The sequence below is a fragment of the Shewanella carassii genome, assembly GCF_002777975.1.
Taxonomy (GTDB): domain Bacteria; phylum Pseudomonadota; class Gammaproteobacteria; order Enterobacterales; family Shewanellaceae; genus Shewanella; species Shewanella carassii.
The window spans coordinates 113,258-155,268 of the sequence record NZ_NGVS01000029.1 but is presented as its reverse complement, the minus strand read 5'-3'; the positions used below and the strand labels follow the sequence as shown (position 1 = coordinate 155,268).

Sequence of the window (42,011 nt, the reverse complement as noted above, 5' to 3'; positions counted from 1 at the left end):
TGTGGAGTAGGGTGAGGTTGTCGCGTTTATCAAACTCAGTTTGATGCGACAGACGAACGCGGAGAGCTTGCTCGAAGCTGGCCATCGCCAGACGCCCAATTAAGTAGAGAAGCCACCTGAATACGGTGGCTTTTTTGCGTTTAGGGTCTGTGAGATTTTGCTTAGGCCCACCCCATTCATTCTGCTCGTGATATCTACTACCCTTATTCAGACGAAAGTCGCTTTGTGTTGTTTGCCCCTTAGTATTCCTGATTGTTTAAGCTTCCTACCTGCATTACCAGACAGCGTCTTTGATCTTGAAAACAATTTTAAAGTTAGACTCTTTGCCTGGAAGTTAATTTACCGTTAGCATTAAGCGTTATCTGTGCCTTCTTGTCATGAGCATTAAGGATTTCATTTGTGAAGATGCCAAGGCCTGCCATGGCCTATGTTGTGCCTTTTTGTGTATTTTTTATTTATCTCTGTCTTGTTGCCGGGGAGTATTTCTACGAGCGTCATTCCTTGGAGTCTGAGGCGGCATCGGTTCAAATTGAGCAACTCAAGAAAGAACTTTTCAGGATGCAGCATCTCGTTGAGAAGGCCATCGCTAACCATAATCAGGATAGCATGGCTGAAGAGATCTCTTTGGCAGCGATCGATTTCAATGTAATGGTGTATATTCTGCTCGATGACACCAGTCTTATTCGCCATGCCAATCATGTTGTCTGGCGCGATAGCCGGGCTTCACAAGTTATTGATGGCTATTCTTTAGAGTTACAGCAACAGGTGGTGCAATCCGGAAAAGAGCTTATCTTTACCAATCCTAATAGGCTATCAATACAGGCTTACTATCCAGTGAATGCCGAGGTGAGTGTTGGTCACGGCGATAATATAGAGCTTATCTATTTGGAATATGATTTGTCGCCAATAATGGCTCAGGTGACAGATGCTCTCAATGCGCGTTTTATGCGGGTTTGGGGCTTGGGAGCTTTGTTCGTTTTGGGCTTCATGTTGGTGTTGCACTTTATGTTGATTCGCCCTTTGCGGAATCTGGTTTGGCAGGCCCGAAAAGGTGAGAGTTGCTCCTTTGAGGTCAATAGTCCTTGGGTTTTCAGTGAAATAAGGGTATTGCAGGATTACTTGCATCAGAATCAGCAGAAGTTGCAGCGCACCCTTAAGCAATTGAGGGACAATGAACAACGCTGGTTGTTTGCTGTGGAAGGGACTCGCAATGGGATCTGGGACTGGAACATCGCCAGCGGTGAAGTTTTTCTGTCGGATCGTTGGAAAGAGATGATAGGTTACGGTCCCCATGAGCTTGAAGGACTTTACTCTACTTGGGAAAGCCGATTGCATCCCGATGACAAAGAAACTGTGTTGTCGTCTTTGCAGGCTTACCTCAACGGTGAAACCGAGACATTTGAGAGTGTTCACCGTCTGCGCCATAAAGAAGGTCATTATATCTGGGTACTGGATAGAGGCATGTTGGTCGAATGGGATGAGCTGGGTCGCCCTTGCCGCATTATCGGTACCCATGCCGATGTGTCCGATGACGTGCGTAATCAACAAGCACTGGCCCATTTAGCTAACCATGATGCACTAACCAATTTAGCGAACCGTCGTGCTCTGATGGATGCTTTATATGAGCAACAAAAGCACGGCTACAATAGTCAGCAGTGTGCGGCGCTTTTTCTGATCGATTTGGATAATTTCAAAACCATTAACGATACGCTCGGACACCATCTGGGGGACCGGCTGTTGATCCAACTGGCAGCCAGGTTTTCGGGTTATTTTAGCGCCAATACCTTGGTTGCCAGACTGGGGGGGGGATGAGTTTGTTATTCTGGCGAAAGATCTGACTCAAGATCGAACCGCGGCGTCAAGGAGAGCCTTGGCATTGGCCAGTGAGATCCGGCAGTTGGTTGCCAGGCCCTTCCATATTGCTGATAAACAGCTGCACGTTTCTGCCAGTATTGGTGTTTGTCTGTTCGATGAACAGGATGATATTGATGCCGAGGAGTTATTGAAACGTGCCGATATGGCTATGTTCCAGGCCAAGGAAGGCGGTAGAGATAACTGCATGATCTACAACTCCGAGATGGAGGTTAAGGCGCATCAGAATCTGTTAATCCAGAATGAGCTACGCTACGCCATCGAACGGCAACAACTCTCTTTGGTTTACCAACCTATAGTCGATAGTCAGGGGCAATTGACAGGGGCAGAGGCGTTATTACGCTGGCAACATCCGCAACAGGGAAACATTTCGCCGGCGGATTTTATCCCCATTGCGGAAGGTAGCGGCCTTATCAGTGAGATTGGTCACTGGGTTATCCTCGAAGTTTGTCGCTTCATCCGTGAACTGCAGACCAAAGGTATAAAGGTGCCCAAAATTGCCATCAACCTCAGTGCCAGGCAGTTTAATCAGCCAGAGTTTGTTGAGCGTCTGATTGCCTTGCTGAAGGCTCAGGGGGTTGCAACAGATGCGCTGGAGTTGGAGTTGACCGAATACGCTCTGTTGACCAATCTGTGCATCATGAATACTCGAATTGGCTTATTGAAAAAGGCCGGGATATCCGTGGCGATAGATGACTTTGGCACAGGTTACAGCTCGTTGAGTTATTTGCAGAATCTGCCTCTATCCAGACTAAAGATAGATGCTTCTTTTGTGCAGAAGATAGGCTCTGGGCGCAGTGCCGATGCCATAGTCAGGGCCATAGTCGAAATGGCCCACAGCCTTGAGCTGAAAGTGGTTGCCGAAGGTGTTGAAACGGCTCAGCAAAGAGATTTTTTGAACCAGCTCGGCTGTGACAGCTTCCAGGGATATCTGTTCAGTCAGCCTCTGTCTGAGACTGAGTTCGCGACTCTGCTACATGCTCCTACTCGTGAGTTACTCTGTGCTGCGCCAGGAAGTTGAAAATAATACTCAGCACCTGCTCACGTATTGCATCGATTTCAATAAAGAGTTCATGCCTGGCTCCCATGAGCTTTTCCAGTATTACCTCTGGGCCAAGGGCAGCGATTTGCGCCTGGTTATCGACGATAGTGTCCTGCTCAGCCTGAAGAATGAGGATCGGGACCTTGGACTCTCTTGCGGCGGTTATAGATTTCTCGCAAGCATCCAAAGCTTCTATCAACCATTGATTGGTGGGCGAGCCCAGTTGGATCTCAGGATGTTGCCGGCATAAATCCAGTAATGCCTGATATCGGCTTTCGCTGTGGGTCAATTGATTATCTTTAAACTCGAGCGGACGATAATCATGGCCGGATAACACATAGTTGGGCTCGGTATGCGGGCCATAACTATTGAGTTTTCCTGCCAGCCAACGTACGAAGTTGCGCGGCATTGGCAGGCGAATACCATACATGGGGGCAGAGAAGACCGCGGCAGTGAATCTCTGGGGGTATTGCTGCAAATACAGAGTGCCTATGGCGCCTCCCATGGAGTGGCCCACCAGAAAATACTGTTCATATTGGTTTGCGACTACCACTTGCTCAACGAAACAGTGCAAGTGATCCACATAGTCCTGAAACTTATCTATGTGCCCTTGGTGAGGATTGGCGGTTAGCCTGCTGGATAGCCCTTGCCCCATATGATCCAAGGCGTAGACACTATAACCTTGCTGATAGAAGTCGTGGATCAACTCCCGATACTTAAGATAACTCTCGACCCGGCCATTGCTGATGACGACGGCCTGTTTCGCCTTTGGGTGGCAAATATAACCGTAGGCCAGCTCTTTACCGAATCCCACTGCCAGCTTGGCATGGGTGACACCTTGCCAGAAAGTCTCCAATTGAGACTGGGTTGAAGCGGGTTCTGTGTTGCGGGCCTGGGTCGTTACCATCCAATATTTCCTGATCTAAAAAAGCCAGTGCTCAAAGGCACAGGCCGAGTGTATCAGAAACAGGCTTTCATTGCTGTGAGGCGATAAAATCGGCTATCTGTTGTTCCAGCACAGACATGGGCACAGAGCCCTGTGCCAAAACTGCATCGTGGAATTGGCGGATATCGAACTTTTCCCCCAGGGCATCTTCTGCTTGCTTTCGCAGACGCTTGATAGTCAGCTCGCCAATCTTGTAGGCTAGCGCCTGCCCAGGCCAGGAGATATATCTGTCTATCTCTGTGGTGACATTGTGCAGCGACAGAGCCGTATTACCGGCCATAAAGTCTATTGCCTGCTGACGGCTCCAGCCTTGGGTGTGCATACCTGTATCGACTACCAAGCGAGCGGCGCGCCACATCTCGTAAGTCAGGCGTCCAAAGTTGCTGTAGGGATCCTGATAAAAACCCCCTTCCAGCCCTAAATATTCACTGTATAGTCCCCATCCCTCGCCAAAGGCCGAGATATAGCTGTAGCGGCGAAAATCGGGCAGTTGCTCCAACTCCTGATTGAGGGAAATCTGCAGGTGGTGACCCGGAACAGCCTCATGCAGGGTGAGCGCTTCCAACTCATAGAGAGGTCGCTTATCCAAGGCATATGTGTTCACCCAATAAAAACCCGCCACAGTCTCCGAGTTGGAGCCGGAATAGCGCCCGGTTGTATATTTGGGGGCAATTTCTGCCGGTACAGGGGCGACGCCATAGGGTTTGCGGGGCAGTTTGCCAAAATAGCGTGGCAACATGGCATCGGCTTTTTTGGCTATATAGGAGGCTTCTTTGAGCAGTTGTTCCGGCGTGTTCACATAAAAGCGTTTGTCGGTGCGCATAAAATGCAGAAACTCAGCAAAGCTGCCTTTAAAACTGGTTTGTTCGATGATCTGTTCCATCTCGGCGCGGATCCGTTTTACTTCATTCAGCCCCAGTTGATGGACCTGCTCAGGCGTCATATCCAGAGTGGTGTAGTACTTGACCCTGTTTTCATAAAAGGCCCGACCATTGGGCAGTGCTGATGCGGCAATGCTCTGGCGGGCGCCGGAGATATATTCCTCGGTCATAAAGTCATAAAAGGTTTGATAACTTGGTAACACATGCTGCTCGACACTGGTGTACCCGGCATGGCTCAGTTCCTGTTTAAGATTGGCAGAAAAGTGCTCTGGAAACGTCTCAAACGGCTTGAAATAGCTACTTTGCTGCACTGGTACCATATAAGCCTGAATACTCTGTTCAAACCCTCTCAGTACAGATTGCGGCTGAGTGATACCTTCGGCAAGCCCTTGGCGCATCCAGTGTATCTGTTGCTGGAAGTAGCGCGGCAGAGATTGCAGTTTCTGCAGGTAGTGACGGTAATCGGCTTCTGTCTTGAATGGCCCTGAGGCCATAGAAGCAATGTAAGCGTGAAAGCCACTCTCTGAGGTAATCGGCAGGTAATGGGCCTTGAACCTGAAGCTATCCACACGCTCCTGTAGTTGGTATTCGAGAATACTGGCATTGATGGCGGCTTCTTTGCTCAGCTGTTCTCTGGGGATCGCCTTTAGCCGTTGCAATAGTGTTGAATTGGCCGCAGCATCGGCCGCCAGCGCTTCAGCTGACAAGTCTGCTAATTTGCCCGCGGCCGAGTCATCGCCAAACAGCAAGGCCATCTGAGGGCTTTCTGCCAGCCTTTGCTGCCAGGCATCGGTTATTAACTGCTGGAGTTGGCTATCGGCTTGAGATAGCTGCTTGCCTATTTCTGGCGTGTTGGCTTCATGGGCAGGGGTTTGGCAGGCGCCCAGGAATCCGGTGAGCAACAGGGGCAGCAGAAGTTTTTTCATTTGATTTTGTTCCTTTTTTATCCTTGATGAAGGATTATGCCTTAAGCCAGGATGGAGCCCCAGAGATTTAACGTCACCTTTTGGTAACAAAGCCTGTCGGTCGACTAAGAGGTGCTAACAAAAGGCGTGTTACACTTAAGCGTCCCCAGACCAAAAAATAACTAAATTGGCGGGGTAGTTCATACAGGGGTTATTTTTATGATTGATACTTCAATTCCGTTGGTCGATTTACATCGCCATCTGGATGGTAATGTCAGGGTTGAGACCATATGGGAACTGGGTCAGCAACATGGCGTTGCCTTGCCGGCGGCCTCGCTTGAGGCCTTGGCACCTTATGTACAGATCCAGGGTAAAGAATCCAGTCTAGTAGCTTTCTTGAAAAAGCTGGACTGGATGGTTGCCGTGCTGGCCGATCTGGATGCGGTAAAGCGGGTGGCCTATGAAAACGTCGCCGATGCAGCATTGTCTGGGCTGGACTACGCCGAATTAAGATTCAGCCCTTACTACATGGCTATGAATCATAAGTTGCCGATAGAGGGTGTGGTAGAGGCCGTTATTGATGGCGTAAAAGCCGGGCTCAAGGATTATCAGGTCAAGATAAAACTGATAGGTATTCTGTCTCGCTCATTTGGTCAGCAGGCTTGTACCCAGGAGTTGGATGGCTTGCTCGCGCACCGGGCATCTCTGGTCGCGGTCGATTTGGCCGGTGATGAGTTGGGTTTCCCCGGAGAGCTGTTCAACGAACATTTCAAGCGGGTGCGTGATGCCGGACTTCAGATCACGGCTCATGCCGGAGAAGCTGCCGGTGCTCAAAGCATGTGGCAAGCCATCAAGGAGTTGGGAGCGACTCGGATAGGCCATGGAGTCAATGCGATTCATGATCCCAAATTGATGGAGTATCTGATGGAACACAAGATAGGTATCGAGTCCTGCCCCACCAGTAATTTGCATACCTCTACTGTGAACAGCTATCAGGAGCATCCGCTGCGAACCTTTATGGAAGCCGGTGTGCTGGTTGGCTTGAATACCGATGATCCAGGCGTCAGCGCCATAGATATCAAGCATGAATATCGTGTGGTTAAGCAGGAGATGGGCTTCACCGACGATGAATTGGCCAAGTTGCAGCGTAATGGCGTAGAGATGGCCTTCCTCTCTGACAGCGAGCGCCGGGAACTTTACGCCGCTAAAGTATAAAAGTTTGGTTCAGACACAAAAAAAGCCGATGAGTTACTCATCGGCTTTTTTATTCTACTCAGGGTTAAATTACCCGGGAGAACTGTTGCTGACGTGCCTTTTCTCGGAAGTAGACATCGAAACAGATACAGATATTACGGATCAACAGGCGCCCGGTTGGGCTGATGCTGATCTGACGGTTCTCAACGTTAACCAGTTTATCATCGATAAAGGTTTGCAGCAGCTTGAGATCTTCGGCGAAGTAATCTTCAAACTGGATCCCCAGTTGTTGCTCCATCTTGCCCATATCAAGCTCAAAGTGACAGATAAGCTGCTTGATCACCGCGCGGCGGATTTCGTCATCACGGTTGAGTTTGCAGCCTTTCCACAGAGCGTGGCCCTGCTCATCTATGGCTTCATAGTAAGGGCGAATATCTTTTTGGTTCTGTGCATAACAGTCACCAATCTGACTGATGGATGACACCCCTAGTCCAAGGAGGTCGCACTCTTCCTGGGTGGTATAACCTTGGAAGTTACGGTGCAATTTGCCTTCTCTTTGCAGTTTGGCCAGCTCATCATCCGGTTTGGCGAAGTGATCCATACCTATGTATTGGTAGCCGGCGCCGGTCAGAGTCTCAATAGTCTGGTGCAGTATGTCCAGCTTCTGTTGCGGACTGGGCAAATGCTCATCTTTGATTTTCCGCTGGGCCGCGAAGCGGGCCGGCAAGTGAGCGTAGTTGAATACAGACAGCCGGTCTGGAGACAGATCCAGAATGCGCTGAATGGTTTCGGCAAAGGTTTCCGGTGTTTGATGAGGCAGGCCGTAAATCAAATCGACGTTGGTAGAAACAAAGCCCATCTCTTTGGCCTTTTTGATCAGCGCAAAGATAAAGTCTTCATCCTGTTCACGGTTAACTGCTGCTTGAACCTCTTTATTGAAGTCCTGCACCCCGATGGAGATACGGTTGAAGCCAGCCTCCTTGAGGGCATCCAGCATAGAGAGTTCGATTTCTCTAGGGTCGACTTCGATAGAATATTCACCCTGTTCGGCAAAGTTGAAGTGACTCTTCAATAGTGACGATAACTTGATGATTTGCTCTGGGTTAAGGAAAGTCGGCGTACCGCCGCCCCAGTGCATCTGGGTCACTGTGTAGTGTTTGAACAGTGGCGCCCGCTTAACGATCTCGGCTGCCAGGTACTCTATGTACTGATCGGCTTTGTGCTGATGTCGGGTGATGACCTTGTTACAGCCGCAGTAATAGCAGAGTTTGGCACAGAAGGGGATATGAATATACAGAGACAGTTTGTCACTTTTGCTGCCGGCAATGGCCGACAGTAAGTCGCCTTCGGTGAATGAGTCGTCAAACTCCAGCGCCGTTGGGTAGGAAGTATAACGGGGACCGCTGTAGTTATATTTCTCGATCATTGATTGATCCCAGCTGATATGAGTGGGCTGCTTCAAGGCGTGTCCTCCGACAGTAAATTAGCAATGAGCGAAGTATGCAGGGTTATAGCTCAAATAAACTTGATCCAGGTTGTAAAAATTATATGTACACAACCAAACGTTAGGGAATATCTATGAAAATTCTTCTAATGTCTGTTGTCTTATTGAGGTTTTGTGCACCGACTCACGCCTGCGGAAATATTCGGCATGCTCGATGGCTGCCTGGTTGAGTCGACAGAGCCTGCAAAGGTTATCAATTCTGGCCATTGTCACACCATAGGTCTGTATTTAGGGAGTTGTTTGCTCTTTTTTTGGGGGGCTTGGCGGCGTAAAGAAAGGTCTGCCGACTGTCTGGTGTAAGTCGGCAGCGGAGGCCTCAGTGAGTCGGTTTTAGTTGAAACTCCGAGAGTTTCTTGGCATCGGCTAATATGCCTTGTTCCAGTTCGGCTTCAGATTTCATTCTGGCCAGGTCGAGCCGCATCCGTTCTTGCTTGGGTAATTTAGCCCTGGCCTCCAGAATGGGGTGGTCCTTGATGCGCTCAAAATGCATAAACACATCCGGGTAATCACCACTGACTCTCTCTGTCAGCGACAGCAGATCGAATAGTTTAACGATTCTGACCACCCCTTCAGACAACTCACAACGCTCTTCAGTCATTGCGGCAGCAATATAGCGAATATCGGCAAGCAGGGATGCCTGTTTAGCTTCCATAGCGGCCTTTTGCTCAGCCATTGTTTGCTCTCTGGCCTGGGTTTGTCTTCTCAGACGCAGCAGCAACACAGTGGCATAGGCGCTGAGGCCTATGATGATCAACATGGCTAAGCTAATAAGGATAAACTGCATCCCGGCCTCCGTTAGTTGTCTTGGTATTGTTTCAGAAGCTCAGCACCGGATTCGAATTTCTCCAGCAACTCGTCATCACTATGACCCTTGCTTGGGGCTTCATCGGCCTGATCCAAATCGGTAATGCCAAGTTTTTCCATCAGCTTCTCTATCTTGGCCAATTGCCGCTCCAGCCATTGCTGGTCATCGGCGGCCAGTTCCCGCCCTTCTTCCAGTTGATCCAGCAGCTTATTCAGGCGCGGATCTTCCTCCAGTTGCAGCAGCAACTGTTCATCGGTTAGTTTGGGTTGTTTGGGCTGTGCAACCTTTTCTTTGACTATATCCAGAGCGACAGGCTTTTTACTGCCAAGGCGGATATCTTGTTTGTCAGAGCCTGCACGCTTTTGCCCCTTTGGAGCAGCAGGGTTCTGGCGGCTGCCAGCCTTATTACCTGAGTCCTGCTTCTTCCGAGCCGGAGCGCGCTCAGATTTCTTGGTTCTGGGGGCCAGTTTGGGGTTGTTCTCGCCGACTTTTCGGGTCTTTTTACTACGGGACATAATTCTCTCGATAAAAAGTAGTGGGTTGCATCCGAACCGTGCCGGGTTCAGTCTACAAGCGGCGGTTCTGCATTAAGGTCGCGTGTTATAGCAGATCCTGATGTTTTTTGCATCAAGATGAAGTCTTGCGCTGCAAATATTAGCTTAAATTGGCCTAGAGATGCCAAGTAAGCAAAAGTCTGTTGTTGATAGAAGCTGACATGGGTCGGATTGTTCTTGTAATGCCACTTGGGAAACGCCTCCAGAGAGGTCAGTAGAGGGGTGGATATGGCCAGCCAACCCCCTGGTTTCAGCAGCGTTTCGATTAAGCTCCACTCTTTGGCTGGGGTTCTGAAGTGCTCGAACACCCGAAAACAACAGATAAAGTCATATTGGTGGTGTAGTAGCTGGTGGTCTGCCGCAAAAAAGGGATCAAACTGTTGTAAGTGGTGACCGGCGTTGCTGATCTGCTGCAGTCCTTCTTTGCTTAGCACCCGGCCGAAGTTGAGACCAAATAGCGGCGCGGGTTGCAAAGATTGAAGTTGTTCCAACAAAGGGTGGATAAAGCGTGCCAACTGCTTTTGTTTTCCTGCTTGGCGGGCTCGGCCGTAACGTTGCTTTTCGGCATCGGGTAACAGATAACTGTTGGAATCTGCAAACAACAGTCTACATTCAGGGCAGAGATAGAAACTTCGTTTCTTATCCTGAAAGCTGAGTTTAGCCTGATCATGATGACACAGGGGACAGCGACGCATGGGCTAATTAATATCTGCTCAATGTTGGTTGATAAATTATGCCATAAAAAAAGGCGGCAGTATGGCTGCCGCCTTATGATGGTGCTAGTTAACACCCTATTCTGATTTCAAGTTTCCTTACTTGCTATGCGACTTTCCCGGTCGATATCCTTCTTTTTTTGACAGCTTTCCTTGCAGTTTTTCTCGTTATCGGTCTTCCAGACACTTTCTTGGGTTTCCTGAAAATAGTGACGGCCAAATGACTCATCATTATCCAGTCGTCTTCTGTGACGCCTAACAGACCATCCATGTCTACTAAGTACCTTCCAGTGATAACAAGCTTCCAGCCAGTGCATCCAAAGCGCGTTGCTTCCCGTGCTAATGTTTGAGTCCTGCAAACATCTTCCTGTTGGAGCGAGTTCCCCTGTTTATTCGTAAGGACAATGCTAAAAAGCGCGTTGGCAAAATCGCCGGTTCCTTACTTTTATTGACCTGGACTTCAAACTGAAATCTCGACTCATTATTATTATTTGCGAGTGGTCTTAGCTGTCTTATTGTTATTGGATTGCTTTATTCTTATATCTTGAATGTAAATTATACCGAAACCTGAATGTTGTTGGAAAAGTTTTTATACAAACAGATGGGTTTATCTCGGTACGGGCACAATTAAACCTAAATCTGTGATCTGTGTCAAGCAATAATATTTTCAGTTTACGTAAACGTAAGCTTTATGGTTAAAGAAAAGGGGGAAATATTACCCCCTCTTAAACAATTTTTAGTAATTATTTCAAGCTGGAGATGTACTTAGCCAGCGCTTCAATGTCAGCATCATTCAGTTTTTTTGCCGTGTCTTGCATCATTCCATTGAGATCGTTATGACGGCTTTGATCGCGGAATTTATTCAATTGAATTTTAACGTAGTTGGCGTGTTGTCCTGCTACTGCCGGGAAACCGGCCAGTTCGCTACCTTTGCCTTCTGGACCGTGACAAGCAGAACAAGCCGCTATGCCACGAGACATATCGCCGCCCTTGAAAAGCTTTTCGCCTGCATCTGGAACATCTTTAACTTCAGCAACCTGCAATGTTTGACTGGCGAAATAAGCAGCAATATCGGCAATATCTTGATCACTCAAGGCTACCGCCATGCCACCCATGATAGGATCCATACGACCATCTTTACCACCAGTTTGAGCAGCACTACGAAACTCTCGCAGTTGTTTCTGTAGATAGGTTGTATGCTGGCCAGCAAGTTTAGGGTACATGTCAATCATGCTGTTGCCATCAAGACCATGGCAGGCAGAGCAGACAATGGCTTTGGTTTTTCCCGCTTCAGCATTACCTTCAGCAATCGCAGGTGAAGATATGGTGGCGACTACAGACAGCGCAAGGGCTAACTTTTTCATGGCGTTCCAACTTCTTTCGTTAAATTATTGTCCTGAGCTTACTAGGGAGACCCGCAAGCGTGGTAAAATACAAATAATGTGATCAAGATAATATTTTACACGAAAACGTGGAAAAGTAAGCAAGTCTTCAATATTTATGCTATCACCCAGCAAAACTCCGGAGTCAGAAGTGACAGCCACTCGTATCGATTTTCGCAAGACAAAATTCCTTATCAGCGCGCCTGATATTGCCCACTTAGACAAGCATTTACCAGGCGATACCGGCGTTGAAATCGCCTTTGCTGGTCGCTCAAATGCCGGTAAATCAAGTGCTTTGAATGCTTTGACCGAGCAGAAAAACCTTGCCAGAACCAGTAAAACTCCTGGGCGTACCCAACTGATCAACGTGTTTGAGCTCGATGAACAGCGGCGTTTAGTGGATTTACCCGGCTACGGTTTTGCTCAGGTACCATTGGCGATGAAGATCAAGTGGCAGGAGTCTCTGGGAGAATATTTACAAAAGCGTGCTTGTTTGAGTGGTGTTGTGGTGCTGATGGATATTCGTCATCCATTGAAAGACTTAGACTTGCAGATGATCGAATGGGCTGTTGCCAGCGAGATCCCTGTACTGGCGTTGCTGACTAAGGCCGATAAGCTGCCACAGAGTGCCAAGATGAAGACGGTCAATGAGGTCCGTAAAGCGCTGGCTGACTTTGGTGACTGGGTCAGGGTTGAACCTTTCTCATCATTGAAGGGTACTGGGAAACCCAAAGTGTTGGCGATTCTAGATGAATGGTGCCACCCAGCTTGGTTGGGACAAGAAGATAGCGAATAAGAGTGATGAACTAGAACCATTCAGCGGCAGCCATGGAGGCTGCCGTTTTTGTATCTATAGGCCGCGCAGAGCCGTTTGAGACAAAAAAAACCGGCGACTCAGTCACCGGTTAAATTAGCTCTTTTGGGGAGAAGCTAAAATTTCAACAAGACTCAAGTACCATCAAACTTGGACTTCGATGGCTCTCAATGCGGTTAGCATAACGCGAATTGGTTACAGTTTAAAGTAATTACTCTAAAAAATATTGCAGACAAAAAAAAGCCCCAGCAAATGATTGCTGGGGCGCCAGAATTTGGCTGATCACTAAAAGTGAAATAAAGGTCTGAAAGATAGAACATCTTAACCTCTGTACCCTACGCCGAGAATATTACTGCATTTATCGCTAATGGGAAAACTGTTTTTTGGAAAACACAACAATAATGTGGACTCGATCACAGGAATTGTTGGTTGCAAAAGCGCGATATGATCTCTAAATTACGAAAATGTGTTTAAAATGCAGGCTGTTAGCTCTTTTTTGTCGAATAATTGACTGAAACTGTTGTTTTTAGTTCATCTGGGTTGGTTTGTAACGTCTGTGGTGGCTGCCTAGTCTGAAGTTATGTTCGAAAAACAAAAAAGCCATCCGCAAGGATGGCTTTGATACTGAGGTACAATTGTTAGTGGGCTTGGTCCCAGCTGTCACCCAGGCCGGCTTCGGCCAGTAAAGGGACATCCAGGGTAGCCGCTTCAGCCATGAGTTTGCAGATCTGTTGTTGCAGCTCTTCGGCTTTCGCTGCATCGACCTCAAACACCAATTCATCGTGAACTTGCATGATCATGGTGATTTCCCCCTTGGTGTCAGCAGCTATCCAGTTGGCAACTTTGATCATCGCCTTTTTGATAATGTCGGCTGCTGTACCCTGCATAGGAGCGTTGATAGCCGCTCGTTCTGCGGCTTGACGCCTCATGGCGTTGCGGTCGCGGATTTCCGGCAGATACAGGCGTCTACCAAAGAGTGTGGAGACATAACCTTGCTCGGCGGCGAGTGCCCGGGTCTCTTCCATATACTTGAGCACGCCGGGATAACGCTTGAAGTAGGTATCCATATAGCTTTGTGCTTCAGTGCGAGGAATATCCAGTTGGCGTGCCAAGCCAAAGGCCGACATGCCATAAATCAGACCGAAGTTAACCGCCTTGGCGCGGCGACGCTGTTCTGGAGTGACAGTTTCAAACGCTACATCGAAGACTTCAGCCGCTGTTGCTCTGTGAATATCTTTACCCTCGGCGAATGCTGCCAGCAGGCCGGCATCCTGGGACAAGTGAGCCATGATCCTGAGCTCAATCTGTGAATAGTCGGCGGCCAAAATCTTGCGCCCTGAAGGTGCGATAAAGGCTTGACGAATTCTACGTCCCTCTTCGGTGCGGATAGGAATATTCTGCAGGTTAGGGTCGCTGGATGACAAACGGCCGGTAGCGGCGTTAGCCTGATGGTAGCTGGTGTGCACTCTACCGGTTTTGCCATTGATCATCAGCGGTAATTTATCCGTGTAGGTGCTCTTTAGTTTGGTCAGGCTACGATGTTCGAGAATGATCTTTGGCAATGGATAATCCAGCGCCAACTCTATCAGCACTTCTTCTGCGGTGGAGGGGGCGCCTTTCGGAGTTTTCTTGATCACCGGATAACCCAGCTTTTCGAAGAATAGTGCCTGCAGTTGTTTGGGGGAACTGAGGTTGAATTTCTCTCCGGCGATCTCGTAGGCTTTTTGCTCCAACGCATCTATTTTTTGCGCCAGCTCATCACTCTGTTGCGACAATTGCATACTATCGATCAGCACGCCGTCACGCTCCATCTGTGACAACACCTGAATAAGTGGTAGTTCAAGTTCCGTGAAAACCTTGGCTAACTCTTGCTCCCGTTCGAGCCTGGGCCACAGATGTTGATGTAGCCTAAGAGTAATATCGGCATCTTCGGCCGCGTAAGGCGATGCAGTTTCCAGAGGGATCTGGTTGAATGTCAGCTGCTTGGCGCCTTTACCTGCAATCTCTTCGAAACTGACACATTTGTGCCCCAGGTACTTGAGTGCCAGTCCGTCCATGTCGTGCCTGGATGCCACTGAGTTGAAGACATAGGATTCGAGCATGGTATCGAAGGCAACACCGGCCAGCTTGATACCGGCATTGGCCAGAATACTGATGTCATATTTTAGATTTTGACCGACCTTCTTTATCTCAGGGTTTTCAAGAATCGGTTTGAGCTTGGCCAATACCTTTTCCCGGGGCAGTTGCTCGGGGGCTTCTGGGTAATCGTGCCCCAGAGGTAGATAGACCGCCTCTCCGGCCTTGACAGCAAAAGACAGCCCTACCAGTTTAGCATCCATATAATTGAGGCTGGTGGTTTCGGTATCTACCGCCATCAGTTCGGCTTCGGCTAACTTTTTCAGCCATTTTTCCAGGGCGGCCTCGGTCAGTATGGTTTCGTATTCTGTCTCTATCGTGGCTGGTGCTGCAGTTTCTTCCTGGGTTTCAGCCGTTGCAGTCTTGACCGCCAAGGGATGCGGGATCTTGTTATCCAGGACTTCTGCCAACCAACGTTTAAACTCCATCTCACCATAAAGCTGCGCCAACTGGTCTTTGTTGGGCTCGGTAATATTGAGTTGGTGCCAGTCCAGATCCAGCTCGCAATCTGTTTTGATGGTCGCCAGATCGTAGGAGAGTTGCAGCATCTCGGAGTTGTCGATGATTTTCTTGGCCATGGTCTTGGCACCACGGAAGCCCAGTTCTGTGACGCAATCCGGTTGCTGCAATAGCTTGGCGACCCCACCTGCACCTGTCAGCATGGCCAACGCGGTTTTTTCACCCACTCCAGGCAAGCCTGGGATGTTATCGGCCTTGTCGCCCATCAGTGCTAGCAGGTCGATAATAAGCTCGGGGCCAACACCAAATTTGCTGGTGACCTCTTCCGGCCCCATTATGGTGTCTGTCATTGTGTTGATCAGGGTGACATTGTCATCTACCAGCTGCGCCATATCCTTATCGCCTGTGCTGATCAGAATGGCACGTCCTTCCTTACTGGCCCTGGAGGCAAGGGTACCTATTACGTCATCGGCTTCTACTCCTGGTATACACAAGAGTGGCAGACCAAGAGCCTCGATGATGGCATGCAGAGGCGCTATCTGACTGCGCAGATCATCCGGCATTGGTGGCCTATGAGCCTTGTATTCGGCATACATCTCGTTGCGGAATGTCGGACCCTTGGCATCAAAAACAACCGCCATTTGATGTGGCTTGTATTTACCCAGTAAGCTGCGCAACATGTTGACTACGCCGTAAACCGCCCCGGTTGCTTCACCCTTGGAGTTGGTTAGGTGAGGTGGTGCATAATAGGCCCGATAGAGATAGGAAGAACCATCCACAAGGACGAGGGGGTTTTCTGCGATTATTGGCATAGTTTTGTTTCAATTTAAACTGTCTTAAGTGCTGCTAAGCATGCCATATCAAGGCATTTTCGGCCATGACAAAATCACCCATAGCCTGTGGATAAGTCTGTGAGTGAAAAAATCAACATAGAGAAAGGTAACGGCTAACAACTCAAGGTTGTTTTTATAACCTGTTGATATTTATTTGCTATTTGCTTTTTTGTGAGTCAGGTAAAAATTTTGATAAATTTTCCAGGTTGTGGATTTTTTAAATTCCTTTTCCAGACTTATAGTCAAAGTAGCTGTAAAATTCGCCTCTTCGCAGAGACGATGAATTAAGTTAGCATGATTTTTAATCAGATCAACCGATTTGTAGTGCGTTTGTTAAATTCAAATGTCATAAGGGGGAGTTTTTAATGAAGAAAATCGCAGTTCTTCTCAGTGGTTGTGGTGTTTTCGATGGCAGTGAAATTCATGAGGCAGTGTTGACTCTGTTGTCTCTGTCCCGTTCCGGTGCGGCTTACCAGTGTTTTGCTCCCGATATCCCTCAAATGCATGTAGTTAATCATCTCAAGGGGGAGGTGGTGGAAACTGAGCAGCGTAACGTCCTGGAAGAAGCGGCTCGTATTGCCCGTGGTGATATCAAGGCGACATCTGAGCTGAATCTGGCCGACTTCGACGGTCTGATCATTCCCGGTGGCTTCGGGGCTGCCAAAAATCTCTGTAACTTTGCCATAAATGGCAGCAATAGTGAGATTGCTGTTCCAGTGCGTGAGTTTATCAGCCGCTTTATCAGTGCCGACAAGGTGGTAGGCTTTATCTGTATCGCGCCTGTGATGATCCCAGGTCTCTATGGTAAGGGTGCTAAAGGCACCATAGGGACGGACGTCGAAACCGCAGCGGCCTATACTGCCATGGGTGGTGAACATCAAAATGCCAAGGTAGATGAAATTGTGGTCGACAGTGAGCGCAAGATAGTCAGCACCCCGGCTTACATGCTGGCAGGTTCCATTGCCGAGGCCAATAGTGGCATTGAAAAGCTGGTGGCCAAGGTGTTGGAGCTGGCCTAAGCCCTGTCCAAGTTACTTTGAACCTATTCAAGAGGGAGCCTGAGCTCCCTCTTTTTACTGTTGCCGACTGTGCAGAGTGGCTTTGACGTCTACAAAGCTGAGCCACATAGGATTAGCTTTTCTTGCGGTTGTCGAGCCAGCCTTGGGCCAGCCCGACCAAGAGCCCACCCAGATGCGCGCCGTTGGCTATCGACAGGCCAAACACATCCATAAAGCCAAGCACCAGCCACAGCAACATAAAGCCCATCATGGCCGGTGGCAGGCCTATGCCTTTCTCTGGGCTCATGCGGCCGCTGACCCAGGTATAACCCACCAGGCCATACACAACTCCGGAAAGACCGCCGAAGTTGGGACCACTGAGATAGAACTGCACTATATTGGGCAATGTGCCGGCGACCAACAGCAGGGTCAATAAAGGAGCAAGACCGATACGGTTTTCTATCTTGCCACCCAAGACCCACCACCAGAGTAGGTTAAAGGTGATATGCAGCGCCGAGAAGTGCAGTAGGCTCGGGGTAAACAAGCGCCAAAATTGGCTGAAACCGGCATCTGAAGTGGCGCCAAAGAAGGCCAGGGCTTCGAATACCTGATTGCCATAGCCCAGATTCATGGCTGCGAAGATAGCTATGCAGACCAGCAGAATGATCAGCGTCAGCGGTCCGGCGCCGGTAATAAATTGACTCAGTAGTTGCAGCGATGGTGCGCCATAGTCAAAGCGGATGCGGTTGTCGCCATGATCCCAAGAGGCCTGCAGATATTTGGGGTTTAACGGATCCTGAACAAAGTCGAGAAACGCTTTGCGCCCCTTGGCTTGGTCTGTGTCCTCGATGACATGGATGGCCACTCCCTGTTCCAGATGCATGATACGACAGGGGATCCCTTCACCCTTGAGGTAGTCTACCAGCGCCTGAGCGGCGCGTTCGTTGGGGAGGCGGCCGATTTCCATGTCTCAGTCCCTCGGCCAGGCAGCGAAACCGCCATCCAGGCTGTAGACCTCATCGAATCCTTGATGTTGCAGATATTCCGCCGCACTTTGGCTGCTGATGCCATGATAACAGCAGACAACCAAGGGCTTATCCATATCGGCGTCCCTGAGATAGTCGACCAGATTGTCATTGCCGAGGCGAACGGCGCCGGGAATATGGGCCGTCTCGAAACTGGCAGGATCGCGAATATCAACTATCTGCAGCTCGGCATCTTCGGCCATCATTTGCTGGAGTTGAACGACAGAAAGGTGTTGGTAACTGGACATAGTTTGCCTGTAAAAGAGGTAGTGCTTGTTGACAGTGTGCATCAGGGCGCTGCATGAGTACAGCGCCCTGTTTGAAGATCAATCCCAGCTGAGAATGACCTTGCCGGATTGACCCGAGCGCATGGCATCGAAGCCCTGCTGGAAGTCATCCACCTTGTAATGGTGGGTGATAATAGGTGCAATATCCAATCCTGACTGGATCAGGCTGGCCATCTTGTACCAGGTTTCAAACATTTCCCGGCCATAGATGCCCTTTATCACCAACCCCTTGAAGATGACCTTGCTCCAGTCTATCGCCATATCGCCACCCGGGATCCCCAACATGGCAATTTTGCCACCGTGGTTCATGGTATCCAGCATGGAGTGGAAGGCAGACGGTACACCGGACATTTCCAGGCCGATATCGAAGCCTTCTGTCATACCGAGCTCGCTCATCACATCTTCGAGTTTTTCCTTGGCCACATTGACGGCTCGGGTCGCCCCCAGCTTGCGCGCCAGCTCCAGACGGTATTCGTTGACATCAGTAACGACCACGTGGCGGGCACCGACATGGCGACAAACCGCGGCGGCCATAATGCCTATGGGGCCGGCTCCGGTGATCAGCACATCTTCACCGACGAGATCAAACGACAGCGCAGTGTGTACCGCATTGCCAAAGGGGTCGAAGATAGCGGCCAGATCATCGCTGATATCATCGGGGATCTTGAAGGCGTTGAAGGCCGGGATCACCAGATATTCGGCGAAGGCGCCTTCGCGGTTGACCCCAACACCGACTGTGTTACGGCACAAATGAGTACGGCCACCCCGGCAGTTACGGCAGTGACCACAGGTGATATGACCTTCGCCTGACACCCGATCACCAATATTAAAGCCACGAACTTCCTGGCCCATATCTACCACTTCGCCGACATATTCATGGCCGACAACCATAGGAACTGGGATGGTCTTTTGTGACCACTCATCCCAGTTGTAGATATGCACATCGGTACCACAAATGGCGGTCTTGCGGATCTTGATCAGCAGATCGTTATGGCCCATTTCAGGTTTGGGCGCGTCTACCATCCAGATGCCTTGTTCAGGCTTGAGTTTACTCAGTGCTTTCATCATGTTACTCCATGGGATAGGTATCAGATGATACCCATCTCCTTACCGATTCGGGTGAAGGCTTCGATGGCCTTGTCCAGCTGTTCACGGCTGTGAGCCGCCGACATCTGGGTACGGATACGGGCCTGTCCCTTGGGTACTACCGGGAAGGAGAAGCCGATGACATAGATGTTTTCCTGCAGCAGGCGGTTGGCGAAGTCACTGGCCAGCTTGGCATCACCCAGCATGACCGGCACTATGGCGTGGTCGGCTCCGGCCAGGGTGAATCCGGCTGCAGCCATTTTTTCACGGAAATAACGGCTGTTTTCCCATACCGCTTCGCGCAGTTCCTGGCCCTCTTTGAGCATCTCCAGCACCCGAATCGAAGCGCTGACGATGGAAGGCGCCAGTGAGTTGGAGAATAGGTAAGGGCGTGAGCGCTGACGCAGCCAATCGACCACTTCTTTGCGGGCCGCGGTGAAGCCGCCGGAAGCGCCGCCCAGCGCCTTACCCAGGGTGCCGGTGATGATGTCAACGCGACCCATCACATCGCAATACTCGTGGGTGCCGCGGCCGTTCTGGCCGATAAAGCCAACGGCATGGGAGTCATCGACCATGACCAGAGCGCCGTATTGGTCGGCGAGGTCACAGATACCCTTGAGGTTGGCAATAACCCCATCCATGGAAAACACCCCATCTGTCGCTATCAAGATATGGCGGGCACCGGCATCGCGGGCGGCGATCAGTTGGGTTTCCAGGTCGGTCATATCATTGTTGGCGTAGCGGAAACGCTTGGCCTTACACAGGCGGACACCGTCAATGATAGAAGCGTGGTTCAGGGCATCTGACACTATGGCATCTTCCGGGCCTAACAGGGTTTCAAATAGACCTGTGTTGGCATCGAAGCAGGAGGAGTAGAGGATGGTATCTTCCATACCGAGAAATTCGGACAGATTGGCTTCCAGTTGCTTGTGAATGTCCTGGGTTCCGCAAATAAAACGTACCGAGGCCATGCCGAAGCCATGGTCTGCCAACCCGACCTGCGCCGCCTTGATCAATTCAGGGTGATTAGCCAGACCCAGGTAGTTGTTGGCGCAGAAGTTGATAACTTCTGCTTCGTTGACGCGAATGGCCGGTTGCTGTGGAGAAACTATTACACGTTCGCTCTTGTACAGACCTTCGGCCTTGACATCGGCAAGCTGTTGGTTGATCTGATCGTAGAATGAGGTAGATGCCACCTTAAGTCTCCTTGATTGGATTATTCTGTTTATTGGAGTGGTGGCATTTTAACCCTAAAGCCAATGGCTCAACACTCTTTTTTAAGCTGGTCCAGTAGGGATAAATCAGATTAGGGCTAGTGCTTGTTTCAGATGAGAAAAACTAAGGAAGCTGAGAGAGAAGGGCACCTGAATGACAGATGCCCAAGGCTGCAGCGCTAGTCTTGCTGGTGAGCCAAAGTTTGGTAGTGCTGCTCCAGGCGCTCGAAGGTCGAGGTGGAACTGGGGGTGGCGTAGGCCTTGAAGATCATCAGCACCCTGAGCAGGCCTTCATAGAGTGAAGACTTGGTGATATTGGCTATGCTGGATTGGGTCAGCTGATAGCTGATCCAGAAGCTGACTATCATCTTGATGGTATCGGCCAGGCTGGAGATTTTGTCTTGCTCCAGCTGCAGAAAGCCATCCTGACACAACTGTTGCAGCACGTGGCTAGAGCGGGTCAGCACCTTTTGCTGGGCTTCCAGATAGCGCTTTTTCAAGGTCTCATCGCGACTGAGGATGTCGGCCAGGTTGGCGTACATAAAGCGAAATTGCCACAGGGTATAGAACATGGCATCGAAATAGCCAATCAACAACTCGACATCGACTTGCCTGTCTTCATAGGGTTGAAACCCCAGTTCCAGATGATTTTCATACTGGGCGAAGATGCAGCGAATAATGTCTTCCTTGTTGCGGAAGTGGTAATAGAGATTGCCCGGGCTTATTCCCAGATGGGCCGCGATATGATTGGTGGTGATGGAGCGCTCGCCGTGTTCGTTGAAGAGTTCCAGACTGGCCTGGATGATTTTATCGCGGGTTTTCATCTGAGTCCTAAATAGTTGCGGCATCATCCGCAATCCGGCGAATGGCTCTTGGTTATGCTGCTTCGGGTATTATGCTAGCATTGTGACAATCCATCAGGCAAAACTCAATTATCCCGCCAATGAACCTTAGCCGTTACTCACTCTTGCTGTATCTGTTGTCGCCACTCTTGCTGCTCTACCTGGCATTTAGGGCCTTGAAGAGCCTGGATTACCGCGGCAGGTGGGGTGAGCGATTTGGCTTGTTCAAGGCCAGGCCGACAGACTTGTTGATCCACACAGTCTCCATGGGGGAAACCCTGGCGGCGGTGCCGCTGATCAAGGCGCTGATGCTAGCCAACCCTGATTTATCTGTCACGGTAACGACCACCAGTCCCACAGGTTCCCGCGAGGTACTCAAGGCGTTTGGCGACAAAGTACAACACTGTTATTTGCCGTTCGATCTTCCCTGGTGTGTGCGGCGTTTTCTGAACAGGCTCCAGCCTGCCAACCTGATTGTGATGGAAACCGAACTCTGGCCTAACTTGCTGCATCAGGCCAAAAAACAGGGCGCCGGCATCATGCTGGCCAATGCCAGGTTGTCAGCCAAGTCGGCCGCCAAATACCAAAAGTGGGCCGGGCTTAGCCTGCCCATGTTGCAACTGTTGGATAAGGTAGCCGTACAGACCCAAGCCGAGGCCGAACGCTTTATCGCCCTCGGGGTTGCCGACGACAAGCTGAGTGTTTGCGGCAGCCTCAAGTTCGACCTGCAGCTGGATCAGTACAAGATAACCAGGGCCAGGGGCGAAAGGCAGTTGTGGGGACGCGCCTCGTCCCCGGTATGGGTTGCCGGCAGTGTTCATCCAGGGGAATTTGCCGCCATGCTGGAGTGCCATAAACGCCTGTTGGCACTGTGGCCAGAGGCCTTGTTGATCATGGTACCGAGACACCCGGAGCAGTTCGATAATGCCGCCACGGCAATCAAGCAGGCCGGGCTTGCCTATGTGCGGCGCAGCAGCGGCCAAGGGCTAGCTGCCGAGACTCAGGTGCTGCTCGGGGATACCATGGGGGAGTTACTCGGGTTATATGCCTGCGGCGATCTGGCCTTTGTCGGCGGCACCCTGATCACCAATGGCGGACATAATCCGCTGGAGCCGGCAGCCTTGGGTTTGCCGGTATTTGTTGGCCCCAATCATTGGGACTTTGCCGAGATAACCCGTCTGCTGCAAGATGCCGGAGCCTTGCAGCAAGTTGAAGATGCTTCCTCGCTGGCGAGTGGCATAACGGCACTGTTACAGGACGGCGATGCGAGACACCGCGCCGCCCAAGCCGGGTTGGAAGTGGTTAGCAACAACAGAGGTGCACTGCAGAAGCAGTTGCAGTTGGCTCAGGCCTTGTTGTCAGGCACTCGCTGAGCCGCGGTAGCCTTCCAGCAGCCACTGCCAGTTCTCTTCGGTAAATTGCAGCTCGGGTTGTTTGCGTTTTTCCTTGTTGAAGGAGCGCAGCAGCCGACTGAGATTGGCCTGTTGCCAGCCATCGGCCGGGGTTCGCAACTCACCTCGGTCAAAATCAATCAGATAAAAGCCCTGGTCGCTGCTGAGAATATTCTTGGCGTTGAGATCGGCATGGTAGACACCGCGCTGATGAAAACGGCCAATCAAGGCGCCGAGTTGTTGCCACTGTGGGCGGGACATGGCCTTTTTTTGCAGCAGAGCCACCAGATCCTCGGCACCATGAATGCGGCGGATCAGGATGTCGGCCCGGTACCAGAGCCCGAAGCGTTCCACTTTGGCGGCAATGGGCTCGGGCACGGGTAAACCTTCTTCAAAGAGTTGCTCCAAGAGCGCCAGTTCTGCCACGGCGCGGGTCTTGGTGAAGCCGGTGAACAGGTAGGCGTCTTTGCTGAACTTTTCCATCAAGCCGCCGCGCCAATAGTGACGCAATACCCACTGCTGTTTTTCATGCTCGACAAACCAGGTGGTGTAACGCCCCTTGGATGAGCCGACAATTGCTTGCTGTTGCCGCCAAAAAGACTCGTTAAACCAGGCTTGATCCAGGGCTTGAGGAGCTGAATGACTGAGAGCCAGGCAACCCTTGGCGGTGTTTTTAATCTGCATCGGCTATTTGTTCGTTATAAGCGTGGAACCTGGGTCTATTCTACATTAAGATCTGGGGTTTGCACCCAAGAAGCCGATTCTGTCCATGAGCCTTGACCCCGCGAAAATTCAATCTCTCTGTTTGCTGCGCCTGTCGGCGATTGGCGATGTTTGTCATGCCGTAGCCATGGTGCAGGCGATTCAGCGCCAGTACCCGCAACTGGCCATCACCTGGGTGATAGGCAAGATAGAATATCAGCTGCTCAAGCACCTGCCCGGAGTTGAGTTTGTGGTGTTCGACAAAAGCCAAGGCTGGAAGAGTTATCTCTATCTGCGGCGGGCGCTCAAGGGACGTCGCTTCGATGTACTGTTGCACATGCAGGTGGCGCTGCGGGCTACCATAGCCTCATTGATGATCCCCGCCAAAGTGCGCATAGGGTTTGACCGGGCCAGGGCCAAAGAAGGGCAGTGGCTGGTGACCAATGAACAGGTGGCCCCGCTGGCCACGCCCCATGTATTGGAAGGCTTTATGGGCTTCGCCGCCAAATTGGGAGTAACAGATTTGAGCCCCAGCTGGCATATCCCGCTGCCGGAAGAGGATAAGGCTTTTGCTCGTCAGTGGGTGGCTGATGGTGACAAGACCTTTATCATCTGCCCGGCGGCGAGTAAGGCCGAACGCAACTGGTTGCCGGAGCGGTATGCCGCCGTGGCCAACCATGCGTTTGAACGCGGGTTCAAGGTGTTGCTCTGCGGTGGCCCAAGTGCATTGGAAAAACAGCTGGCTGAGGACATCAGTGCCCAGTGTCAGCAGCAGCCAACTAATTTGATTGGCAAAACATCTCTGGTGCAGTTGCTGGCTTTGCTGGAGCGGGCCAGCCTTGTGTTGGCTCCGGATACTGGTCCGGCGCATATGGCGGTGACCCAAGCGACGCCGGTTATCGGTCTCTATGCCCATTCCAACCCCGGGCGCACCGGGCCATACACTTGGAAGGAATATGTGGTGAGTGCATATGAGCAAGCGATAGCGCAGCAGTTCCCGGGACATCAGGTTCCTTGGGGCACCCGAGCCAAAGGTGAACATCTGATGGAGTTGATCTCTGTGGAGCAGGTGTGCAGCATGTTCGATCGCGTGGTCGCCGACTTTCGTCTTTGAAGTATCATTCTATGAATAAGCCTATGACAGCCCAATCCGCAGTAAAGTTTTTGTTTGTGCCCGTGTCTTCTGCCGAAGGCATGGGTGAGTATATGCGCTCCTTGATCATCGCCGATGAAGTGAAGCGGGTTTGGCCACAAGCTGATATTCGCTTTGTTCTCAGCCGGGAAGCTCCCTACGCCAACTCTTGTCCCTATCCGGCAGATTTGCTGGCCCGGACGCCCACCAAGGAGGTCAAGGCAGTCAACAGCATCATGGATGAATTTGCTCCCGATGTGGTGCTGTTTGATGCCTCAGGCCGTAAGTCACAACTGAGCCATGCCCACAACTTGGGGGCCAAGGTGATCTTCTTCAGCCAGCACAAGCGCAAGCGCAGCCGGGGTATGAAAATAGGGCGCGCCAGGGTCACAGACAGCCACTTGGTCGTACAGCCTGAGTTTGTTATCGGCCCTATCAGCGCCTGGGAAAGTATCAAGCTAAAGCTCATTGGTAAGCCGGAACCTGTGTGTATCGGCCCTGTATTTACCCCGCCGGATGAAGCGCGGCAGCAGACTTTGCTGCAACAGTATGGCTTGAATGAGGGCGAATTTTTGCTGTTCAATGCCGGTTCCGGCGGCCATAAACTCAATGACAAGCTGGCAGCCGATTATTTCTTTGCCGCCGCCGAGGCTTGTTACCAAGCCTCGGGGATCCCTGTGGTGATGGTGTTTGGTCCCAATTATCCCAAGAATTTACCGCAGGCTCCCGGTGTCATAGCTATTTCCTCGTTGGCCAATGCCGAATTTATCAATCTGCTGGTGGCCTCGCGCGCGGTGGTTCTCAGTGGCGGTGATACCCTGCTGCAGGCCATAGCACTGCGTAAAAATACCCTGGCCGTTGCCGTGTCAAAAGATCAGCCGGCGCGAATTCGTGTCTGTTCAGACAAGGGGTTGGTGCTGCAGGCCGAGGCCGAACAGATGAGTTCGGCAGTACAGACGCTGTTGTCGCCGGATATGGACCAGAAGCTGCAACAAGCCATGGCCGCAGAACCGAACATGAACGGGCTACAGCTCACTATAGATGCGCTTAAGGCGTTGCTGGAGAATCAAGCATGACAGGCAGAAGAATCGCCATTGCCATAGACAGTCTCGCCGGTGGCGGCGCCGAAAAAGTAATGCTGACGCTGGCCACGAGCTTGAAGCAGATGGGACACGAGCCTCATCTGCTGGTGCTGCATAACGACTGTCACCACGAAGTGCCCGCCGCCCTGGCAGTGCATTTCTGTTTCGATGCCAAAGAGCGCAATATCGACAGTTTCTGGCGCCTGAAATCATCGGTTGCCAGAGTGCAGAGCTGGATTGCACAACTACAGCAGCAATATGGCACATTCGAGTTGTTTCTCTCCAATCTGGACAAGACCAACCTGTTGATGACTCGCGCCTGTGTGGCACCACTCTACTGCATAGTGCACAACTCGATTGAAGAGGAGTTGCAAAGGCAGCGCAAGTTGGGGCCATTTGCCTACCTGAGTATGCTCAAGGCCAAGAAGGCGCTCAATGGTCAGAAATTGGTGACGGTTTCCAAAGGGATTGCCGGGGAGATCACGCAAGTGGGCCGGATCAAGCCCGCTTCGGTGCAGACTATTTACAATCCGTTTGAACTGGACAAGATCCAGGCCTTGTCACAACAAGTGCCAGCAGATATGCCGACAGGGGATTATATGATCCATGTCGGCCGTTTTGCCCGGCAGAAACGCCACGATGTGCTCTTTGCTGCCATGAAGCAGATGAAAAACCCTATGCCATTGGTATTGTTGTGTAACAACAAGAAGAAGGCACTCAAGGCGGCGCATAAGTTTGGAGTCAGCGACAGGGTGATCATCCCGGGATTCCAGACCAACCCCTACCCCTGGATCAAAAATGCCCGTCTGTTGGTGCTCAGTTCCGACTATGAAGGCTTGCCAACGGTATTGATAGAATCACTGGCAGTGGGAACTCCTGTGGTGAGCAGCGATTGTCGTCATGGCCCGAAAGAGATCTTAACCGGGGAGTTTAGCCGTTATCTGGTACCCCGTAGGGAACCTGCTGCGCTGGCCAAGGCCATGGATGCGGCGCTGAATGATTATCCGGACTGTGCTTCGGCCGAGATACTGCAGCAAGTGGGTGCCAAGCGGGTTGCTGAGCAATATCTGGCATTACTCAACGGGCCTGACTCAGAGTAACAAATATTTAAAAAGGGCTGATTCGGCCCTTTTTATTTAGGATTATACGAACGAAACCGGCCGGCTCTCTGGCGTGCAAGGGCTATTTGCCAGAACCCGTTAACCGAGTCTGAACTTGAGGTAGCTGAAAGGCATTTTCAGCATGCGTCGCCATCCCAGAGCACTGAACAGGGCCAGTTTGGAAGCTGGAAACTTAGGGTCACAATAGCGCTGGTAGAGCAGTTGCCAGTCGAGATGACTCATCTCGTTGGGGCGCTTGCTCTTGGGGATAAAGCGCTTTATCAGACCAAGCCCAATCTGCTCAGGCTCCAGCACCAGTAGATTTGAAGCCATAAATCTATCCCACTGCTCATCCATAGCGGCATCAAAATGGTGCCTGTGCTCCAGCTTGGGCCATGCGGGATCCAGGCGTCTCAGCCAGATATCACAATAAATCTGCTCTGCATGGGGGCAGGTCAAAGGGGCGCCATGATATTGCGCCTGGTCGCTTCTCGAAGGGTTGTACTCGAGATCGGCAAACAGTGGCAGGTCCCATATCTTCAACAGATCTTCCTTGAGCCCAAAGTGGAAAAAGTCACTCGGGTGCCTGACGACTCTCTGCCCTTCGGCATAACGCCGAAAGTAGCTGGTATTGACTACGACTCTTTCCTGGAAATAGCTGTCGATGGCATTGCGGACGGGATACTTGCCCTGGGCTGCCACAAAACCGTTGCCGGTCAGGAAATTGTCCGAGCGCAGTTTGACGGCATAGCGGGTTTCTACCCGTTTAAGCCCTTCGGCGGAGGAGACAATTTGGCGGTTGAAGTTGAGTTTTTGCGGTTTTCCGGCGGCATCATAGGCCACTATATTGCCACCCGGGTCCTGATTGAGCAGCAGCAGATCCGGCTCCAGTCCACTGCAATCCTGCCCCTCCCAGGTGGAGAGAATAATCTTGGCTCCGGGCAGGTGCTCTCTGATGCTTTGCAAACACTTATGGGTAATGCCTGTTTCCTGGGCCCTTTCCTGGTAGCTTTGAACTGGGCCTTGCACTACCACTGTGATATCGCTGAAATTGATTGCCATAATTAAGCGTCTGAATTGTCGTCGAAAGGAGCCTGGCTAATCTGCCTGGGCCAACAGGGATAGATATTCTTCAGGAACACCACAAAAAATCACTTCATCGCGTTCAATCAGATGGTAATGGATCTGCTTACCCTGACTTATCAGGTAGTTGTATAAAGGCGCTATATACAGCTCCTGCTTTTGCCACTCGCTGGCGGGCTTGGCGGCCTCCTGGGTATAGGCTGCGCAAAAATCGGCGGCATGGCGAAAGTAGTACAGACCTGTACTGCACAGATCGGAAATCGGCCTTTTTTCTGCGGTTTCAACGACGAGCGTCGAATCTACAGCGGCAGGTTTGGCGTATGACCAGTTACTGCCTTCACCCTTGAACACTTCAAGATAGCCGTCGCAATGCTCTGTGATGGTTGGAAAGCTAAAGTCCGGGCGGAAAGTATCGATATTGAAGATGGTCAGCGGAGTTTGCGGGTCGACATCCGTTAACCCCAAATAGACGGTTTCGGCCTGTCCTCGAGTCGCTTCAGTGAGCGAGACGATACGGTAATCCTTGATCCCCAGTTGCCGGCAGCGTTTTTCAACAAACTCTGGAGTGTTATAGACATCGCGCACGATAAATAGAAACGGCATGGTCGCAAAATAACGGCTGAAACTCAGCAGCGCATGGTCAAATAAAGGCTTGCCATGGGCCGGCAGCATATATTTGGGTTCCTGGTAGCCGGCTTTGAAGAAACGGGAACTGAGTCCGGCCATGGGGATGACTATCATAATTGGGCTCCTGTGCAGCTTTGCAGGCGATCATACAGGCGATAGGCATTGCCGATAAAGCCCAATTGTCTGTCGGGTCTGTCATTGTGCAGTGGCAGCATGGACAGAAATAGCTGGATCTGCATGGCGTAGAGCTGGCTTTCGCTGACACCGAATTCACTGGCCATCAGTTGGGTGAAATCGGCCATGATCTGTTCCCGTCTCTCTGTCACCGCAATATCGAAGTTGAGCGCTTGACCGTCGAGCTGTGCCCGAAAATAGCCGGCGATAATGGAGTCGTACAGTCCCATCACAGAATGGGCCAGTTTGGCGATGTCGTAGAGGCTGTTGCCATATATGGTTTGCTGCTCGTCGCCGTCTATGCCGCGAGGATCTATCACCTTGATATTACAGGTGCGAAAGTCGTAGAGAATATTACTGAAGCAAAAATCACCATGCAGCACATTGAGTTGACCACTGTCACCAGGAAGTTTCGCCTGAGTCGCTTCGGCCAGTTGATAGATGCTGGGCCTGAGTTGGCCGTTAAAAACGATGGGCTGGTGGAGAGCCAGCGGCGTTTGTTTGGCAAACTCCTTGAGGCGTGAGCGGGTCTTGGCCATAAACAAGCCATCTAGAGTCGATTTTGGTTGCGCCTTTTGACTAGCAGCATCCTTGATAAACTGGCTGCAGGCTCTGAGTATTTTACGCCAGGCAAAGGCTGGAAGTTGGCTGAAGACATACAGTTCGTTGAGCGCTGTCAGATGCAGATATTCTATGCTGTAGCCAAAGGATTCAGTGGTTTCCTGGGTGCCAAGCAATTGCGGGATATAACTGCGCAGTGGCCCTGGAAGCTCGGTGTACCAGTTGGCTTCGGCGGCCAGTTTGTACTTTTTGTGGCTGTATTTACTGACTACTTGCCCATGAATCGACATCTCATTGAAGGCTCTCTGGGTGGTCATTCGGCTTTTGGACTGATAGTAAGTATGACTGTGGCCGAAGTCATACCAATGCTCGAAGCGCTTGGGGGTGAGGCCTTTTTCGGCAATATAGCCGTTGAGTCCTGCGATAAAGTCCCATTTGCATTGGGTAATATGGCGGATCAGGGCTCTGGGCGCAGAGAAACTGAAAAAACCATTGGCGATCAATTCACTAGATGGTGGTTGATCACTATGGTGTTTATTGAGCATGCCGGTATCTGGATTGAATTCGGCCCAATCATAGTTGTCTTCAACTTGGCTCAGGCCGAGTAGATCCGGGGTCTGTGGCAGGGCATCGAACAAGGTATCTCCATGCAGTACATACAGGGGTTCTGCCGCGGCAAATTCCAGCAGATTAAGGGCATAGACTATCGACTCTCCCAGACTCAAGTGTGTCGGCAGATACAGAAGTTCCACCTGCTTTTTTGCCAATGCCTGGGTGTCATAGGGCCCTGGAACAAAACCCTCGGGCAGTGTCATCACCACCCTTGCACCCTCTGGAAGCAGGGCCAGTTGATGGTGAAATAACCGTTTATTACCTACCGGTAAAAAACAGGGCGGCAGTGGTCCGAATTCCGACTGAAGTTCAGATGCCACGAGTGCTGCAGAAGTTATCAGGTACATGCCTTGGCCCTATGCTTTGTCGTTTTCCAGTAACTCTTCTATCTGTTCCCGGCTTAACTCGGCAAATTCAGAAGGTCTGACAGCACGGTCATCAATATAAAATCCTTCATGGCCACACCAAGGCTTACCCACCAGAATTTCATCGTAGGGAACTTGGTGCTTATCGAGCCAAGCGGTGATCACCGGCAGGGTATGGATATTGATTTTACCGACATTCCCCTCAAAGGTGCGCATATTGCGAGCGGTTGAGATAACAATGTCAAACCCTTGCGCTTGATATTCACGCAGTTTGGCTATCACATCCAAGCGCGGCGACACCGCGCTATAGTCCTTGCTGTCACCTAGAGTCAGCGTGCCATCAAGGTCGACTATGAGTCGTTTCATCTCTGCCCCAATAGGATAAAAACCTTATTGTACTGTGCGGGGCTTGGCTGAGCCAGTTACTTGCGGACTTTGCACCTGTTGGTTGCTTTGTGATGCCATTGCCCGTATCTCGCTGGACATATCGTGTTTGAACTTGTCCAGATGATGTACCTCTTTGATGTAGGCGATAGCTTCTTTAGCCAAGGTTTGGCGTTTGGCTTCATTCTGCAGCAGTTGCTCAATTCCTTCGATGAACAGAGGTAATTGGTCAAAACCATCTCCGAGAACCTTGCCGGTATAAATGCCAAAGCGACGGGTCAATTCATCCGGGTTTTGACAACTGACCAATAGGGTTCCGTATGACAAGGCTTCGAGAAATGACACGGGTAAGGCTTCATGAATAGAGGTATTGACCAGCAACTTGGCGTCTTTCAGCAGCTGATTTTTACGCTCGCCTTCAACGTGACCGACAAAGTGCAGGTTGGGTATGTCTTGATACTTGGCCATCACGGCGTTGTTCTCATCGGCTTGTCTGTGTGCTTGCCCCAGCATATAGAATTGGTACTGCGGCATGGCACGAGCAATTTCGGCAAATAACCAACCGCGTTTTACGGATTCTATCCGCCCGAGGAACAAAATATTATCTTGTTTTTTATGACAATCTGGGTCGAAATTTTCATCTATTTCAATAGGGTTGGGCAGATACTGGATCTCGGTATTGGCCGGCAGACGGTACAAGTCTTTGGCCTTTTGATCTAAACATCTGGCCTGACTGATGAAACGAACATTCCCTGTCTTGGCGTATTGATTTATAAAATCATAGACTTGTTGATCCCAATAGCAGGGTTCTGGAAACAGCTTGACGGTATTTATTTCATCCCATTCATAAGTGGGGCGTGGATCCTGAATCCAAAACAGCAACTTCTTATTTTTACCTGGGGCTTTACTGAATATACGGTATGAATGAGTCGTCATTTCAATAGACAAAAAAACATCATACTTTTTTCTTTTGAGAAATAGGTGGTTAACAATATCAAATGCTCTGGCGGCTAGTTTATAGACTCTGATGCCATCAATAATATAACATTTGGGAAAGAGCCTGACCTTACCGCAGTCCTTTTTTAGTAGCACTTCGACTTCGATATCATTGTCAGGAAGATATTTGGCAACTAAATTCCTGGCAAGAAAACCATAACCACCAAACTTTGTTTTGGCACCACCAAAATACTCATCAACCAAGAGTGCCACTCTTAACTTACTCATCAAACTCAACCCTGTTGCTGCTTAGGGTTGGCATTTTAGATAGCCAAGGCTGGCAATTCAAAATTTATATTCAAATTAAGACACTGGTGTTTGTTATAAGATATTAAGGTAGTGTCATTGTTTTTAATGTTTCTAAATTATTTCGGTGTCTTTGCTTTTTCTGGTGTTATTTGTAACTGTATGTTGCGTTCGCGATTCGAAGCTTAATTTTGTAATTGCTGCTTCCAAAGTTGGATATTTTGCCAGTTCAAATTTATTTTTACTGTTTGTGGTGAGAGAATCCACTTTTCGATTGCACTTTCGTCTTCAGGAGCGACAACTGGGATATTGAAATCTCTTTGCATTTCAATGGCGCGATTATCCACACCCAAGATCAAGCTTCTGCACTTGTGATGTAAGGCGCGAATACCGCCATGTAGACGAGTTCCGATGTAATCACAGTCTCTTGTCTGCATCTGTTTATCAAATGCCGCAACACTGGCTCCTAATATCACAACATTAGCTATATCAGACTCAAGGTTATGTAAATACTCTAAATCTCCTTTTCCTTGAGGCCAGAAATACACTTGGTCATAGTGTTTTTTTAGAAGCCTTAACAGTTTCAAGTCATTTTCGGGGTTTTTGCGCCAATCGGATAATGTGAATACCACATTCAATTGCTTTTCGGTATTTATTTCCCTGCAATGTTCTTCCGTCAATGCCCAAAGAGTAGGGCAGCCTGTATTGATAACATTGGGGATTCCAATTCTTTCTAATTGTTTTTTAGTGTATTCATCCCGTACCGAATGATAGTTACCATTATTCAAAAGCTTACGATAAATAAATTGGCTGAATTTATCCGCTTCCTTACCGTAACTATGCCAACCAACGCCAAATAACATAGTGTTTTTTAGCGTCAAGGCCTCCAATAACCCTATTTTCCATTGGCGATAGTTTAGTAAACTCGGACATAAGAGGTTCGAGCCGCCAACAATGGCCATATCGGTTTTAGCAATGGTTCTGACTGCTGTCCGATTTAGCTTTAATTGGGTTGGAAAGCTAATAAGATGTATGTTGTCCAATGTTGAACTTAGAGCTTGTTTTACCGACAAACTGATAATCTGGTCTCCCAAGTTGCTACTGCCAATACTTGGGTCAAAATGCGCTATATACTGCATAAATATACGCCTAAGTCTTCAAATTAACCGAGTATATTGACTATTTTTATGAGATGACATGGATATGGTCACAATTTGCACTTTACAGAACATCATTCACAATAATTGACTATTTGTATCATTTTTAATTGGTTATGATATTTAGAGTGAGCATCTTAATGTTGGTCATCAGTCGTTGGCTGGAGCGCCAACTAAATCACTCATCTATGACAATAAAATTTAGTTTATGCAGTTTTAAAGCCATTCGGCATCCACCACTATGATGGGACTTTCTACATAGGATGTGAAGATAGAGTGCTATGACTTAGACGCCTAATACGTATTCACAAACACTGTGTGAGCGGTTAGGATCTGGCCTCTGTATTCGAGTAATATTACGTCGGTATCCTTATGCTCACACGCGCCATCTATCCCGGAACTTTTGATCCCGTTACCAATGGTCATGCGGATCTTATTCAACGTGCCGCGGCACTGTTTTCTCACTTGGTGATAGGCGTAGCGGCCAGTCCATCGAAGCAGCCTTGCTTCACTCTGGAAGAAAGGGTCGCCATGCTCAACAAGGTGACCTCACATCTGGACAATGTCGAGGTGGTTGGCTTTACCGGGCTACTGGTGGACTTTGCTAAAGAACAGAGTGCCAATGTGTTGGTTCGGGGTCTGCGCGCGGTTTCTGATTTCGAATATGAGTTCCAACTGGCCAATATGAATCGTCGACTCCACCCTGAGCTGGAGAGTGTCTTTTTGACTCCGGCTGAAGAAAACTCATTTATTTCATCGACCCTGGTGAAAGAAGTTGCGCTACATGGCGGCGATGTCAGTCAATTTGTTCATCCGGATGTTGCCAAAGCCTTGGTTACCCGAATCAAAAAGCAAGGAAGTTAAGTTCAATGAGAAGTCTTTTGTACAAGAGCTTTGTAGTGGCTATTGGTCTAGGTATGAGTGCAGCAAGTCATGCGGCACCTTGGGTCGATAGTTCCGACATTTATTTAAGAGCCGATATACAAGCGCTGGCCGATGCCGGGGTAATCACGGTTCCGGTCAATACCTATCCCTTGATGTGGGCCGGTATCGGTGCCGATTTGGCCAAGGTTGAGCCGGCAACCCTCACTCCTGCGCTGACAGATGCTTTTTCCAGAGTGAATTTTTACTATCGTCAGGCGATAGAAAATCGTGGCAATGCTGTTATCAAGGCGACGGCTGCCTCGGATGCCGCCCGGTTTCAACATTTTGGCTCTGACTACCGTGAGAAGGGACAACTGAGTGCCTCCTACGAATATGTTGGAGAACGTTTTGCCTTCAAGGCGGCGGGAACCGGTGCCTTCGATGCCCAAGACGATGAGAGTGCTCGTTTAGATGACTCCTACATGGCGTTGGTGCTGGGCAACTGGATAGTGACCGCAGGCGCTGTGCAGCAGTGGTGGGGCCCGGGGTTTGATTCGGCCTTGCACAAGTCAAACAATGCCCGCCCTATGCCGTCAGTTATGCTCAGTCGTAATAATGCTGCCGGTTTTGAAACCCCTTGGCTATCCTGGATTGGCCCCTGGACCCTAACCGCAGGTGTCAGTTGGATGAATGACGACAGAGCCGTTGAAGACACACTGCTGTGGAACATGCGCGGCAGTGTCAGGCCCTTCAAACAGTTGGAAATAGGCCTTTCCTGGACCACACAATTCTGTGGAGAGGGCCAAGATTGCGGCTTTGGTTCATTCTGGGATGCTATTTCCGGTGGAACCGAGTGTGCAGATGGTGACCCGAACTGCGACCCTTCAATGAATACCAAGATAGGTAACCAGATGGCAGGTTTCGACGTTCGTTATGCCGATACCCTGTTTAATGTGCCTTTTGGTCTCTATCTGGAGCGCACCTGTGAGGACTCCAGTGGTTCGGCGCCATGGCAGATTGCCGACTGCGCTGTGCTGATGGGGGCCGATACTCGCTTCAACCTGGCGCAGCAACAATATAAGCTGTTCTTTGAGTATACGGATACTCTGGTTGCCTGTGGTGGTGATCCCAATGTGTTCAACTGTTTCTATGAGCACAGCACTTATTTGAGTGGTTCCCGTTATTACAAACGTTCCTTGGGTTCTACCTATGACAGCGATGCCAAGGTCTACGTTCTGGGCTTGGTGGGTCAATTTGCCGACAGCCATGGTATTAACGCCTACCTGCGCTATGCTCAGCTCAACAAAGACGGTAAAAACCGAAATAATGGTTGGGCCCCCAAACCCGCCAAGGAAGATTTACTGATGTTGGAACTCAGCTATCGTATGCCCTTGTTGAAGGGGATGATGACTTTTGGGGGAACCGCTTCCCGTTCAGAATTCGATACTGATAACGATACCGATGCCAGCCTATTTGGCAGTTACGAATACAGATTCTGAGAAATAACATCTCCCCAAGCCGGCCTAGCCGGCTTTTTTTATGCCTGTAATTAAAATGTTATTGGCGTTGGATTTAATGGTTGCGCAAAAGGTGGCATTGACATAATTTAGCCTTAAGAATCGACTTCTATGCTGCAGTTCAAGCTTATGGAACATAGGCTTGAACTGTTTTTAGGTCAGTATCCCGGGAGCTTATTTTTGATTTCAGTCGTAATACCCGCCAAAGACGAAGCCGGCAATATAGGCCCTCTCATTAATGAAATCTGTCAGGCCTTGGCAAGTACAACCCCTTTTGAAATTCTGGTTGTAGATGATGGCAGCAGCGATAACACTGCCGAAGAAGTGTTGCAAACAGCAAAGCAAAACGGCTGTGATGCCAGAGTTATTCGCCATAAACGCAGTACAGGCCAGAGCACGGCTATCTGCACTGGTGTGCGCGAGGCCAAGGGGGAATATATAGTGACCCTGGATGCCGATGGTCAGAATGATCCTGCCGACATTCCCGCCATGATTCGGCTGATCCCGGAAATGAACAGTGCTGATTTTTGCATTGCTGGTTATCGAAAGCACCGTAAAGATACGGCTTGGAAACGCTTTCAATCCCGTTTTGCCAACAGGGTACGCGATGCCTTATTGCACGATGGCGTCCCGGATACCGGCTGTGGTCTTAAACTGTTTCCACGAGCCAGTTTTCTGAAACTCCCCTATTTCAACCATATGCATAGGTATATTCCGGCGCTTATCCGCCGCATGGGCGGTGACGTGCGTATTTCTGTGGTTAATCACAGAGACAGACAAGCCGGTATTTCCAAATATACCGCCTGGAATCGACTCTGGGTGGGAATAGTCGATATCCTCGGGGTGATGTGGTTGATTCGCCGTGCCAAAATAGCCGAGATAGACAGCATTGAATACAGCCGCCGGGACTAAGCTGAAGCGCCTGCTAAAGACACTGTTGTTGCTCTCTGTCTTGCTTGGGCTGATGTTGGCCGTTCAGGCCGGCTGGTTTGAGCATCTCACCGACAGTAATTGGGTTGCCAACTTTATTCATCGCCAAGGGCCTGCCGGAGTGGCGTTACTGTTTGCTGTGGGCGCTCTGTTTACCGCTGTGGGCGGCCCGAGGCAGATCATCGCATTTGTTTTCGGCTTCGCGCTTGGGGGGGCTGTGGGCGCCCTGTTTTCCACCTTTGCCGCCTTGGCGGGGTGTCTCCTCAGCTTTTATTGTGCCCGTTTGACGGTGCGCGAGTTTCTAAAGAAGCGCTTTGGGTCGCGGCTGCAACGTTTTGAACAACTGATCATTCATCGCACCTGGCTTAAAGTTTTAATGATCAGGCTGTTACCTGTTGGTAGTAACCTGTTGACCAACCTTTTCGCCGGGGCAACCCGGGTGCCTGCGGGCGGTTTCTTAATCGGCAGTTTCATCGGCTACCTGCCGCAGATGCTGATCTTTGCCTATGCGGGAGCCGGCTTGGGCTTGTCTGATCAGTATCAACTCGGTATCAGCCTGGTGTTATTGCTGCTTTCCAGCGCCATAGGAACTTACCTTTACCGTAATCGCCTGAGCCGTCAGGTGGATGATTTGGTTACAGATAAACAGGGGCTTTGATGAATTGGCTGCGTAGCTACTTTGACAGTGATGATTACACAAAAGTGTTTTGGGCACTGTTCTGGCTGACCCTGTTTATTATGTTATTGGGAATAGGATTCCGCTCTCCCTGGCCTGCCGACGAGCCTAGATTTGTCGAAGTCGCCAGAGAAATGGTCAGCAGCGGTCAGTGGTTGTTTCCCAGCCGTGGTGGCGAATTCTATCCGGACAAACCGCCGGTTTTCATGTGGGCCATAGCACTTTGTTACGCCTTGATTGGAGACCTCAAGCTGGCCTTCTTACTGCCCAATGCCCTGTGTGGTTTGCTGACCGTGATGCTGGTCTACGATCTGGGCGCCAGACTTTGGAATGTTCGCACCGGGCGCAACGCCGCTCTGCTACTGATGTTGGTGCCGCAGTTTTTGATGCAGGCCAAGAATGCCCAGATAGATGCCATGGTGATGTGCTGGATAACCTTGGGGTGCTATGGCCTCTTGCGCCATTTCCTCAAGGGACCCAGTTGGGGCTGGTATTTTGCCGCTTGGGGCTTTATGGGGCTGGGAGTTATCACCAAGGGAGTTGGGTTTCTGCCCTTGCTGCTGCTGTTGCCGTTGGGGGTGTACAGTTGGCAAAAGGGCTTGTGGCGAGAGAGTTGGCGCTGGCGAATAGTATTGGGGCCGATTGTTATGCTGGCCGTAATTGCGCTCTGGTTGGTTCCCATGGTGCTGACGGTTCAAGCATCGGCCAGCCCGGAACACCTGGCATATATGAACAATATTCTGTTTAAGCAGACGGGTGAGCGTTACGTCAACGCCTGGCATCATATCAAGCCTTGGTATTTCTTTGTTTTCAGTGTCATTCCCTGGCTCTGGTTCCCGCTGCCCCTATTGGCATTGGCTTACGGAAAGCGACTCTGGACAGCCATCAAGGCAGATCCAGGCATTGCCGTCTTGCTGTTATGGGTCTTGCTGGTGGTGGTGTTTTTCAGCATCAGCCCAGGTAAGCGTAATGTCTATATTTTGCCGGCACTGCCGATGGCTGCGCTGGCCATTGCCGCAACACTGCAGGGAGCACAGTTGTGTCTGTGGTTTGAGCGCTTGGTGTCCGCCTTGTTGTGGTTGTTGGGTGTCTTGCTGCTGACTCTGGGCGTGCTGGCATTGCTGCACCATCCCAAATTGCTCGAGAGACTGGCGGACTATACCGATGATCTCACTGGTATCGGCTACCTGTTTATGGTGCTCGGTTCCTCCTGGCTAATTTTGATTTGGTGGTTAAGGAAGCAGCCTTCGCTGCTCCGCTCCGGTGTGGTGACTATTCTTGGTTGGGTCTTGGTCAGCACCTGGGGTTATCTGTTGCTCGATGAAATACGTACTCCCAAGGCCTTGATGCAGTACACTGCCGAGGTGATAGGTGAAGATGCCGAGCTTGGGCTGATCCGCTTTAAGGAGCAGTTTATTCTGTTTTCTCCCATGAGTATTACCCACTTCAGTTATCTGGCTTCCACTGCCGAGCAGGAGCGCAGGGCCTGGCAGTGGCTGCAACAAGGTAAACAACGCTATCTTCTGGTTCCCGGTGGGATAACGCTTGATTGCTTTGATATGAGCAAGGGCCAGAACGTGGGCACAGCCCACAGAGAGGAGTGGTATTTACTTGGGGCATCGGCGAGTTTACCCGAGTGTCAGGCTCCCAAGACCATGGTCAGTTACCACACGCCGTATCCGGGACAGTGGATGCGGGAATAGTCTTGAGTCAGCGCGTTTGGCACAGGCTGCAAAACACTGTAGTGCGCTGTCCCAGGCGTATTTCGGATAACATATGGCCGCATTGGGTACAGGTTTCCCCACCGCGGCCATAGACGTGCAGCTTCTGGGCAAAGTAACCCGGTTTACCTTCGGCATTGGTGAAGTCTTTCAGTGTGGTGCCGCCCTGTTTGATGGCCTGAGCCAGGATCAGCTTTATCTCGGCGACCAGCACTGTCAGCCGCTCTTTATCCACTTTACCGGCTTCGGCCTGCGGGTGGATCCCGGCGGCAAACAGGGCTTCGTTGGCGTAGATATTACCAACACCCACCACAATGGCATTGTCCATCAGACAGAGCTTTATCGCCTTCTTCTTGCCTTTGAGCGCCGCGTGCAATTGCTCGACATTGAAGGCATCCGTTAAAGGTTCGGGGCCCAGTTTGGCCAGCAGCGGATGTGCCGTTTCCGGCAACTCGCACCAGAGCCAGGCCCCGAATCTGCGCGGATCGTTGAACCTCAGCACCCGGCCGTTTTCCAGCTCCAGATCTATATGATCGTGTTTCTCCGCCGGTGTGCTACGGGGCAAAATCCGCAGGCTACCGGACATCCCCAGATGCACTATGCAGGTACCGGCATCTGTATCCAGCAGTAGGTATTTGGCGCGGCGGCGCACGGCTCTGATGGTCTGTCCTATGATATTGCGGGCCGTTTCGGGTACCGGCCAACGCAGTGACGGATTACGAACGATAAGGTTACTGACGGTCTGATCAACAAGATACGGCGCAACCCCGAGGCGGGTCACTTCCACTTCCGGCAATTCTGGCATAAGGCTCTCTGCTCTATCAGCTTGTGGATACACTCAGCAGAGGTACAACACCACTTCTGAGGCTGGGGGGAATAAGATACCAGTTCCCGGCGGCAGATTTAAGCAGTCCCTGATGGGGATAGAACAGCCAAAGTTGTGGCTCGGCAGCGCCGCTGACTTTCAGCAGCAACTCTCGTGGCCGCTCATTTTGGGTGAGTTCAGGCTTACTGGCCAATGGTGATACCCGAATACTGAGCCAGGCTTGACTCCAGTCGGCGCAATTGAGCACCTTGGGGTCACACTGCCATTGACCATTGGCGGCCTGTGCCAACCAGATCCCGTCCAGTTGCAGCTGTTGCAGTTCAGTATGGCTGTCAAACAGCTCGCGGGTATCGGGCACCGAGTTCATGCGTTTATCCAGCAAGGTCAGTACCGACACCATCAAAATGGAGGCCAGAATAATGATGTTATTCCACTGTTTGCGGGTCAGTGCCATGGGCAAAAATAGTTTGATTGAGGTCTAATCGCCAGTGTAGCACGGTGGCAGGTATCAGCCACCCGTGCTGTTCATAAACCTCAGGATCTGCACCTGATTGGGATCGTCGAAGTGATGCTCCTTGGGCTTGCGCTGAATCGCCTCGAAGATAGCTTGCTTCAACACGTCTATGTCACCTGGATGGCTGCGGATGATCTGCTTCAGATCCAGCGAGTGTTCATTCCCCAGGCACAGCAGCAAGCGGCCTTCGGCCGTGACTCTGACCCGGTTGCACTCATGGCAAAAGTTATGGCTGTGGGGTGAAATAAAACCTATATGGATAGGGCTGTCGGTCATGCTGTAGTAACGTGCCGGGCCGCCGGTACGCTTGGATGACAGGCTCAAGGGCCAGCGTTGATTGATAATTTCCCTGACATCACTGCTGCTCATGTGTCTTGGCAGAGAACGCTCTTCCATCACACCCAGAGGCATCTCTTCGATAAAGGCGATATCCAGCTGCTTTTGACGGCAATACTCCAGCAGATCGATAATTTCGTTTTCGTTGCGTCCCTTGAGGATCACGGCGTTGATCTTGATCCTGTCAAAGCCGGCCGCCTTGGCGGCATCTATGCCCTTGAGCACTCGCTCCAGCTTGCCGTTGCGGGTCAGGGTGGTGAAGAGTTCGCTCTTTAGGGTATCCAGGCTGATATTGAGGCGGTTCAAGCCGGCGGCTTTCAGCACCGGAGCCAGTTTGGCCAGCCTGGAGCCGTTGCTGGTCATGGAAAGATCTTTGAGCCCGGGTAATGCCGCGAGCTGCGCCACCAAACGGTCGCAATCGCTGCGTACCAAGGGTTCGCCGCCGGTGAGGCGTATCTTGCTGACGCCAAGCTCGGTAAAGGCGCGGCCGATAAAAGCCAGTTCCTCCAGACTCAATACCTGTTCCCGCTCCAGAAAACAGGGATCTTCACTCATGCAATAGATGCAGCGAAAATCACACCTGTCGGTAATGGAGAGGCGCAGATATTCTATTTTGCGGCCAAAGCCGTCACTCAGGCTGTTCAAGGGCAGCCTCAGAGCAGGTCTGCAAACGGGTGTACATAGACGGTTTCACCCGCCTCTATGCGTTCATCGGCCTCGCCGATAATCACCAAACAGTTGGCCTTGACCATGGAGCTGAGCATGCCTGAGCCCTGGGCACCGGTCGTGCGTACGTGCAATTGACCGTCATCTCCCAGGGTCATGATGCCGCGGCTGAATTCGGTGCGGCCGCTGCGGCTGCGCATGGCTTCATCGGCAATCGCCGGCAAAAGTCTTGGCTGCCAGCTTGGTTCACCGGCCAGTTTACGCAATGCAGGTTGAACAAACATCAGGAAAGAGACCATCACGGCCACAGGATTGCCGGGCAAGCCGAAGAACAATGTTTGGTTTATCTTACCGAACGCCAATGGGCGTCCCGGGCGCATATTGATGCGCCAGAAGTTGATTTCTCCCAGCTTGGCCAGCACTGTCTTGATATAATCGGCATTGCCGACAGACACCCCGCCTGAGCTGATGATCACATCGGCCTGAGTCGCCGCCTGGCTCAATGTTTGGCTTAGAACCGCTTCTGAGTCTTCGATGATCCCCAAGTCCAGCACTTCACAGCCCAGACGTTTGGCCATCGCCTTGATGGTATAGCGGTTGGAGTCGTAGATGCAGTTGGCCTTCAGCTCAGTGCCGGGTTGGCTGACTTCATCGCCGGTGGAGAATACGGCAATTCTGGGGCGGCGCTTGAGGGGCATCTCAAACAGACCCAGCGAAGCCAGCAGGCCTTGCTCGGCAGCGCCCAAACGTGTGCCACTGCCAAGGGCAACAGCACCTTGGGCAATATCTTCACCCGCCAGACGCACGTGCTGGCCGCGGTAGATTTTGCCACTGAAGCTGACCTTGCCATCGGTTTC

At 50.7% G+C, this 42,011-nt stretch carries 38 protein-coding genes (1 of these 38 cut by a window edge); 14 read left to right on the top strand and 24 right to left on the bottom strand.

Translation table 11 applies throughout. The features are described from left to right. Nucleotides 1-558: 558 nt before the first annotated feature. A complete protein-coding gene (locus CBE72_RS20435; RefSeq protein ID WP_240613088.1) occupies nucleotides 559-1,812 on the top strand; it encodes a PAS domain-containing protein in 1,254 nt (417 codons plus the stop codon). Next, entirely contained in the window at nucleotides 1,790-2,893 is a 1,104-nt protein-coding gene (locus CBE72_RS20430; protein ID WP_240613087.1) for a putative bifunctional diguanylate cyclase/phosphodiesterase, read from the top strand. Before CBE72_RS20435 ends, CBE72_RS20430 begins: the two co-directional genes overlap by 23 nt. Here the strand turns inward: CBE72_RS20430 and CBE72_RS14765 are convergent. Both CBE72_RS14765 and CBE72_RS14760 read right to left on the bottom strand, forming a co-directional pair. Continuing rightward, nucleotides 2,856-3,821 carry an alpha/beta fold hydrolase gene (locus CBE72_RS14765; RefSeq protein ID WP_100144544.1) on the bottom strand — a complete coding sequence of 322 codons (966 nt, stop codon included), beginning with the start codon at nucleotides 3,819-3,821 and terminating at the stop codon, nucleotides 2,856-2,858. The two genes, CBE72_RS20430 and CBE72_RS14765, sit on opposite strands and share 38 nt — an antisense overlap. Nucleotides 3,822-3,888: 67 nt before the next feature. Next, entirely contained in the window at nucleotides 3,889-5,667 is a 1,779-nt protein-coding gene (locus CBE72_RS14760) for a DUF885 domain-containing protein (RefSeq protein ID WP_100144542.1), read from the bottom strand. A gap of 198 nt (nucleotides 5,668-5,865) precedes the next feature. On the opposite strand from CBE72_RS14760, the gene add reads away from it, so the two are divergent. Beyond that, nucleotides 5,866-6,861 carry an adenosine deaminase gene (gene add / locus CBE72_RS14755; protein ID WP_100144540.1) on the top strand — a complete coding sequence of 332 codons (996 nt, stop codon included), beginning with the start codon at nucleotides 5,866-5,868 and terminating at the stop codon, nucleotides 6,859-6,861. A gap of 64 nt (nucleotides 6,862-6,925) precedes the next feature. Here add and hemN read toward each other — a convergent pair whose 3' ends face one another. The 5 genes from hemN to CBE72_RS14730 all read right to left on the bottom strand — a co-directional run bounded on the left by hemN (nucleotide 6,926) and on the right by CBE72_RS14730 (nucleotide 11,780). Beyond that, nucleotides 6,926-8,302, bottom strand: coding sequence for an oxygen-independent coproporphyrinogen III oxidase (gene hemN, locus CBE72_RS14750; protein ID WP_100144538.1), 1,377 nt, complete (start codon nucleotides 8,300-8,302; stop codon nucleotides 6,926-6,928). Between the two features lie 358 nt (nucleotides 8,303-8,660). Then, the gene (locus CBE72_RS14745; protein WP_100144536.1) at nucleotides 8,661-9,128 is read right to left on the bottom strand and encodes a DUF2489 domain-containing protein; all 468 of its coding nucleotides are present in this window, start codon (nucleotides 9,126-9,128) and stop codon (nucleotides 8,661-8,663) included. An 11-nt stretch (nucleotides 9,129-9,139) separates the two neighbouring features. Then, a complete protein-coding gene (gene yihI / locus CBE72_RS14740; RefSeq protein ID WP_025009063.1) occupies nucleotides 9,140-9,664 on the bottom strand; it encodes a Der GTPase-activating protein YihI in 525 nt (174 codons plus the stop codon). A gap of 47 nt (nucleotides 9,665-9,711) precedes the next feature. Continuing rightward, nucleotides 9,712-10,398, bottom strand: a complete 687-nt coding sequence (locus CBE72_RS14735) for a methyltransferase domain-containing protein (RefSeq protein WP_100144534.1) — start codon at nucleotides 10,396-10,398, stop codon at nucleotides 9,712-9,714. A gap of 761 nt (nucleotides 10,399-11,159) precedes the next feature. After that, the gene (locus CBE72_RS14730; protein ID WP_100144532.1) at nucleotides 11,160-11,780 is read right to left on the bottom strand and encodes a c-type cytochrome; all 621 of its coding nucleotides are present in this window, start codon (nucleotides 11,778-11,780) and stop codon (nucleotides 11,160-11,162) included. 169 nt (nucleotides 11,781-11,949) lie between these two features. Between CBE72_RS14730 and yihA the strand changes: the two genes are divergently transcribed. Then, complete coding sequence (gene yihA, locus CBE72_RS14725; RefSeq protein WP_100144570.1) at nucleotides 11,950-12,594, top strand: ribosome biogenesis GTP-binding protein YihA/YsxC; 645 nt, start codon at nucleotides 11,950-11,952, stop codon at nucleotides 12,592-12,594. A 656-nt stretch (nucleotides 12,595-13,250) separates the two neighbouring features. On the opposite strand, the gene polA is transcribed toward yihA, so the two are convergent. Continuing rightward, nucleotides 13,251-16,019, bottom strand: coding sequence for a DNA polymerase I (gene polA / locus CBE72_RS14720; RefSeq protein ID WP_100144530.1), 2,769 nt, complete (start codon nucleotides 16,017-16,019; stop codon nucleotides 13,251-13,253). Nucleotides 16,020-16,405: 386 nt separating this feature from the next. On the opposite strand from polA, the gene elbB reads away from it, so the two are divergent. Next, on the top strand, nucleotides 16,406-17,059 hold the full coding sequence (elbB, locus tag CBE72_RS14715; RefSeq protein WP_100144528.1) for an isoprenoid biosynthesis glyoxalase ElbB: 654 nt from the start codon (nucleotides 16,406-16,408) through the stop codon (nucleotides 17,057-17,059). A gap of 112 nt (nucleotides 17,060-17,171) precedes the next feature. Here elbB and glpG read toward each other — a convergent pair whose 3' ends face one another. The 5 genes from glpG to CBE72_RS14690 form a co-directional block, all read right to left on the bottom strand. Beyond that, nucleotides 17,172-18,005 (bottom strand): rhomboid family intramembrane serine protease GlpG, encoded by an 834-nt coding sequence (gene glpG, locus CBE72_RS14710; protein WP_100144527.1) that lies wholly within the window; start codon nucleotides 18,003-18,005, stop codon nucleotides 17,172-17,174. 3 nt (nucleotides 18,006-18,008) lie between these two features. Further along, nucleotides 18,009-18,311: a thiosulfate sulfurtransferase GlpE gene (glpE, locus tag CBE72_RS14705; RefSeq protein ID WP_100144568.1), complete on the bottom strand. Its 303-nt coding sequence runs from the start codon at nucleotides 18,309-18,311 to the stop codon at nucleotides 18,009-18,011. Between the two features lie 78 nt (nucleotides 18,312-18,389). After that, the gene (gene tdh, locus CBE72_RS14700) at nucleotides 18,390-19,415 is read right to left on the bottom strand and encodes an L-threonine 3-dehydrogenase (RefSeq protein WP_100144525.1); all 1,026 of its coding nucleotides are present in this window, start codon (nucleotides 19,413-19,415) and stop codon (nucleotides 18,390-18,392) included. Between the two features lie 23 nt (nucleotides 19,416-19,438). Beyond that, nucleotides 19,439-20,632 carry a glycine C-acetyltransferase gene (locus CBE72_RS14695; RefSeq protein ID WP_100144523.1) on the bottom strand — a complete coding sequence of 398 codons (1,194 nt, stop codon included), beginning with the start codon at nucleotides 20,630-20,632 and terminating at the stop codon, nucleotides 19,439-19,441. Between the two features lie 197 nt (nucleotides 20,633-20,829). Continuing rightward, nucleotides 20,830-21,474, bottom strand: coding sequence for a TetR/AcrR family transcriptional regulator (locus CBE72_RS14690; protein ID WP_100144566.1), 645 nt, complete (start codon nucleotides 21,472-21,474; stop codon nucleotides 20,830-20,832). Between the two features lie 119 nt (nucleotides 21,475-21,593). Here CBE72_RS14690 and waaA point away from each other — a divergent pair, with 119 nt between their 5' ends. Next, nucleotides 21,594-22,865 carry a lipid IV(A) 3-deoxy-D-manno-octulosonic acid transferase gene (gene waaA, locus CBE72_RS14685; RefSeq protein WP_100144521.1) on the top strand — a complete coding sequence of 424 codons (1,272 nt, stop codon included), beginning with the start codon at nucleotides 21,594-21,596 and terminating at the stop codon, nucleotides 22,863-22,865. Here the strand turns inward: waaA and CBE72_RS14680 are convergent. After that, nucleotides 22,851-23,567: a 3-deoxy-D-manno-octulosonic acid kinase gene (locus CBE72_RS14680; RefSeq protein WP_100144519.1), complete on the bottom strand. Its 717-nt coding sequence runs from the start codon at nucleotides 23,565-23,567 to the stop codon at nucleotides 22,851-22,853. The two genes, waaA and CBE72_RS14680, sit on opposite strands and share 15 nt — an antisense overlap. An 85-nt stretch (nucleotides 23,568-23,652) precedes the next feature. Here CBE72_RS14680 and CBE72_RS14675 point away from each other — a divergent pair, with 85 nt between their 5' ends. From CBE72_RS14675 to CBE72_RS14665, 3 genes are read left to right on the top strand one after another with little or no spacing between them, the layout of a single operon-like run. Then, entirely contained in the window at nucleotides 23,653-24,699 is a 1,047-nt protein-coding gene (locus tag CBE72_RS14675) for a glycosyltransferase family 9 protein (protein ID WP_100144517.1), read from the top strand. A gap of 23 nt (nucleotides 24,700-24,722) precedes the next feature. Continuing rightward, nucleotides 24,723-25,793: a hypothetical protein gene (locus CBE72_RS14670; RefSeq protein WP_100144515.1), complete on the top strand. Its 1,071-nt coding sequence runs from the start codon at nucleotides 24,723-24,725 to the stop codon at nucleotides 25,791-25,793. Beyond that, a complete protein-coding gene (locus CBE72_RS14665; RefSeq protein WP_100144513.1) occupies nucleotides 25,790-26,899 on the top strand; it encodes a glycosyltransferase in 1,110 nt (369 codons plus the stop codon). Before CBE72_RS14670 ends, CBE72_RS14665 begins: the two co-directional genes overlap by 4 nt. Nucleotides 26,900-26,998: 99 nt before the next feature. On the opposite strand, the gene CBE72_RS14660 is transcribed toward CBE72_RS14665, so the two are convergent. The 6 genes from CBE72_RS14660 to CBE72_RS14635 form a co-directional block, all read right to left on the bottom strand. After that, entirely contained in the window at nucleotides 26,999-27,961 is a 963-nt protein-coding gene (locus tag CBE72_RS14660; protein WP_100144511.1) for a WavE lipopolysaccharide synthesis family protein, read from the bottom strand. A 36-nt stretch (nucleotides 27,962-27,997) separates the two neighbouring features. Beyond that, complete coding sequence (locus tag CBE72_RS14655) at nucleotides 27,998-28,723, bottom strand: glycosyltransferase family 2 protein (protein ID WP_100144509.1); 726 nt, start codon at nucleotides 28,721-28,723, stop codon at nucleotides 27,998-28,000. Then, nucleotides 28,720-30,159 carry a phosphotransferase gene (locus tag CBE72_RS14650; RefSeq protein WP_157929094.1) on the bottom strand — a complete coding sequence of 480 codons (1,440 nt, stop codon included), beginning with the start codon at nucleotides 30,157-30,159 and terminating at the stop codon, nucleotides 28,720-28,722. Before CBE72_RS14650 ends, CBE72_RS14655 begins: the two co-directional genes overlap by 4 nt. Before the next feature lie 153 nt (nucleotides 30,160-30,312). Then, a complete protein-coding gene (locus tag CBE72_RS14645; RefSeq protein WP_100144504.1) occupies nucleotides 30,313-30,687 on the bottom strand; it encodes an HAD hydrolase family protein in 375 nt (124 codons plus the stop codon). Between the two features lie 24 nt (nucleotides 30,688-30,711). Next, a complete protein-coding gene (locus CBE72_RS14640; RefSeq protein ID WP_100144502.1) occupies nucleotides 30,712-31,929 on the bottom strand; it encodes a glycosyltransferase family 4 protein in 1,218 nt (405 codons plus the stop codon). Nucleotides 31,930-32,132: 203 nt separating this feature from the next. Next, nucleotides 32,133-33,086, bottom strand: coding sequence for a polysaccharide pyruvyl transferase family protein (locus CBE72_RS14635; RefSeq protein ID WP_100144500.1), 954 nt, complete (start codon nucleotides 33,084-33,086; stop codon nucleotides 32,133-32,135). A gap of 390 nt (nucleotides 33,087-33,476) precedes the next feature. On the opposite strand from CBE72_RS14635, the gene coaD reads away from it, so the two are divergent. From coaD to CBE72_RS14610, 5 genes are all read left to right on the top strand, one after another. Beyond that, the gene (gene coaD, locus CBE72_RS14630) at nucleotides 33,477-33,968 is read left to right on the top strand and encodes a pantetheine-phosphate adenylyltransferase (RefSeq protein ID WP_100144498.1); all 492 of its coding nucleotides are present in this window, start codon (nucleotides 33,477-33,479) and stop codon (nucleotides 33,966-33,968) included. Nucleotides 33,969-33,973: 5 nt separating this feature from the next. Beyond that, nucleotides 33,974-35,467, top strand: coding sequence for a capsule assembly Wzi family protein (locus tag CBE72_RS14625; RefSeq protein ID WP_100144497.1), 1,494 nt, complete (start codon nucleotides 33,974-33,976; stop codon nucleotides 35,465-35,467). Between the two features lie 198 nt (nucleotides 35,468-35,665). Continuing rightward, a complete protein-coding gene (locus CBE72_RS14620) occupies nucleotides 35,666-36,397 on the top strand; it encodes a glycosyltransferase family 2 protein (RefSeq protein ID WP_100144564.1) in 732 nt (243 codons plus the stop codon). Between the two features lies 1 nt (nucleotide 36,398). Continuing rightward, nucleotides 36,399-37,073: a TVP38/TMEM64 family protein gene (locus tag CBE72_RS14615; protein ID WP_100144562.1), complete on the top strand. Its 675-nt coding sequence runs from the start codon at nucleotides 36,399-36,401 to the stop codon at nucleotides 37,071-37,073. Continuing rightward, on the top strand, nucleotides 37,073-38,794 hold the full coding sequence (locus tag CBE72_RS14610; RefSeq protein ID WP_100144495.1) for an ArnT family glycosyltransferase: 1,722 nt from the start codon (nucleotides 37,073-37,075) through the stop codon (nucleotides 38,792-38,794). Before CBE72_RS14615 ends, CBE72_RS14610 begins: the two co-directional genes overlap by 1 nt. A gap of 7 nt (nucleotides 38,795-38,801) precedes the next feature. Here the strand turns inward: CBE72_RS14610 and mutM are convergent, their stop codons facing one another. The 4 genes in view from mutM to CBE72_RS14590 are tightly spaced (at most 54 nt apart) and all read right to left on the bottom strand, a layout consistent with a single transcriptional unit that may run on beyond the window. Next, nucleotides 38,802-39,617: a bifunctional DNA-formamidopyrimidine glycosylase/DNA-(apurinic or apyrimidinic site) lyase gene (mutM, locus tag CBE72_RS14605; protein ID WP_045283807.1), complete on the bottom strand. Its 816-nt coding sequence runs from the start codon at nucleotides 39,615-39,617 to the stop codon at nucleotides 38,802-38,804. Between the two features lie 16 nt (nucleotides 39,618-39,633). Next, nucleotides 39,634-40,092 (bottom strand): hypothetical protein, encoded by a 459-nt coding sequence (locus CBE72_RS14600; RefSeq protein WP_100144493.1) that lies wholly within the window; start codon nucleotides 40,090-40,092, stop codon nucleotides 39,634-39,636. A gap of 54 nt (nucleotides 40,093-40,146) precedes the next feature. After that, nucleotides 40,147-41,133: a GTP 3',8-cyclase MoaA gene (gene moaA, locus CBE72_RS14595; protein ID WP_100144491.1), complete on the bottom strand. Its 987-nt coding sequence runs from the start codon at nucleotides 41,131-41,133 to the stop codon at nucleotides 40,147-40,149. Nucleotides 41,134-41,141: 8 nt separating this feature from the next. Then, nucleotides 41,142-42,011: the end of a bifunctional molybdopterin-guanine dinucleotide biosynthesis adaptor protein MobB/molybdopterin molybdotransferase MoeA gene (locus tag CBE72_RS14590; protein WP_100144490.1), read on the bottom strand. It continues 936 nt past the right edge of the window; only the last 870 of its 1,806 coding nucleotides appear in the window; its start codon lies off the right edge, out of view; it ends in the stop codon at nucleotides 41,142-41,144.

Excerpts from the sequence above, each read along its gene's own strand:
- CBE72_RS14735 (WP_100144534.1), bottom strand. The coding sequence starts at position 10,398 with ATGCGTCGCTGTCCCCTGTGTCATCATGATCAGGCTAAACTCAGCTTT.
- CBE72_RS14675 (WP_100144517.1), top strand. The coding sequence starts at position 23,653 with ATGAGCCTTGACCCCGCGAAAATTCAATCTCTCTGTTTGCTGCGCCTG.
- mutM (WP_045283807.1), bottom strand. The coding sequence starts at position 39,617 with ATGCCAGAATTGCCGGAAGTGGAAGTGACCCGCCTCGGGGTTGCGCCG.
- waaA (WP_100144521.1), top strand. The coding sequence starts at position 21,594 with ATGAACCTTAGCCGTTACTCACTCTTGCTGTATCTGTTGTCGCCACTC.
- CBE72_RS14745 (WP_100144536.1), bottom strand. The coding sequence starts at position 9,128 with ATGCAGTTTATCCTTATTAGCTTAGCCATGTTGATCATCATAGGCCTC.
- CBE72_RS14625 (WP_100144497.1), top strand. The coding sequence starts at position 33,974 with ATGAGAAGTCTTTTGTACAAGAGCTTTGTAGTGGCTATTGGTCTAGGT.
- glpE (WP_100144568.1), bottom strand. The coding sequence starts at position 18,311 with ATGTCCAGTTACCAACACCTTTCTGTCGTTCAACTCCAGCAAATGATG.
- CBE72_RS14760 (WP_100144542.1), bottom strand. The coding sequence starts at position 5,667 with ATGAAAAAACTTCTGCTGCCCCTGTTGCTCACCGGATTCCTGGGCGCC.
- CBE72_RS14660 (WP_100144511.1), bottom strand. The coding sequence starts at position 27,961 with ATGGCAATCAATTTCAGCGATATCACAGTGGTAGTGCAAGGCCCAGTT.
- CBE72_RS14650 (WP_157929094.1), bottom strand. The coding sequence starts at position 30,159 with ATGACACTGCCCGAGGGTTTTGTTCCAGGGCCCTATGACACCCAGGCA.
- CBE72_RS20435 (WP_240613088.1), top strand. The coding sequence starts at position 559 with ATGCAGCATCTCGTTGAGAAGGCCATCGCTAACCATAATCAGGATAGC.
- CBE72_RS14635 (WP_100144500.1), bottom strand. The coding sequence starts at position 33,086 with ATGCAGTATATAGCGCATTTTGACCCAAGTATTGGCAGTAGCAACTTG.
- CBE72_RS14680 (WP_100144519.1), bottom strand. The coding sequence starts at position 23,567 with ATGCAGATTAAAAACACCGCCAAGGGTTGCCTGGCTCTCAGTCATTCA.
- yihI (WP_025009063.1), bottom strand. The coding sequence starts at position 9,664 with ATGTCCCGTAGTAAAAAGACCCGAAAAGTCGGCGAGAACAACCCCAAA.
- add (WP_100144540.1), top strand. The coding sequence starts at position 5,866 with ATGATTGATACTTCAATTCCGTTGGTCGATTTACATCGCCATCTGGAT.
- CBE72_RS14765 (WP_100144544.1), bottom strand. The coding sequence starts at position 3,821 with ATGGTAACGACCCAGGCCCGCAACACAGAACCCGCTTCAACCCAGTCT.
- CBE72_RS14640 (WP_100144502.1), bottom strand. The coding sequence starts at position 31,929 with ATGAGTAAGTTAAGAGTGGCACTCTTGGTTGATGAGTATTTTGGTGGT.
- CBE72_RS14655 (WP_100144509.1), bottom strand. The coding sequence starts at position 28,723 with ATGATAGTCATCCCCATGGCCGGACTCAGTTCCCGTTTCTTCAAAGCC.
- coaD (WP_100144498.1), top strand. The coding sequence starts at position 33,477 with ATGCTCACACGCGCCATCTATCCCGGAACTTTTGATCCCGTTACCAAT.
- CBE72_RS14730 (WP_100144532.1), bottom strand. The coding sequence starts at position 11,780 with ATGAAAAAGTTAGCCCTTGCGCTGTCTGTAGTCGCCACCATATCTTCA.
- CBE72_RS14610 (WP_100144495.1), top strand. The coding sequence starts at position 37,073 with ATGAATTGGCTGCGTAGCTACTTTGACAGTGATGATTACACAAAAGTG.
- CBE72_RS14690 (WP_100144566.1), bottom strand. The coding sequence starts at position 21,474 with ATGAAAACCCGCGATAAAATCATCCAGGCCAGTCTGGAACTCTTCAAC.
- CBE72_RS14665 (WP_100144513.1), top strand. The coding sequence starts at position 25,790 with ATGACAGGCAGAAGAATCGCCATTGCCATAGACAGTCTCGCCGGTGGC.
- elbB (WP_100144528.1), top strand. The coding sequence starts at position 16,406 with ATGAAGAAAATCGCAGTTCTTCTCAGTGGTTGTGGTGTTTTCGATGGC.
- CBE72_RS14670 (WP_100144515.1), top strand. The coding sequence starts at position 24,723 with ATGACAGCCCAATCCGCAGTAAAGTTTTTGTTTGTGCCCGTGTCTTCT.
- polA (WP_100144530.1), bottom strand. The coding sequence starts at position 16,019 with ATGCCAATAATCGCAGAAAACCCCCTCGTCCTTGTGGATGGTTCTTCC.
- tdh (WP_100144525.1), bottom strand. The coding sequence starts at position 19,415 with ATGAAAGCACTGAGTAAACTCAAGCCTGAACAAGGCATCTGGATGGTA.
- glpG (WP_100144527.1), bottom strand. The coding sequence starts at position 18,005 with ATGGAAATCGGCCGCCTCCCCAACGAACGCGCCGCTCAGGCGCTGGTA.
- CBE72_RS14645 (WP_100144504.1), bottom strand. The coding sequence starts at position 30,687 with ATGAAACGACTCATAGTCGACCTTGATGGCACGCTGACTCTAGGTGAC.
- CBE72_RS14600 (WP_100144493.1), bottom strand. The coding sequence starts at position 40,092 with ATGGCACTGACCCGCAAACAGTGGAATAACATCATTATTCTGGCCTCC.